General features: G+C 45.5%; 40 protein-coding genes and 3 tRNA genes (1 of these 43 running past the window's edge). 26 read left to right on the top strand and 17 right to left on the bottom strand.

Going from position 1 to position 57,671, the window contains the following annotated elements:
• From ABR189_RS00215 to ABR189_RS00190, 6 genes are all read right to left on the bottom strand, one after another.
• A protein-coding gene (locus ABR189_RS00215; RefSeq protein WP_354658413.1) for a RagB/SusD family nutrient uptake outer membrane protein crosses the window boundary here: on the bottom strand, positions 1–663 show its start. 786 nt of this gene lie to the left of the window's left edge; only the first 663 of its 1,449 coding nucleotides appear in the window; its start codon is at positions 661–663; its stop codon lies off the left edge, out of view.
• 20 nt (positions 664–683) lie between these two features.
• Positions 684–4,049, bottom strand: a complete 3,366-nt coding sequence (locus ABR189_RS00210; RefSeq protein ID WP_354658412.1) for a SusC/RagA family TonB-linked outer membrane protein — start codon at positions 4,047–4,049, stop codon at positions 684–686.
• A gap of 60 nt (positions 4,050–4,109) precedes the next feature.
• Positions 4,110–5,267, bottom strand: coding sequence for a FecR family protein (locus ABR189_RS00205; RefSeq protein ID WP_354658411.1), 1,158 nt, complete (start codon positions 5,265–5,267; stop codon positions 4,110–4,112).
• A gap of 83 nt (positions 5,268–5,350) precedes the next feature.
• Positions 5,351–5,953, bottom strand: coding sequence for an RNA polymerase sigma factor (locus ABR189_RS00200; RefSeq protein ID WP_354658410.1), 603 nt, complete (start codon positions 5,951–5,953; stop codon positions 5,351–5,353).
• A 197-nt stretch (positions 5,954–6,150) separates the two neighbouring features.
• A complete protein-coding gene (galK, locus tag ABR189_RS00195; RefSeq protein WP_354658409.1) occupies positions 6,151–7,299 on the bottom strand; it encodes a galactokinase in 1,149 nt (382 codons plus the stop codon).
• Between the two features lie 462 nt (positions 7,300–7,761).
• Positions 7,762–9,093, bottom strand: a complete 1,332-nt coding sequence (locus ABR189_RS00190; protein ID WP_354658408.1) for a sugar MFS transporter — start codon at positions 9,091–9,093, stop codon at positions 7,762–7,764.
• Positions 9,094–9,292: 199 nt separating this feature from the next.
• On the opposite strand from ABR189_RS00190, the gene ABR189_RS00185 reads away from it, so the two are divergent.
• From ABR189_RS00185 to ABR189_RS00150, 8 genes are all read left to right on the top strand, one after another.
• On the top strand, positions 9,293–10,921 hold the full coding sequence (locus tag ABR189_RS00185) for an MFS transporter (RefSeq protein ID WP_354658407.1): 1,629 nt from the start codon (positions 9,293–9,295) through the stop codon (positions 10,919–10,921).
• Positions 10,893–11,858 carry an ROK family protein gene (locus ABR189_RS00180; protein WP_354658406.1) on the top strand — a complete coding sequence of 322 codons (966 nt, stop codon included), beginning with the start codon at positions 10,893–10,895 and terminating at the stop codon, positions 11,856–11,858. Before ABR189_RS00185 ends, ABR189_RS00180 begins: the two co-directional genes overlap by 29 nt.
• Positions 11,859–11,884: 26 nt before the next feature.
• The gene (locus tag ABR189_RS00175) at positions 11,885–12,943 is read left to right on the top strand and encodes a glycosylasparaginase (RefSeq protein ID WP_354658405.1); all 1,059 of its coding nucleotides are present in this window, start codon (positions 11,885–11,887) and stop codon (positions 12,941–12,943) included.
• Between the two features lie 203 nt (positions 12,944–13,146).
• A complete protein-coding gene (locus ABR189_RS00170; protein ID WP_354658404.1) occupies positions 13,147–13,911 on the top strand; it encodes a copper homeostasis protein CutC in 765 nt (254 codons plus the stop codon).
• A gap of 92 nt (positions 13,912–14,003) precedes the next feature.
• Positions 14,004–14,888 (top strand): alkaline phosphatase family protein, encoded by an 885-nt coding sequence (locus tag ABR189_RS00165; RefSeq protein WP_354658403.1) that lies wholly within the window; start codon positions 14,004–14,006, stop codon positions 14,886–14,888.
• 69 nt (positions 14,889–14,957) lie between these two features.
• Entirely contained in the window at positions 14,958–15,737 is a 780-nt protein-coding gene (locus tag ABR189_RS00160) for an endonuclease/exonuclease/phosphatase family protein (RefSeq protein ID WP_354658402.1), read from the top strand.
• Between the two features lie 121 nt (positions 15,738–15,858).
• Entirely contained in the window at positions 15,859–18,153 is a 2,295-nt protein-coding gene (locus ABR189_RS00155; protein WP_354658401.1) for a glycoside hydrolase family 20 protein, read from the top strand.
• A gap of 179 nt (positions 18,154–18,332) precedes the next feature.
• On the top strand, positions 18,333–18,896 hold the full coding sequence (locus ABR189_RS00150; protein WP_354658400.1) for an RNA polymerase sigma factor: 564 nt from the start codon (positions 18,333–18,335) through the stop codon (positions 18,894–18,896).
• A 26-nt stretch (positions 18,897–18,922) separates the two neighbouring features.
• On the opposite strand, the gene ABR189_RS00145 is transcribed toward ABR189_RS00150, so the two are convergent.
• The 4 genes from ABR189_RS00145 to ABR189_RS00130 are packed head-to-tail and all read right to left on the bottom strand — an operon-like array spanning position 18,923 to position 26,639.
• Positions 18,923–20,554, bottom strand: coding sequence for an arylsulfatase (locus tag ABR189_RS00145; RefSeq protein WP_354658399.1), 1,632 nt, complete (start codon positions 20,552–20,554; stop codon positions 18,923–18,925).
• A gap of 11 nt (positions 20,555–20,565) precedes the next feature.
• On the bottom strand, positions 20,566–21,990 hold the full coding sequence (locus ABR189_RS00140; protein ID WP_354658398.1) for an arylsulfatase: 1,425 nt from the start codon (positions 21,988–21,990) through the stop codon (positions 20,566–20,568).
• 10 nt (positions 21,991–22,000) lie between these two features.
• A complete protein-coding gene (locus ABR189_RS00135; RefSeq protein WP_354658397.1) occupies positions 22,001–23,533 on the bottom strand; it encodes a RagB/SusD family nutrient uptake outer membrane protein in 1,533 nt (510 codons plus the stop codon).
• 13 nt (positions 23,534–23,546) lie between these two features.
• Positions 23,547–26,639, bottom strand: coding sequence for a SusC/RagA family TonB-linked outer membrane protein (locus ABR189_RS00130; protein ID WP_354658396.1), 3,093 nt, complete (start codon positions 26,637–26,639; stop codon positions 23,547–23,549).
• Between the two features lie 528 nt (positions 26,640–27,167).
• On the opposite strand from ABR189_RS00130, the gene ABR189_RS00125 reads away from it, so the two are divergent.
• The 13 genes from ABR189_RS00125 (at position 27,168) to ABR189_RS00065 (ending at position 44,766) form a co-directional block, all read left to right on the top strand.
• Entirely contained in the window at positions 27,168–28,325 is a 1,158-nt protein-coding gene (locus ABR189_RS00125) for a FecR family protein (RefSeq protein ID WP_354658395.1), read from the top strand.
• A gap of 235 nt (positions 28,326–28,560) precedes the next feature.
• The gene (locus ABR189_RS00120) at positions 28,561–32,001 is read left to right on the top strand and encodes a SusC/RagA family TonB-linked outer membrane protein (RefSeq protein WP_354658394.1); all 3,441 of its coding nucleotides are present in this window, start codon (positions 28,561–28,563) and stop codon (positions 31,999–32,001) included.
• A 27-nt stretch (positions 32,002–32,028) separates the two neighbouring features.
• On the top strand, positions 32,029–33,498 hold the full coding sequence (locus ABR189_RS00115; protein ID WP_354658393.1) for a RagB/SusD family nutrient uptake outer membrane protein: 1,470 nt from the start codon (positions 32,029–32,031) through the stop codon (positions 33,496–33,498).
• Between the two features lie 15 nt (positions 33,499–33,513).
• A complete protein-coding gene (locus ABR189_RS00110) occupies positions 33,514–34,722 on the top strand; it encodes a redoxin domain-containing protein (RefSeq protein ID WP_354658392.1) in 1,209 nt (402 codons plus the stop codon).
• Between the two features lie 28 nt (positions 34,723–34,750).
• Positions 34,751–35,842, top strand: a complete 1,092-nt coding sequence (locus ABR189_RS00105) for a redoxin domain-containing protein (protein WP_354658391.1) — start codon at positions 34,751–34,753, stop codon at positions 35,840–35,842.
• A 26-nt stretch (positions 35,843–35,868) separates the two neighbouring features.
• Positions 35,869–37,068 (top strand): DUF4369 domain-containing protein, encoded by a 1,200-nt coding sequence (locus ABR189_RS00100; RefSeq protein WP_354658390.1) that lies wholly within the window; start codon positions 35,869–35,871, stop codon positions 37,066–37,068.
• Positions 37,069–37,298: 230 nt separating this feature from the next.
• Positions 37,299–39,224, top strand: coding sequence for a glucosamine-6-phosphate deaminase (gene nagB, locus ABR189_RS00095; RefSeq protein ID WP_354658389.1), 1,926 nt, complete (start codon positions 37,299–37,301; stop codon positions 39,222–39,224).
• 183 nt (positions 39,225–39,407) lie between these two features.
• Positions 39,408–39,962 (top strand): hypothetical protein, encoded by a 555-nt coding sequence (locus ABR189_RS00090; protein WP_354658388.1) that lies wholly within the window; start codon positions 39,408–39,410, stop codon positions 39,960–39,962.
• Positions 39,963–40,073: 111 nt separating this feature from the next.
• Positions 40,074–40,895 (top strand): hypothetical protein, encoded by an 822-nt coding sequence (locus ABR189_RS00085; RefSeq protein ID WP_354658387.1) that lies wholly within the window; start codon positions 40,074–40,076, stop codon positions 40,893–40,895.
• 170 nt (positions 40,896–41,065) lie between these two features.
• Positions 41,066–42,040 carry a YeiH family protein gene (locus tag ABR189_RS00080; RefSeq protein WP_354658386.1) on the top strand — a complete coding sequence of 325 codons (975 nt, stop codon included), beginning with the start codon at positions 41,066–41,068 and terminating at the stop codon, positions 42,038–42,040.
• Positions 42,041–42,225: 185 nt separating this feature from the next.
• Positions 42,226–43,101, top strand: coding sequence for a class I SAM-dependent methyltransferase (locus ABR189_RS00075; protein WP_354658385.1), 876 nt, complete (start codon positions 42,226–42,228; stop codon positions 43,099–43,101).
• Positions 43,102–43,187: 86 nt separating this feature from the next.
• Entirely contained in the window at positions 43,188–43,712 is a 525-nt protein-coding gene (locus ABR189_RS00070; RefSeq protein WP_354658384.1) for a DinB family protein, read from the top strand.
• A 64-nt stretch (positions 43,713–43,776) separates the two neighbouring features.
• Positions 43,777–44,766 (top strand): YpdA family putative bacillithiol disulfide reductase, encoded by a 990-nt coding sequence (locus ABR189_RS00065; protein ID WP_354658383.1) that lies wholly within the window; start codon positions 43,777–43,779, stop codon positions 44,764–44,766.
• Positions 44,767–44,926: 160 nt separating this feature from the next.
• Here ABR189_RS00065 and murB read toward each other — a convergent pair whose 3' ends face one another.
• On the bottom strand, positions 44,927–45,943 hold the full coding sequence (gene murB, locus ABR189_RS00060) for a UDP-N-acetylmuramate dehydrogenase (RefSeq protein WP_354658382.1): 1,017 nt from the start codon (positions 45,941–45,943) through the stop codon (positions 44,927–44,929).
• Between the two features lie 184 nt (positions 45,944–46,127).
• On the opposite strand from murB, the gene ABR189_RS00055 reads away from it, so the two are divergent.
• Complete coding sequence (locus ABR189_RS00055) at positions 46,128–46,799, top strand: oxidoreductase (RefSeq protein WP_354658381.1); 672 nt, start codon at positions 46,128–46,130, stop codon at positions 46,797–46,799.
• 72 nt (positions 46,800–46,871) lie between these two features.
• Entirely contained in the window at positions 46,872–48,854 is a 1,983-nt protein-coding gene (locus ABR189_RS00050) for a hypothetical protein (RefSeq protein WP_354658380.1), read from the top strand.
• 20 nt (positions 48,855–48,874) lie between these two features.
• On the opposite strand, the gene priA is transcribed toward ABR189_RS00050, so the two are convergent.
• The 3 genes from priA to ABR189_RS00035 all read right to left on the bottom strand — a co-directional run bounded on the left by priA (position 48,875) and on the right by ABR189_RS00035 (position 52,721).
• The gene (gene priA / locus ABR189_RS00045) at positions 48,875–51,319 is read right to left on the bottom strand and encodes a replication restart helicase PriA (RefSeq protein WP_354658379.1); all 2,445 of its coding nucleotides are present in this window, start codon (positions 51,317–51,319) and stop codon (positions 48,875–48,877) included.
• A complete protein-coding gene (locus ABR189_RS00040; RefSeq protein ID WP_354658378.1) occupies positions 51,316–52,089 on the bottom strand; it encodes a lysophospholipid acyltransferase family protein in 774 nt (257 codons plus the stop codon). The genes priA and ABR189_RS00040 overlap by 4 nt, the downstream gene beginning before the upstream one ends.
• 191 nt (positions 52,090–52,280) lie before the next feature.
• Positions 52,281–52,721 (bottom strand): DUF4258 domain-containing protein, encoded by a 441-nt coding sequence (locus ABR189_RS00035; protein ID WP_354658377.1) that lies wholly within the window; start codon positions 52,719–52,721, stop codon positions 52,281–52,283.
• A gap of 119 nt (positions 52,722–52,840) precedes the next feature.
• Here ABR189_RS00035 and mtaB point away from each other — a divergent pair, with 119 nt between their 5' ends.
• Positions 52,841–54,118 (top strand): tRNA (N(6)-L-threonylcarbamoyladenosine(37)-C(2))-methylthiotransferase MtaB, encoded by a 1,278-nt coding sequence (gene mtaB / locus ABR189_RS00030; RefSeq protein ID WP_354658376.1) that lies wholly within the window; start codon positions 52,841–52,843, stop codon positions 54,116–54,118.
• 388 nt (positions 54,119–54,506) lie between these two features.
• On the opposite strand, the gene ABR189_RS00025 is transcribed toward mtaB, so the two are convergent.
• Both ABR189_RS00025 and ABR189_RS00020 read right to left on the bottom strand, forming a co-directional pair.
• A tRNA-Val gene (locus tag ABR189_RS00025) sits at positions 54,507–54,581 on the bottom strand.
• A gap of 46 nt (positions 54,582–54,627) precedes the next feature.
• Positions 54,628–54,702, bottom strand: a tRNA-Val gene (locus ABR189_RS00020).
• 215 nt (positions 54,703–54,917) lie between these two features.
• Here ABR189_RS00020 and ABR189_RS00015 point away from each other — a divergent pair.
• Positions 54,918–55,709, top strand: coding sequence for an AraC family transcriptional regulator (locus ABR189_RS00015; protein ID WP_354658375.1), 792 nt, complete (start codon positions 54,918–54,920; stop codon positions 55,707–55,709).
• Positions 55,710–55,783: 74 nt separating this feature from the next.
• Complete coding sequence (locus ABR189_RS00010) at positions 55,784–57,538, top strand: carboxypeptidase regulatory-like domain-containing protein (protein WP_354658374.1); 1,755 nt, start codon at positions 55,784–55,786, stop codon at positions 57,536–57,538.
• 57 nt (positions 57,539–57,595) lie between these two features.
• On the opposite strand, the gene ABR189_RS00005 is transcribed toward ABR189_RS00010, so the two are convergent.
• A tRNA-Val gene (locus ABR189_RS00005) sits at positions 57,596–57,670 on the bottom strand.
• Between the last annotated feature and the right edge of the window lies 1 nt (position 57,671).

The following is a 57,671-nucleotide window of genomic DNA, read 5'->3' as shown; positions in this document are numbered from 1 at the left end:
AGCTGCTGCATAACGGCTGGCAAAAGCGTTATCTCCGATCTCTGCTTTCATCAGTGGCATGGCCTTTAGCAGGTCGGCTATCATAAAGTCATACACTTCCTTCACTGTATTACGCTTTGCCGGCCTGTCCAGCGGTGCCGCTACTTTATCCACGATTACCACACCCGGATGATTGCCGTTATCCTGTACGTAGGGCCGGCCAAAAATATTGACCAGGGTATAATGCGCCAGCGCCCGCAGGAACAGGTTCTCTCCCTTCAATTGTAAGAGGCGTGTATTCGCATCGTCAGGGATATTATTAATCACATTATTTACCCCCCGCAACAGTTTATACGCTTCTGTATAAACATCTGACGGATTCCGCATAGCCAGGGAATGATTAAAAGAATAGGCCGCAAATTCACGGGTACCACCCGGATCAAATATGCCAGTAGCCTCTACATTATCAGTAGCAGATTCCGTAAGATGATAGTAGGTAGTAATGTAAAATGTACTGTTCATCATGGAGTAATTACCACTGGTAGCCAGGATCAGGTTGCTTTCATTCTCTACAGCCTTGTCAGCATCAATAGAGGTTTCCGGCCTTAGTTCCAGCTTATTATTACACGCCGTGATGGCCAGCATCATACAGAAAGCACTATATAGAAATTTTCTCTTGTTCATACTATTACAGTTAATACGGATCAGAAACTAATACTTAACCCAACGGATACCTTCCGGTTGATAACATACTTGGAAGCATATTCTGCACTTAGCCCGCCAGATTCAGGATCCAATCCGCTGAAGCGGGTAAAGGTGTACAGGTGATCTCCTGAAACAAATAAAGTGGCGCCCTGCATCTTCCAGCGCGATAACCATCTTTCCGGCATATCATAAGAGAGCCGTACATTACGGATCCTGAGATAACTGGCATCTTCCAGGAAACGGGTAGTAGTCCAGCCACTGGCATCTGCATAGCCTACCAGCGTGGCGGCAGGTGCAAAGGCATGATCTCCCGGCCGCTGCCAGCGTGTTTGCCCGTCCGGCAATGCCACATTGTTGGACGTCCTGGAAGCACCATCCATTTCGTAGGCGCCATAACGGGAGCCGCGTATATCATTGAATAATTTCAACCCCGATACATAATCCAGCAATACACTTAAAGTAAATCCCCGGTAGGCAACCGTATTGGAAATACCACCATAAAATTTAGGTTGGGGATTTCCCAGGTACTGCGGAGTGGCTTTGGAAATATCTGTCGTAACACTGCTTTTACCTTGTTCATCTATCATCTCATAAGAAGGTTTCCCCGTTTCAGGATCGGCCCCTTTATACACTAGTCCCCAATAAGACCCTACTGCATAGCCCGGTGCCAGCAGGTTGTTTGTTCCGGTAGTGGGAAATACTTCCGGTACCCCTGTCAGATACAATACTTTATTCCGGTTAAAAGATAAATTCAGATTAGTTGTCCAGTTTACTTTTCCTTTCAGGTTATCGGAATTGATTTCTACTTCCAATCCTTTATTGGAGATCTTACCAATATTCTTTACCACACTGGGTATCCCGCTGGTACCCGCTGCCGGCACTGCACGCAGCAAACTTCCATTGGCTTTATCATAGAGATCTATATTCACATGCAGGCGGTTCCACAAGGCAATATTTACTCCCAGGTTATTCATCCGCTGTACTTCCCAGTGCAGGTCCGGGTTATTAGCCTGACTACCTGGAATAATACCCGGCTGTCCGTTGTACTGATCACTCAGGTAAGTAATAAAATCATACACCCCATAAATATCATAGGCCCCTACCGGATCGGCATTACCGGAAGTACCGTGGCTGAACCGTAAGCGGAGATTGGTAATAGTTTTATTACCTGACAGGAATACTTCATCACTGATGTTCCAGGCAGCACCTATTGAATAGAATGTACCGAATTTATTATTGGCGCCAAACTTGGAAGAGCCATCACTTCTCAGGGATGCCGACAGAAAATAACGGTCTTTATAACTGTAGTTTAACTCTGAGAGGTACGACAGAAAAGCAATTTCCTGAATATCCTCACCGGTCCTGTCTACCTTTCCGGAGGCAATAGAAGTACTGCCGGGGGTAATATCTCTGACAGCTACTGAAGTAAGTTCATTGCGGATATCATTAAACTCCATCCCCGCCAGTCCTTTAATAGCATGCTGTCCTATCCTTTTATTGAAAGAAAGCATGTTGGAAGTAATGTAGTTGATCCGGGTAGAGGCTTGCTGCAAATAAAATCCGCCGGGCCTGTAGGAAGCGCTATCCCTGGGATCTGTATAAAATCCAAACTTACCGAATCCTAAGGTGATCCTGTTGGCACTGGACACACTGAGCCATGGGGTAATATTATACTGTAATTTAGTATCACCGCTGGCCAGGTAGGTTTTATCAAATCCATATTGCCAGGCGGCATCATACAATGGATTATAGGTACTGGAACCACTGTACCAGCCAGCTTCATTAGGCCCTCCTGTTTTATAGCTCCCATCCGGACGACGGGGATTGTCCCAGGGCATCATACCATATAGGTTTGATTGATAGTTGCTTAATCCTGCACTCCTCGATTTAGTAAAAGAGCCATTAAATCCTGTAGTGATGGTGAACTTTGAAGAGGGGGCATATTCCGTATTCACCCGGAGCTGGTATTTATCATACTGGTCTGTAAATGCTACGGGAAGCTCATGATGATAGGTACCCCCTGCATAATATTTGAATTTTTGCGCTCCGCCACTTACAGATAAATTATACCGCTGTATCTGTCCAGTCCGGTACCCTGCTTTTACCCAATCGGTATTATTGGCAAGCGCCTGCTGCTTATCCGGCATTACGGTACCCAGATAATTACGTACATCCGTATCAGTAGCACCGGGATTTTCATTCCGGTAATCATTACCATAGGCCTGTTCCATCAGATCATAACGTTCTGCACTATTCATCATCCTGAACTTGCCAAAGGAAGGTTTTTCCCAGCTGAATACGGATTCAAAATTCACCTTCGGTTTACCGTCTTCGGTGCCGCCTCTTTTAGTGTTGATCAGCAACACACCATTAGCCGCACGTGCACCATACAAAGCAGTGGCTGCCGCATCTTTGAGCAGCGTTACAGACGCCACATCATTGGGACTTACATTGGCTACCCCACCAGCATCCTGGATCAACCCATCGATTACTATCAATGGCTGGGTAGAGCCGGTACCTCCTAATGAACCTACTCCTCTCACGGTAAGATTTACCTCTTCGGCCGGATTACCTCCCACACTGCTTGCATTAAGTCCGGTTATTTTTCCCTGGATATTTTGCAGGATAGAAGCAGAAGTCACATTTTTCAATGCTTCCCCTTTTACGGTAGACAAAGATCCTGTCAGCTCACTGATCTTTTTACTGCTATACCCGGTTACCACTACTTCATTCACCTGTTGTTTACTTTCCTGTAGTGTAACATACAGCATATCATCATTGATAACACTTAGCCGTTGCGGAACAAAACCGGTATATCTCACCTCAATCACGGCAGGCAATGCGACTTCTTTCAACAGAAAATTACCCGCGGCATCTGTCTGTCCTCCCCGCTGGGTACCGCTGATAGCTATGGAAGCACCGGGCATGGGATGTCCCTGCTGATCCTTAACATTTCCCATCACGGTAAAAGTAGTGATCACGGTGTCCTGCAATTGCGAGGGCGCTGGTGTACCTTTTCTCCTTACCACGATCGTTTTTCCATGAATGCTCCAGGCAAGCGGCTGTGCCTTAAAAACGGCAGCCAGTGCCTGTTCCAGGGGCGCATTTTCTACATTTACATCTACCGGTTTGCTTTCATTCAGCAAAGCGATCTGGCAAACATAAAAATACCCTGTTTGCTGTTTGATGCTGTTCAGCACTTCCAATAGCGGCGCCTGTTTTTTGTGCAGTGTTACCTGTTGCGCAAATGCTTCTGCAGATGCCTGTAGTGCAATGAGCAATACCAATATCCATACAAACTTGGTTGATAGCCGGGACATACGGCTTCCCTTCAGGTCAATGCTGACCATGCGATTTTTCTCCATAAGTGCTCGCCTCGTTTTTGGTTGGTTCTTAAAAATTAATGGCTGATAAAAAATATAGTATTACGGTGTGACAATAATCTGTTTTCCTACTACCTTAAAATGTAAACTCCCTGTTAATTCCAATGTTTTCAATACATCCGCTATATCTTCACTGCGCGAAATAGTACCTATATATGACTGTCCGGCCACATTGCCTTCGTACAATACTTTTACGTCATACCATCTTTCTATCTGGCGCATAATTGCTCCTATGCTGCCATTAAACTCAAAGCGTCCTTCCTTCCAGGCCGTTATCCTGGCAATATCCGCCGGCTGAATTTCCATAGGCTGATTGTCTTTGATGATCACCTGCTGACCAATGGCGGGCATTTTACGTGCTGCTCCCCTTTGTACCGCTACGGCTCCCTGTACCAGGGTGGCACTGATAGCCGGTTCGTTATCATATGCCATGATATTGAATTGTGTACCAAGCACCTGTACTTCAACATCCTGTACACGTACCAGGAAAGGACGGGCTGCTCCCGGTGCAATATCAAAAAAAACTTCTCCGGTCATTGCTACTACCCGCTTATTATCTGTAAAGGCGGAAGGGAAACGTAATGACGATCCTGCGTTTAACCATGCACGTGACCCATCCGGCAGTACTACCGCATACTGCCCCCCTGCAGGTGTAATCACTGTATTATACCTTACCTCACCTGATGCTGCATTTTTATTAAAGACCAGCTGGCCGCTATCTGCCAGCAGCTGCGCGTTGGTATGACTGGCAATGCTGGTGCTGTCTGCATGTCCAAGGGCAAGGCTGGTACCATCGTCCAGTACCAACGTGGCCTGGTTACTTCCCGGAACAATCTTCCCGGCTTCCTGCAAAGTGATATCAGGACCGGATGCTTTACGCGACTGGCTAAAAAACCAACCAGCTATTATCACACCTACTACACAGGCTGCGGCAGCTACCCATTTCCAGCGCTGCAACTTCCGTAACTTTGCAGGCGGCGCCTGGGTAAGGATGGCTTTCAGCACATCTGCTGCGGCAGTTTCATCCATATGGTGTACTGGTGGGGTATCCTGTATCAGCTGCTGTAAGGCTGCTTCCACCTCCCCATCATTTACCTCCTGGCTGAGCAGCATCCACAACTCTTCCCGCTCTCCCGCTGTACAGGTATCATTGGCATACGCCCGCAATAAATATGTGATACGGCTTTCCTGCATACTCATGAATAACAATCGGCACCCGTTTAATATAGTGCCTGTATACTAAAGACAACCGGCTGAGCATTCCGGGTTACCTCCTTAAAAAATTATTTTCTTTCTTCCAGATAGAGTAGGATCAGTGCAACAAATATATCCAATCTTGACAGACAATAGGCCCTGATGGCACGCATGGCCCTGGCCAGATGAATTTTTACCGTTTCGGGGGATAGTCCCAGCCGGGCAGCTACTTCTTCCCGCTTCAATCCCTGTTCTTTACTAAGTCTATATACCTGTTGCTGCTGAGTAGGCAACTGGTTCACTGCCTGCTGCAATAAATCGCGGTAAGCTTTATTTTCCAGAAAATCGTCCGGAGCAGGAAACGGATGTTGCGGCTGGTGTGACAATTTATCCACCGCCATCTCATGTAAGGCCTGCCGCTTCAGCAGGTTAAAAATATGATTACGGGTAACTATAAAAAGATAATCTTTAAAGGACTGGGCTTCCCGGAGCGATGCACGTTTCAGCCATAACTTCATAAAAACATCCTGTACCGTCTCTTCCGCCAGGGCAACCGACTTGGTAAGGCTATAGGCAATGGAGTAAATTTTATCTTTATAAAATCCATACAACGTAGCGAAAGCTGCTTCATTCCCTTCCGACAGTTGTTTTAACAACTCCTGCTCATTATATAAATGGTTTTCTTCTTTCAATGATGCAACATTGTGGATTTATCCCACAATAATAATAAAAAGCTGTTAGCTATTAGCAGTTAGCTGTTAGCTTAAATGCAGCGAAGGATTGTCATTAGAGCTGTTAGCCTTTAGCTTAATGCAGCGGGTAAATAAAACAGGTGGTAGCCTTTTAGTTTACAGGTAGCCTTAAAAGGCTAAAAGCTAACAGCCAACAGCTAATAGCTATTTATGCTAGTTCCTGCTTCAATAGTCGTTACATATACTTCCGGTACTTTTCCAAATTGCTGCTGATAGGCGCTTTGCATATAGGTAATATATTCCGTTACATGGCTGGATTGTACCAGGTTGATGGTACAACCACCAAATCCGCCGCCCATCATTCTTGCCCCAGCCACTTCAGGTCTTGTTCTTGCCAGTGTTACCAGGTAATCCAGTTCGGGGCAGCTCACTTCATAGAGCTTGCTAAGTCCTTCATGGGTAGCATACATCAGTTGGCCAAAGCTGTTCAGGTCACCTTGCTGTAACAAAGTACAGGCCCGGGGTACCCGTTCAATTTCTGCTATCACGAATGCACAGCGTTTATAAATTACTTCACTGATATGGTCCTTTACTGCTTCCAGCATCGTCATATCAGCATCCCGGAGAGATTGTACCTGTGGATATAGTGCCTGCATCGCTTTTACACCAGCCTCACATTGCTGGCGGCGGGTATTATATTCGGAAGAAGCCAGGGAGTGATGCACCATGGAATTACAGAGTACCACTTTATAGTCCGGGAAATCAAAAGGATAATAAGTATAGTCCAGGCTGCGGCAGTCCAGCAGCATTACCTGGTCTTTTTTGCCATGGAGATTGGCAAACTGGTCCATAATCCCGCATTTTACACCAGGAAAGGTATGTTCTGCCAGCTGACCGATGCGGGCCATCTCCATCCGGTCCAGTCCAAAGCCCATCAGGTGATCCAATGCAGCTACCAGTCCCCCTTCTACTGCTGCCGAAGAAGACATCCCCGCACCAATGGGAATATCCCCATCTACCACACAATCAAAACCAGCCACCGGCAATCCCCGCTTTTGTAGCTGATCCACCACTCCCATCAGGTAATTGATCCATCCCCGGGTAGGTTTTACATCTTTCAGGTCAAAAGTTACCGCTTCCTTGTTAAAAGCGGCAAAAGCATGGCATTGGTCTGTACCATTCAGTGCAATGGCGTAAATAATCTTTTTATCGATAGCTGCCGGTAGTACAAACCCGTTATTATAATCAGTATGCTCTCCTATCAGATTGATTCGTCCTGGCGAAGTAACTATTAAAGGTTGCTGATGGTATAATGCTATGAATTGCTCCCTGGCCCGATTGATCATCTAAATAAATTATTAAATGTAAATTTTACACCTAAAAATATACAAAAAAATATTCCGGTTATAATTTTTATAAAAATAACCAGGTATCAGCCCCGTGGTGCAGCCTGTCATAATTGATCAATCATACAGGAATAACCCATAGATGAACCAGAGTTATTCCGGAGATATCCCATAGATATCCCGACTACGCATATTGTCGGGATATATACGGGATATATACGGGACATATACGGGATATATACGGGATATCCCTATGGAACCATAGATTCATGGCTGGTTTTACCCTGAAAAAAGGTATTGGCAGGTCTGATCCTGCTATAGGTTTACAGCTGTTGTTAATAAATCCTGATTGGAGTTTACAACCACATATAGGGAACTATTCCCTTCCGGTGGCGCACAAAAAAAGGCCGCCTCCCGGAGGAGACAGCCCTTTGGTATCTTTTATCTGATAGTAGCGTATTATTATTTTGCGGTCCGCTTACCTACTTTATAACCAGCAACAGCATAGTACAGAATGTAAACATAGCAAGGCACCATGCAATACAGGAATGCTTTTCTGAAGTCCATGGTATCGCTGTACAGGAATGACAGCAAACCTTCGTGGTCAAACATGCTGCTGTAGATCTGTGGCAGGATGGCACCACCCGCAATACACATTACCAGTAAAGCAGAAGCGATTTTGGTAAAACGACCCAGACCATCAATCGCCAGCGGGAAGATAGCAGGCCACATCAATGCGTTGGCCAATCCCAATAAAGCGATAAAGGTTACAGAAGCATAGCCATGGGTAACATAGGCACCTATCGTAAATACGATTCCTAAAGCCGCAGAAATCCGCAAACTCATTTGTTGGGAAATGATCTTTGGAATGGTAGCAATACCTGCTATATAACCTACCAGCATCGCCAGCAAAGTAAAGGTGGTAAAGTACTTCGTTTGGTCCAGGCTCATACCGAGCGATTTACCATATACACCGATTACATCCCCTGCCATTACTTCCACACCCACATACAGGAACAAGCAAAGCAGGCCCAGCAACAGGTGAGGGAATTGAAATACGCTGGTTTTGCCGGAAGTAGCTGCTGCGGTAGCTTCATCTTCTACATCAGCATCAATTTCAGGTAAAGAAGAACGGCTGATAAAGAAAGCCAGTAATATCAATACCACTGCAATCACAATGTAAGGCATGATCACCCTGGATGCCAGGCTGTCCAGCAATACTGCTTTTGCATCATGGTCTGTAGTAGCAGCGATCTGGGCTTCCAGTTCAGAAGCACCTTTTAATACGATTGCACTCAGGATCAGCGGACTGATAGCACCTGCGGTTTTATTACAGATCCCCATGATACTGATACGCTTGGCAGCGCTGTCAATAGGCCCGATAATACTGATGTACGGATTGGAAGCCGTTTGCAGCAGGGAAAGTCCCGCCCCCTGGATAAATAATCCGGTTAAGAACATCGGAAAGCTACGTGCATTAGCCGCAGGGATAAAAACAAGCGAACCCACTGCCATCACTAACAAACCTAACGCCATCCCATTCTTGAACCCTGTTTTGTTCAATATGAACGAAGAAGGGATAGAAAGGAAGAAGTACGCCATGTAAAAAGCGAAAGTAACCAGCAATGCCTGGGAAACACTCAGCTCACAGGCAATTTTAAAGAAGGGAATCAGGGCGCCGTTTAACCAGGTAACAAAACCGAAAACGAAGAACAGCATGCCAATAATAGACATCGCCTGTGTGTAATTGGTTGATTTTCCGGCAATGGCTTGTGTCGCGGTGGATGTGGACATAAGTTATTTAAATTTTACATAAAGGTTTTAATACAGGAAAACGCGAACATAAAAAAACTATTCTTATATTTTATAAATATCTTAGCTAAAACGTTTTTGCATATAAAAAAAAGAAGGCAAAGAATCGGATTTATTTGAAATTCCTTAAAAATAAATTATACATTTATCCGGCAAATTATCACAATAATTTAACACGTTTATGTCTCAACAAGCAAAGCAAAGCACACATCCCTCGTTTTTTGTGTTGATTCTGGTCTTCTTTTTCTGGGGATTTGTCGCGGCATCCAATAGTATTTTTATCCCATTTTGTAAAGCACATTTTGATCTTTCCCAAATTGAGTCACAATTAATTGATTTCGCCTTTTATGGTGCCTATTTTATTGGCTCCTTACTCCTGTATCTCTTTTCTGCGCTCCGTGGAGTGGATATCCTCAACAAAATTGGTTACAAAAAAGGGATCATCTATGGTTTGCTGATCTCTGTAGCCGGTGCGGTAGCATTGATCGGGGCAGTCAACCTGGGTAATGGCATGGCAGATAAAACGCTGGCCTTCTACCTGATCCTGGGGGCCTTCTTTATTGTAGCACTTGGTTTTTCCCTGCAACAAACTGCGGCCAATCCTTTTGCGATTATCCTGGGAGATCCTGCAAAGGGCAGCCACCGCCTGAACCTGGCGGGTGGGGTAAACTCCTTCGGTACTACCATCGGTCCTATCATTGTAAGTATGCTGCTGTTTGGCAGCACTACCGGTGGTGATGTTACACATACCGACATCAGCAAGATCAATACCTTATATATACTGTTGATCATATTGTTCCTCGTAGCGGCAGCCATCTTCTCTTTTTCCAAAATGCCTAAGTCGACCGAAGATGAAGCTTTTGAAAAATCAGATAAGGCCAGCAGAACCCTGGTAGCAATCAGTGCCCTGTTTGTACTGATCATTATCGGTATCGTTATCAAAAACGAGCTGCCTTTCTTCCTGGTAGGTATCATCGGTATCTTCCTCGTATTATTCAATGCCAAAATTGCTTCTCAAAAAGATGGCCATGGCTGGGGCGCTATGAAATATCCGCAGCTGATCCTCGGCATGATTGCCATTTTTGTATATGTAGGGGTGGAAGTAAGTGCATCCAGCAACATGGGCGCTTTATTAAAACATCCGGGCTTCTTAACAGCAACCGGTTTGAGCGAAGCCCAGCTGGATCCCTATATTTCCCTGTTCTGGGGCAGTCTGATGATTGGCCGCTGGACAGGTGCCATCAGCGTATTCAACGTTTCTCAGACTACCCGTAAGCTGTTGTTCATCATTGTTCCTTTTGTGGCCTACGCAGTTATCCTGGGCGCTAACCACCTGAAAGGAAATGATATCAGCCATTTATATCCTTATTCCATCTTCATCGTATTGCAGATCCTGGGCTTCTTTGCCGGTCAGGAAAAACCTGCCAAAACCCTGATGATATTTGGTTTGATGGGTATGACAGCTATGATCATCGGTTTATGCTCTACCGGTATGGTAGCAGCCTTTGCTTTTATCAGCGGTGGATTGTTCTGCTCTGTTATGTGGCCTTCTATCTTTTCATTATCTATTGCCGGACTGGGAAAATATACCAGCCAGGCAGCTTCTTTCCTGGTAATGATGATCCTGGGTGGTGCCTTGGTACCTCCGGTACAGGGCGGATTGGCCGACATTCCAATGGTAGGCATTCACATGTCTTATATAATACCGGTGTTATGCTTCGCATACCTGGCATATTTTGCAATCAGAGTTAAAAACATATTAAAATTCCAAGGAATCGATTATGAGTCAGCAACTAGTGGTGGGCATTGATATTGGTGGTACCAATACGAAGTTTGGCATTGTAGATCGCAGAGGTAATATTTTGTGCGATGGCCGTATGCTAACCAATCAACATGAAGAGGTAACAGGCTTCCTGGAGGAACTCCACGGGCACCTCGCACTGCTGATAGAGCAGGTAGGCGGTATGGAAAATATAAAGGGAATTGGTGTGGGCGCACCCAATGGTAACTTTTATACCGGCAATATTGAATATGCACCTAACCTTCGCTGGAAGGGGATCGTGCCTTTAGCCAAATTACTGGAAGAAAAATTTGGTTTACCTACCGTATTAACCAATGACGCCAATGCAGCTGCATTGGGAGAACTGATCTACGGTGCTGCCCGAGGTATGAAAGACTTTATCGTGATCACCCTGGGTACAGGTGTGGGCAGCGGTATCGTAGCCAATGGCCAGCTGATCTACGGGCATGATGGTTTTGCCGGTGAACTGGGACATATCATCGTGATCCCCGGTGGCAGATTACACCCCGGTACCGGTGCACATGGTTCACTGGAGGCTTATGCTTCTGCTACCGGTGTTACCAAAACAGCCATTGAATTCCTCAACAACCGTCCGGAATGCAAGAGCCTGTTACGCAATTACAAACCGGAAGAGATCAACTCCAAAGTGATCTATGAAGCAGCTATAAAAGGCGATGCCCTGGCATTGGAAATATATGAATTTACCGGACAGGTACTGGGTGCCGCCCTGGCTAACTTTGTGATGTTTTCCAGCCCGGAAGCTATTATCCTCTTTGGTGGCTTAACCAATGCGGGCGATCTGATCATGGATCCGGTAAGAAAACATATGGAAGAAAACCTGCTCCCTATATTCCAGAATAAAGTTAAATTGCTGTTCTCCGAACTGAAAGAAAGTGATGCGGCGATATTAGGAGCCAGTGCATTAGCCTGGGAGATGAAAGATTGAGGATAAATTTCATAAATTAAATATTTATGCAAGATCGTAGACGATTTTTAAAAGCAGCGGCCCTTGGTGCCGCTGTTTTCTCTTTAGATGGGGTAACGGGGATGCCTGCACGGGCTGCAAATGCTGCAGCTAAAACGGCTGGCAAACCGATTGTGGTGTCTACGTGGGACTTTGGCGTGGCGGCCAATAAAGCTGCGTGGGAAGTATTGAAAGATGGCGGCCGCGCGCTGGATGCGGTAGAGGCAGGCGTAAAAGTACCGGAAGCAGATCCAAATAATCACACCGTAGGTTATAGCGGATACCCCGACCGGGACGGACGCGTTACCCTCGATGCCTGTATCATGGATGAGCTGGGCAACTGCGGCGCTGTAGCTGCCCTGGAACATGTAACACATGCTATCTCTGTGGCCAGGCTGGTAATGGAAAAAACGCCGCATGTGATGCTGGTAGGTGACGGCGCTTTACAGTTTGCGTTGGCCAACGGATTCCAAAAAGAAAACCTGCTCACCCCTGAAGCGGAAAAAGCCTGGAAGGAATGGCTGAAAAAATCGGAATACAAACCTATTATGAACATTGAAAACCAGTCGTACGATGGAAAAGGCGCTACCGCCTTTAATCCGCTGATGCTGCCTGGCAATGTATATAATCACGATACCATCGGCATGGTAGCACTGGATGCCCAGGGCAACCTGTCGGGCGCCTGCACTACCAGTGGTATGGCGTTTAAACTGCACGGCCGTGTGGGCGACTCTCCTATCATCGGGGCAGGACTATATGTAGACAATGAAATAGGTGCGGCTACCTCCACCGGCGTAGGAGAAGAAGTGATCAAGATCGTAGGCAGCCACCTGGTAGTAGAACTCATGCGCCAGGGCTATCCGCCGGAAGCTGCCTGCAAGGAAGCGGTGAACCGTATCGTAAAACGCAGCCCGCAAAAAGCGAAAGAAATACAAGTAGGCTTCCTGGCCCTCAACAAAAAAGGACAACATGGCGCCTACTGCCTGCAGAAAGGATTCAGCTACGCCGTTTGTACCGGCAGCACCGCGGAGAAGCAGACGCTGATTAATGGGAAACATTATTTTTGAGCTATTAGCTGTTAGCTTTTAGCTATTAGCTTAATGCAGCGAAGGATTGTTTTTATTATTAAAGCTGTTAGCTCTTAGCAGTTAGCTTTTAGCTTAATGCAGCGAGGGATTACATTTTATTTCTAAACCGTTAGTTTTAGCTCTTTTTTGTTCCGCTTAGATCAGCTAAAAGCTAACTGCTAAAAGCTAAAAGCTAAAAACTCATGAGTATCGTCCTCGAAATCTGCGCCGCCTCTGTGACTTCCTGCATAGCAGCACAGGAGGGTGGAGCACAGCGAATTGAACTGTGCGATAATTTACTGGAAGGGGGTACTACGCCCAGCTATGCTACGATTGCGCTGGCAAGGGAAAAGGTGAATATTGCCCTCTACCCTATCATACGCCCCCGCGGCGGCGACTTTTTGTATGATGACCTGGAGTTTGACATCATGAAAAAAGATATTTCCCTCTGCAAACAGCTGGGATGTGATGGCGTGGTGATAGGACTGCTTACCGCAGATGGTAAAGTGGATAAAGTACGCAGCAAAGCGCTGGTAGAACTGGCCTGGCCGATGGGGGTAACCTTTCACCGTGCTTTTGACATGACAGAAGACCCCATGCAGGCATTGGAAGATATCATCGACATCGGATGTGAACGGATACTTACCTCAGGACAACGCAATACCGCCATGGAAGGAGTAAGCCTCCTCCGCGAGCTGGTACAGCAGGCAGCTGGCCGCATCAATATTATGGTAGGCTCCGGTGTGAGAAGTACCAATATTGAAGCCCTCATCCACGAAACCGGTGCTACAGAATTTCATACCACCGCCAAAGGATATGTGGAAAGCCAGATGCAGTACCGCAATCCCGATGTAAGCATGGGCGGGATTCCCGGTGTGCCCGAATATGGCCTGGCTGTAGCACAGGCCAGCGAAGTATTATTAATCCGTGAATTAGCAGAAAAAGCCTTGTCTGATAAAAACAAGTGACCTATTTTTAAGAAGGGTTACGATTTTCAATATAAGTAAACTACTTTTAGTATTGATAAACTTATGCTGAACAATCGTAAACAAATCCAACAATGAAAAAATTAGTAATTGCAGCAGGACTTTTATTAAGCGGTTTCTTTGTAAATGCGCAGGTAAAAGGGGTAAAACATGTGATATTGATAGGGATGGACGGCCTGGGCGCTTATTGCTTTCCTAAAGCAGATATCCCTAATATGAAACAAATGATGCAGGACGGCAGCTGGAGCCTGCAGGCACGTAGTGTACTTCCTTCTTCCAGCGCGGTCAACTGGGCTTCTATGGTAATGGGTGCAGGCCCGGAATTACATGGATTTACTGAATGGGGTAGTAAAACGCCTGAATTACCATCCCGCGAGCTGGATAAATACGGCATGTTTCCTTCTGTATATACTTTATTAAGGGATAAAAAGCCCAATGCAGAAATAGGGGTGATCTATTCCTGGGAAGGTATTGGCTACCTGTTTCCAAAGGCTGCGGTCAACAAAGACCAGCATTGCCCTACAGATGAAGCTACCACCGAGGCGGCTGTTGCCTATATCAAGGAAAAGAAACCTGACTTCCTGTTCATTCATTTTGACCAGCCGGATGGAGTGGGCCATGCTATCGGGCATGATATTCCGGAGTATTATACCCAGGTACAAAAAAATGATGTACTGCTTGGAAAAATATTGCAGTCCATTAAAGATGCTGGTATGTGGGATAATAGTATTATTATGCTGAGTGCCGACCATGGAGGTATCAATAAAGGACATGGTGGAAAAACCATGGTGGAAATGCAAATTCCATGGATTATCAGAGGAAAAGGGGTAAAAGCGAACAATGAGATAAAAGAAAGCATTGTTACCTATGATACAGCGGCCACCATTGCCAGGATATTTGGTTTAAAAACACCGGCTGTATGGATAGGACGCCCTGTGAATGCGGCTTTCACCAGGTAATTTTAACTGGCGGGGTTATTGCAGGCATGCGGGGGATAAAAGACAGGAATCGTTACTAAAATCAATATTATGAAGCGGATCTTACTGATGGTTGTTTTAACCTGTGCCAGCAGCACCATGCTACTGCATGCGCAAACACTCAAGGTACTCACCTACAACATTCACCACGGTGAAAACATGAAAGGTGAGCTGGATCTTCAGGGAATTGCCAATGTGATCCTGGCTACCAATCCCGACCTCGTGGCCCTGCAGGAAGTAGATAGCGTTACCAAACGTACCAATCAGCAAAACCAGTTGAAAGAACTGGCTTCCCTAACGGGCATGTATACTTATTTTGGTAAAGCAATGGATTATGATGGTGGTGGTTATGGGGTAGGTATACTTTCCCGCCTGCCTATCGCTTCACAAAAAACAATTGCCCTGCCGGTGAGTAAAGGTATTGAACCCCGTGCCATGGGCCTGGTAACGGTAAAACTGCCGGGCGACAGCCTCCTGCAGTTTGCATGTGCCCACCTGGATGCGGAAGATAATCCTGCCGACCGTATTACCCAAGCCGGCATGATAGCTACCTATTTTAAAAACACTAAAATGCCTACTATACTGGCGGGCGATTTTAATGCAATACCTGCTACAAAAGAAATTACAACGCTGACAGAATTATTTACAGATGCCACCCATCCACTGGGGCCTACCTGGCCTGCTGATAAGCCTACCTTAAAACTGGATTATATCATGCTGGCGCCCAAGCACCAGTGGGTCATTACCAGCACCCGTATCATACAGGAAACAGTGGCTTCCGACCACCGGCCGGTATTATCGGAACTGGAACTTAAACTGATACAAAACTGATCTTTTATAAGAGATATCTGATGGTCTGTACAGCATGATCATTTTAAGATCCCGGCCCCCTTTCAGGTAGCCGGGATTTTTCGCTAATTGCTACCTTTACATGTGTTATAAAAAATCAATCATGACCCGGACAACTATTCTTCGTTGTTGTTTGCTGCTTACAGGCCTCGGCTTGTGGGGCTGCAGCACCAACCAGCATGCCAACGCGCCCAAGGGCAAAGTGAGTATTATTCCCATGCCTGTGAGTGTGAAAGAAAACGCAGACTCTTTTCTGCTGGATAAGCAAACGGTTTTAGTAGCCACCACACCTGCTGATAAACAAACGGCAGCGCTCTTCAACGCCTGGCTCAAAGAACTTACCGGCTATGAACTGGAAATAAAAGACAGCGGCGATAAAAACGCCATCGTATTACAAACCACAGCAGACCAGACACATAAAGAGGGTTATACCCTCCAGGTAGATAATAACCATATCGCTATCAAGGGCAATGACAGCAGCGGTACCTTCTATGGGATCCAGACACTGATCCAGTTACTGCCGGTACAAAAGGCCACTGCCTTATATATCCCTGCGGTAAGCATAGAAGACTATCCGCGCTTTTCCTACCGGGGATTACACCTGGATGTGGGCCGTCATTTTTTCCCGGTAGACTTTATCAAAAAGTACATCGACCTGCTAGCCATGCACAAGATGAATACGTTCCACTGGCACCTGACGGAGGACCAGGGCTGGCGTATTGAAATAAAAAAATATCCGCGCCTGCAGGAAATTGCTTCCCGCCGTAAAGAATCAATGGTAGGCCCTTACAGTGATAAAAAATATGATGGCAACCCTTATGGCGGCTATTACACTCAGGAAGAAATAAAAGACGTGGTAAAGTATGCGGCTGCTCGTTTTGTAACGGTAGTACCTGAAATAGAAATGCCGGGGCATTCCCTGGCAGCACTGGCCGCCTACCCCTACCTGGGCTGCACCGGCGGACCTTATGAAGTAGGTACTCAATGGGGCGTACTGGATGATGTGTATTGCGCTGGTAATGACAGCGTGTTCCTCTTTCTGCAGGACGTGCTGGATGAAGTGATAGAATTATTCCCCAGCAAGTATATTCACATAGGTGGCGATGAATCGCCTAAAGTACGTTGGGAAAAATGTCCTAAATGCCAGCAGCGGATCAAAACCCTGGGGCTGAAAGATGAACATGCACTGCAAAGCTATTTTGTACAGCGTATGGAAAAATACCTGAACGGAAAAGGCAGGCAGATCATTGGATGGGATGAAATACTGGAAGGCGGACTGGCACCCAACGCTACGGTAATGAGCTGGCGTGGTATAGAAGGTGGCATTGCAGCAGCCAAACAAAAACATGATGTGATCATGACACCAAGTAGCTATTGTTATCTGGATTATTATCAGTCGCAGGGTAAAAATGAACCACTGGCTATCGGAGGTTTTGTACCTGTAAGTAAAATATATAGTTATGAACCTGTACCGGAAGAATTAACGAAAGAAGAAGCACAATATATCAAAGGAGCGCAAGGTAATCTGTGGACAGAATATATAGATAATGCCGACTATGCAGAATACATGGTATACCCAAGGGCAGTAGCACTGGCAGAAGTAGTGTGGAGTCCGAAAGATAAAAGGGACTACGACAATTTCCTCGAAAGGCTGAAAGTACATGTACACCGCCTGGATATGAAAAACGTGAATTACGCCAAACATGTATTTGAAGTAAGAGGAGAAATAATCACAGACAGCAGCAGTGGTGTACTGCTGAAGCTGGATACCAAACTGGATGGCGGGAAAATAGTATATACAACAGATGGCAGTGCCCCTACCCCCAAATCCACGCCCTACATGACACCGATCCCTGTACAGCAAACAGGTGATATCCGTGCAGCAGTATATCAGGAGGATAAACGGTTTGGCAACGAGTACGTACAAACGTTTTTATTTCACCATGCACTGGGCAAAAAAGTAACCCTGGCCACCCCTCCCAGCCAAAACTACAACCCTGGCAGCGAAGCCCTGGTAAATGGTATTGAAGGAGCGGAGAAATTCAGTGACAACCAATGGTTGGGATATAATGGTGGTAATATGACGGCTACCATTGCGCTGGACAGCATACAGGATATTCACCTGCTGGGCCTGAATACCCTGAGCGCTAAAGGAGACTGGATCTACCCTCCCAGGCAGGTTACCTTCTTCGTATCCGATGATGGCAAAACATTTAAGGAAGTATATAAACAAAATACTTTTGATAAAAATGGGATTAACCAGGTGCGTGGAAAACTGGACAACGTGAGAGGCCGTTATGTAAAAGTAGTGGCTGAAAACAATGGTAAAATTCCGGCCGGCGCTCCCGGTGCAGGCAGTCCTGCATGGTTGTTTGTAGACGAAATCATTGTAGACTAATCTATTATTGAAGCACATAAAAAAAGCTGCCCGCAGAAATCCGGGCAGCTTTTTTTATGTACCTCCGCCGATGCGATAACTATGTACAGGTATCTGCGTAAGTATTACAGTGCATATAGTAATGAATCAGGCACTTTTGTGTAATTTTATACCGTTGCAGTATCAACACTGTCTGAATTATGGAAGAATCCAGTGATATATCACTACTAGCATTGTTGAAAGATGGAGATGAAACTGCTTTTGCCGACATCTACAACAAGTATTGGGAGCGACTCTATTTTATGGCCCACAAGCGTCTGCAGTCAGCGCAGGACGCGGAAGAAATTGTACAGCAGGTATTCCTGAACCTGTGGCATAAAAGAGCGGATCTTACCATCATATCATTGCCCTTTTATCTGGCAGCTATGGTAAGATATGCCGTATACCGGCATATGGCCAATCTGCAACGCAAAAAGGAACAAACTACTACCCTGCACTCCACCACTCCTCAACAAGCGCCTGCATTTGATATAGATAATAAATTCCTGCTGGAAATGCTGAGCAAGCTGGCTGGTGAACTTCCGGAAAAACACCGCATTGTTTTCCTGCAGCATAAACTGCTGGACCGTCCGCTGGAAGAAGTAGCCGTAGAACTCGGCGTATCTGTCCGTACCGCCGAAGGCTATGTAGCCCGGGTAATGCAGGTGATGCGGCAAAAAAGAGAATACCTCACACTCGCCGTGGTGTTTATGTTGATTAAATAATACCCTTTCGCCAGCCCGTTATCCTATCAATGCCTGTTAATATCCGGCCATTTTTCTACTCCTGACTTTACTGCCCAATTATCAAATAATGCAATCAACTCCTGCAGTTTACCGGGCTGTTTTTCTGCCAGATCATGCAACTCTGTCCGGTCCGTATTCATATTGAACAACCGCCATTTATTTTCCGGATAACTGGAAACGATTTTCCACGCTCCTTTTCGCACGGCCTTATTGCCCTGATGTTCCCAATAAAGTACATCATGCCCTTTCCAGGGTTTGCCCTTAAAAACATCTACCAGCGATACCCCATCCGGTGGTGTTAAATTGTTTCCCTGATATTGGGATGGATATTTTACACCTGCCAACTCAAAAACCGTTGCCTGTATATCAACAATATGCGCTGGCTGGTGATTAAGTGATCCGGCTTTTATCAACTTCGGATACCTTACAATAAAAGGTGTACTGATTCCTCCTTCATGCTCCCAATGCTTGAATGCACGGAAAGGTGTGTTACTGAGATTGGCCCAGTTGTATTCATAACTGGCAAAAGACTGCGGATCGCTGGCAGGCAATGCTTTTATTTTTAAACTAAGTAATGAATCTGCCTGTTTACGATTGGGAAACGGGTACTCATGACTGGCTCCATTATCAGAAAGAAAGATCACTACGGTGTTTTCTTCCGCCCCCATTTCCTTCAGCTTATTCAATACCCTGCCTACATTATAATCCAGCCGGTCAATCATTGCTGCATATACGGCCATCTTTAATTCCCAGGCTTCCTTTTCAGTAGGCCGCATCTGGTACCATGCAGGGATCAGTGTATCGCGGGGAGATAACTGCCATTCCTTTTTGATGATCCCCATTGCCAGCAACCGGTTATAACGGTCATACCGCAGGCTGTCCCAGCCTTTATTATATTTTCCGAGATACCTGGCAATATCTTCGGTCCTGGCCTGAATAGGAAAATGCGGGGCATTAAAGGTCAGGTGCAGATAAAATGGTTTTTGCTGCGTTTTAGCTTCTTCCAGAAACTTCAGCGCATAATCCCCAAACTCATCGGTAAGGTAGTAATCTTTGGGTTTTACTGCTGTCAGATAATCATCCAGCTTTTTGTCATTCAGCACAAAATAATCTTCCGGGCCTAACTTAAACGGATGTGGGTAAAAGTAATTACTGGTTCCCCCGATTAATCCAAAGAAGCGGTCAAATCCCCTGGATAGCGGCCACTGATCCGGTTCATTACCTACATGCCACTTTCCGGACAACATCGTAAAATAACCTGCAGATTTTAATCCTTCGGCAATCGTGATGCTCTGCTTGTTAATATACCCCTGATAAGCTGGCTTACCCAGGTTTTTATTCATGCTCCCTACACCGGCATTATGCGGATAATGTCCCGAGAGCAATGATGCACGTGTGGGACAACAACGGGAAGCATTGTAGAATTGCGACATCCGCAATCCCTGGGCAGCCAGCTGGTCCAGATGAGGTGTCTGTATCTCCGAACCAAAAGCGCCTATATCAGAATACCCCATATCATCTGCCAGGATGATCACAAAATTGGGTTTGTCTTTGGTAGTCTGGGCATACACCTGCAATTGAAAAATGAGCAGGGTAAATAATGAGCACAGGTAAACCGTGCATTTATGAACATACATAGCAGTAAGTTTTATTGTTCTGCATCCGACCAGTCAAACGTTTTATTTTCTGCCGGTGATTTTGCATGTAACAGGATAGTTTTAAGTCTTTTTACTTCCGCCGGATACTGCAGCGCGAGGTTGTTTTTTTCAGCAATGTCTGTCTTCAGGTTATATAACTCCAACACTTCTTTTACGCCCACATCCTTGAACCGGATCAGTTTCCAGTCTCCCCGGATCACCGCTTCTTTCAGGATACCTTCCCTGAATTGCCAGTAGAAATATTCATGCTGCTGCAATTGCGGTTTTCCTGCAAGCACTGCTGTATGCGCGATGCCATCAATACCGGCAGGAACAGGCGTGGTGGTCAGCTCACTTACTGTTGGAAGAATATCCCAGAAAGCCCATGCCTGATGATTGACCTTTCCGGCAGGCACTTTTCCCGGTGCCCGGACCAGCAAGGGCACTCTGATACCGCCTTCATACAAGTCCCGCTTTACTCCTCTTAAAGGGCCGCTGCTCTGGAAAAATACCGGATCTGCGCCGCCCTCTTTATGAGGTCCGTTATCGCTGGTAAAAAATATGTAAGTATCATTATCCAGTCCCAGTGACTGCACCAGGTCAATCACACGTCCTACATCCTGGTCCAGTTTTGATACCATCGCAGCAAATGCTGCGTGTGGCTGGTCCTGGCTGTCGTAATTACCTTTTTTCTCAAAAGGTGTTTCAGGCGGCAGCTTGCTCCGGCCAGCCGCATCCTGGAACTGCTGTAATAATGCCTGAGGTACTTTCAGCTCGGCATGTGGAAGGGTCAATGGCAGATAGAGGAAAAAAGGGGCTGCCTGATGTTTTCGCAGAAATGCTAATGCCTTGTCGATGATCAGGTCTTCTGTATAAGCTGCAGTATCTACTTTTACCTCCACGGTTTGGTGATCCCTGATTTCAAACAAATGATCTGTGTAATAGTCATGTGCATGCGACTGATCGAGATAACCAAAGAATTCATTAAAGCCTTTCAAATGCGGAGCGCCCTGGGTTTCTGCATCACCAAGTCCCCATTTTCCAAACATACCGGTTACATAACCCTGTTGTTGCAGGCGCTGGGCCAGTGTGGTATCCTGTGCCCGCAAAGCACCTTTGCCATCTTTAGCTTTGCTGTTGCCCCGTATATATGCATGTCCCATATGGAACCCTGTCATCAGGGCGCCACGGGAGGGTGCACATACGGTATTGCCGGAATAGAAACGGGTAAAGCGGGTACCTTCAGCCGCCAGCCGGTCTATATGAGGTGTGGGTATAGGGGAGCTCTTATTATAGCTCCTCAGGTTGCCATAGCCGAGATCATCCGCGAGGATAAAAATGATATTAGGCCGCTTTACCTTTTGCTGGGCAACAAGTGTTCCGCCTAACATTCCGGTAAAACCGATTAAAGCAATTAGTTTTTTATACTGCATCATGCTGAATTATTTATTTTCCGTAATTAAGATTCTGTGCTAAGGCAGGATTTTCCTGTATTGCTACCGACGGAACAGGCCAGAGATAATCGCGGCCGGCATTAAATGCCCTGCTGTCTATCCGCTCTCCCTTTATATTATACACATCTGTATTCAGTACCTGCTCTGCTGTTTTCCATCTCCTGATATCGAAGTAATACAAGCCTTCGCCAGCCAGTTCTACCCTGCGCTCGTGGCGGATCTCTTTACGCAATTGCTCCTGGGATAACCCTTCCGGAACATCTGCTATCTTAGCCCTTGCCCTCACCAGGTTGATCGCCTCTACCGGCGTTAATCCCTTATCACCACCGGAAGCAGGACCAAAAGCTTCGTTCTGGGCCTCTGCATACATCAGCAATACATCTGCATAACGCAGCACTATATAATTCAATTCCGAAGTATTACTCGTAGGTACAATGGTGGGTTTTTCATTGTCCTTGAAAATAGTATATTTTTTATGACCATAGCCGGTGCTGGGATACTGGATATCTGTAACAATGGCTCCTTTAAAAACAGTACCCGGAATAATTACCGTGGCAGACAGCCGGGGGTCGCGGTTTTCATAAGGTTTCAGCGGGTCATATTTTGTTGATTCGCTGATAGGCTTACCATCTGTTGCATAATAATCATTTACCAGTCCAGGCAACGGGGCAGATCCCAATTGCTGGTCCAGGCTTACATCCAGGGAATGGGTAAACTCAGGGAACTTGTACTGCACATCAAAGATCACTTCCTGATTCCCTTCATTCTCCAGATAAAACAGTGCCCTGTAATCCGGAAACAATGCGTAGGATTTCAGGTCAATCACTTTTTTAGCAGCAGTAGCAGCTTCTTCCCAACGGCCTGCATATAACAACACCCTTGCTTTTAGTGCCAGCACGGCCCCTCTGGTAACCCGGCCTTTATCTGCACCGGTATATGCCAGTGGTAATACATCATTCGCTGCTGCCTCATCCAGATCTTTTAAAATCTGTGTCAGCAATTCATTGGCTGTATTCCTCGGCAGCGTAGCCTGTGTTTTGAAATTGGTAGCCTCGGTAATAAGGGGTGCGCCGCCATATAAATTCCAGAGCGGGAAATAATAGAGTGCCCGTAAAAATTTTGCCTCCGCTTTATACCTTTCCTTCAGCGATGCGGTCATATTCACTTTATCAATATTGGCCAGAAAATTATTGGCGCGGCCAATTCCCTGATAACTTGTATTCCAGGTGGTATTGAACTTGTCTGTTAACGCATTGTGCAGTCCGCGGGAGATAATGTTCTCATCAGCATTGTACTGATAAGTATTAGGCGTTAATGCATCGAGGTATACGCTATTTCTGGCAGAATATAAGGAGCCTCCGTTTACCAGTACTGCATAGGTAGCATTCAATGCTGCCAGCCCCTGATCGGCAGTAGTCCAATAGGTGTCCTGTGTAAAACGGTCGGTGGGTTCCAGTTCCAGGAATTTATTGCAGCTCAGCAATGCTGTGGCTGCTATCGCAACAATTATATTTTTGTAAATCATGTTGGTCGTATTATTAAAGTGAAATATTAACGCCTGCTGTGATACTCTTTGCTACAGGATATTCAATAAGATTAGCCCTTGTCACATCTCTCTCGGGATCGCTGAACTTGAATTTTGAAAAAGTCAGGTAATTCTGTGCATTCACAAATACTTTACACTTAGTGAACCCTGCCTTCGCCACTAACCTGGGAGGAAGTGTATAACTCAACTGTATATTTTTTAACCTGAGATAAGAAGCATCCTGTACCCAAAAGCTGGAAGTAATAAAGTTCTGCGGATATCCGTTGGAGGTAGTCAGCCTGGGTAACCGGGCATTGGGGTTTTCAGGTGTCCAGGAATCGGTAAGCCATTCCCGGGTAACACCAGCGCCATTCTTAAAAGGTTGTGCAAGATTACCGGTAAGATAAGTATCCACATCTCCTATTCCCTGGAAAATGGCAGATAGCTCAACTCCTTTAAATTCCCCGCTCAGGGAAAAACCATAGGTATATTTAGGAATGCTGTTGCCAATCACAACCCTGTCGTTATTATCAATAACACCATTTCCATCTACATCACGATATTTAAGATCTCCTGGTTGGGTGCCTGCGTTTTGAAACGCATGTTTCGATACCTCTGATGCATTCTGGAAAATCCCTATCGCTTCCAGTCCGTAGAAAGATCCGATAGCAGCGCCTTCTGTGGTAATGGTATTGGTACCATAGTATTTTTGCCCTCTCAGATCTGTCACTTTGTTTTCCAGGTAAGTCACATTAGCACCTATGGAATAGCGAAACTGGCTGATACTGCCACGGTAGTCTAAGGTGATTTCCACACCTTTATTAGACACTGCTCCTATATTCCGGAAAGGACCGCCCAGGTTGCCCACCTGTCCTGGTACACTTACCTGCCGCAGGATGTTAGTTGTTTTTTTATTAAAATAATCCAGTTCAAACGTCAGCCTATTTTTGAAAAAACCTCCTTCCAGTCCAATATCCGTCATGCTGGTAGTTTCCCAGGTAATTTCCGGATCACTCAATTGTGTAATAGCGGCACCGCTCACGATGTTGCCGTTGAAATTGTAGTTCTGTCCCAATGTAATAGCATCCACATAGCTGAACAGGTCGATAGACTGGTTCCCCAGTTTTCCATAGGATGCCCGCAGTTTCAGGTTGCTCAGGTTTTTAAAGTCCTTCAGAAAATCTTCTTCACTCAGTCGCCATCCTGCTGAGAAAGAGGGGAAGAATCCCCAGCGTTTTCCTGCCGCAAATCTGGAAGAGCCATCGTAGCGGAAGTTGACTTCAAATAAATACTTTTCATCAAAATCATAATTGACGCGGCCGAAATAAGAAAGCAGTCTGGATTGTCCGGAGGTACCGCCCACTTTCGGAGAAGTGCTGCCTGCATTCAGTTCTGACAGGTTGTTACCCAGATAGCCCTGGTTGTAAGCGGAGAAATTACCATCATTAAAACTTTCCACACTAAATCCGCCCAATGCACCAACACCATGTTTACCAATTCTCTGATCCCAGGTTAAAGTATGGAAGTTGGTGAGGTTGATCACATGATTACTCACCTGGTTAATCCCTCTTAAGGGGGTATTACCTATAGGACTTATCACGCCGGTTTTAGGGTTGGTCAGGTAGATCTGCGGATAATTGAATTTTTCGATCCCGTACCGGATATTGGCTGCCACAGTTGTTTTGTAGCGTATATTAAATGGCAGCTGGTATTCTGCAAACAGGTTCGTCAGTGTGTGGTATTGATTATTTTTCCGGAATCCTTCTTTGGACAAAGCGAGTGGATTTCGGAAAAAGTTATGACCGGGTACGCGTATCCACTGGTCTGCATAGGAACCATCTGCCGCGTAGGGCGCCTGAAAAGGCAGCCCTCTGTAAATCAGTCCCATCAGGCCGCCTTCCCCATTCCCTTCATCTGCCGTGTAGGCGCTTTCACGGTTAGTCCAGAAATTACCAATATGACTTCCTCCTACTTTTAGTTTGTTTGTAAGCTGGGAGCTTACATTCAGGTTGATGGAATATCTTTTGGCATAGGTTTCAATCATGATGCCTTCCTGGTTCAGGTAACCCAATGACAATGAAAAACTGGTTTTATCACTACCACCGGATAAGCGGAGATTATGTTCCTGGATAGCCGCTTTGCGGAACATGATATCGAACCAGTTGTTATCAGGATAAATAAACGGATCCGTTCCTTTGCTGTATTCATCTATTAATGCCGGTGAACTTTCAGCGGGTTTACCCTCATTGGCCAGCGCGCGGTTTTTCCCCTTCATGTATTCCACCATGTTACTCACCACATCGGGAAAGCGGGTAGCTTGCTGAGTGCCGAAATAATTGCTATAGTCCAGCTGGAATTTGCCTTTTTTCCCTGTTTTTGTTTTAACCAGGATAACACCATTCGCCGCCCTGTTGCCGTAGATAGCAGCGGAAGCTGCATCCTTTAATACGGTTACACTTTCTATATCATTTGGATTTACATCTCCCAGGGAAAACTCCACCCCATCTACCAATACCAGGGGATTACTATTATTCAGTGTTCCCACACCCCTGATCCGGATAGTGGCCCCATCATCGCCCGGACGGCCTTTGGTTTGATTGGTAAATACGCCCGGCAGGTTTTGCAAGGCCTGCGTGGAGTTAGTAATGGGCCGGTTGGCAAGTATTTTTTGATCCAGGCTGCTTACCGCTCCGGTAAGGCTGGCCTTTTTCTGCGTACCATATCCGATGATGACCAGCTCGTTCAGTTGGCTGGGCGTTTCAGCAAGAATAATATCTACCGGGTTACTATCATGCAATTGAAATTCACGAACCAGGTAACCAGGCTGGCTTACCACCAGGGTAACCGGGAAATGCTGTCCGGTAAGGAAGCTGAATCTTCCCTTATCATCTGTCAGCACTTCATGTGTGGTACCCGTAATATGAACGTTAGCCCCACTTAGTGGCAATCTGGTTTTTCCATCAATAATTCTTCCGCTAAAGGAGATATTCTGTGCGGGTTGGGTAGTGACTGGCGCATTGCCTGTTGCATTGCCTGTTTGAGCAACACCCACCTGTGAAAGCACCATGGCAGAAAGTAGCATGCCATAGCTAAATGACTTTTTCATTATATTTGCGTTAAGTAAAAAAATAGGTACTCTGCAGGCTATGAGAATAGCCCAATCAACGGGATGACTTATTTTTCCGGGCCGGAACTGCTGGAACAGTTTCCGGCCTTTTACATTGCTATCAATGCAATGTAAGCCATGAATGACATGTATTCATTTATAGTAATTTAAAATAAAGAAATCAGGATTGGATACCTATGACAGACAATCAGGCCAAAGGAATGATCAGCAGCAATCAGCATTGCCGCAACATCGAACTGCAGAAAAAGACTTGGCACTACTCATTATCGCAATAAATTGAAGTACAAGATTATAAAATATCCATTACTCTACCAAATTAGTAGGCTAATATTTTTTATGCATTGTTTCCTTACATTGATTTTTGTACCTTTCCTAAATCCTTATTATCCTTAGACGCACTTGTTACTTCCCGCTGAAAAAAAATTTGCTGCTTTTCACGTGTAAATCCGCTTGCCATGTCTCTACTTTATATAAAGGGGGCATTGTTCATCTTTCTAATTGTGTTTAATGGATATAGCGAAGATCAGTTTATTAGCAAAAAAATACCTGGATGGCGAAGCCACTGTAGCGGAACAGCAAATACTCCATGAGTGGTATGATCATGTGAATGAGGGAGAAACTGAAATAGTAAGTACTGCTCAGCCGGAGACGCTGGACAATGTAAAAGCCCGGATGTTTAACCATCTCCGGCAGGAGATTGTACAAAGTAAATCAACCACCAGGATACAGGATAAGACCGTACCGGTGCGTATGCTGCCCACACCAAAAAGATGGATTCCCTGGGCGGCCGCCGCAATAATATTACTTTCTGCCGGTGGCCTGTGGCTATTTCAGTCACGTCAGCAGGCGGAGCCCATTAAGGCTGCCGTAATAGCACCCGGCACTAATAAAGCCAGGCTTACACTGGCTAATGGTGATGTAGTAGAATTAAATGAGTCTGCCGAAGGCACCATTGCGGAAGAAGCCGGTACCCAGGTAAGCAAACAACGGGCGGCCCTGATATACCATGCAGGTACTGCAGCAGGAAAAGCTGCTATGAATATGCTCACCGTGCCAAGGGGAGGAAATTATCAGGTGGTATTGCCTGATGGGACCAAAGTATGGCTGAATGCTGCGAGTGAACTGAAATACCCTACCGCTTTTACTGGTAAGGAACGCATCGTGAGCATTACCGGCGAAGGGTATTTTGAAGTAGCTAAAGATGCTGCCAAACCTTTTATCGTTAAAACCAACCACCTGCAGGTAGAAGTATTGGGGACGCAATTCAATATGAAGGCTTATGCAGATGAACAAACCATTAAAACCACCTTACTGGAAGGGAGTGTAAAATTAGTAACCTCCAGTGGCAGCAGTATGCTATCTCCCGGGCAGCAGGCACAACTGGAAACAGATGGCGGGATTAAAATAGTACCTGTCACGGATGCTAGCCAGGTAATTGCCTGGAAAAACGGTTTCTTCTCCTTCAGAAAAGCGGATATCTCCACTATCATGCGGGAAATAAGCCGCTGGTATGATGTAGACATCAAATATGAAGGTGCTATCACGACGCGCAGATTTACCGGAAAAGTATTACGCAGCTATAACTTATCGGAAACGTTAACCATTCTGGAAGCCAGCGACCTGCATTTCAGGTTGGAAGGAAAACAAATTACCGTATTGCCATAATTGCATTTGACAGCCAACAGGAAGCATTATAAACCATTCATTAAATCAAAAAACGCTTATGTACAATTTTAAAGCAGCTATCAGTTAATGAAGTAGCCGGAATTTCCCACCACAAATTTCCAGCTTCAGCGATAACATTTATTAAATCATCAACCAATCAGTATTTATGATCTCAACTACCTTTTGCCAAAAGGGATCGGGCGGATTACGTCCATCAACCAAAATTTTGATTACAGTGAAGTTGTTAATTATCACCCTCCTGTTCGGAGCATTACATGTAAGTGCAAAAGTATCTGCACAAAGGATTTCTATTACTGAAACCAAAGCGCCCCTGGAAAAGGTGCTGAATGAAATAGAGCGGCAAAGTGGGTACCAGTTCTGGTATGATGAAGGTACCTTACCTGCAGGTGCTATGGTAAACATTACCATCAGGGATGCTTCCCTGGAACAGGCATTACAGCTCTGTCTTAAAGGTCATCACCTGAAATGGAAGATCCTGAAGAAGACGATTGTACTGACCAAAGAAAGTAACCAGTACTTTCCATCCGATGCCGCTATCGCTCCTGCACAAAAGATCACCGGTATTGTAAGAGATGCCAGCACCGGAGAACCAATGTTCGGGGCTACTGTAGTGATTAAAGGAACGAATAAAGCTACGGTTACTGACCGTCAGGGTGTATTTGAACTGGACACAGACGACAGCAATGTAGTGCTGGATGTTTCTTTCGTAGGATACGAGCACAAGCTGGTAAGCGTAAGCGGCAAACGGGGCAACCTGATTATCCTGCTTGCTCCGGCACTTTCCAAACTGGGCGAAACTGTGATCACCGGGTACTCCATCAAGAAAACGGGGGAACTGACAGGAGCAGTACAAAAAATTGGTGGCGACCAGCTCAGAAAAGGTATTACTACTTCCGATGTGGTATCCCTCCTGAAAGGCAGGGCTACCGGTTTATATATTTCTGAACAAGGTGCAGGCGATCCTACCAGCAAGGGCGGACAAATATTTGTAAGAGGCCAGAGCAGCATCGTAGGTGTTGGTGTGGACCAGGTGAATGAATTTGTAATGCCTACACAAAACTATGGTCCACTGCTGGTGCTGGATGGTGTGATCATGCCTAATCAGAACCTGAAAGAGCTGGTAAATCCCCAGGATATTGAAGATATCACTATCCTGAAAGATGCGGCAGCTACCGCTATCTATGGTTCCCGGGCGGCTGCAGGTGTAATTGTGGTGAATACAAAAAAAGGAGTGGCCGGCCAGCCGCAGATAATGGCCGAAATGAAATACGGATTGAACCAACCTAACCGTGGTGCCGTTCGTTTTTTAAATGGGCCTGAATTGTATGATCTGCAAAAAAGATACTTTACAGAAGATTACCAGGTCAATAATGGCAGTCTGTCTCCGCAATACCCTACTTTACAAGCCTACCTGGACAACCGTCTGCCTGCTCTGGCAGATGTACAGAACGGTTTTGACTGGCAGAAATATGGCTTTATTAACAGTAATACTAAAGAAGTAAACCTTTCCGCACGTGGTGGTACGGAAAATACCCGCTATTATATAGGAGGTACTTATTATGATGAACAATCCACCGGTGTAAACAATGGCTTGCAGCGTACGACCTTCCGGGTCAACCTGGAAAATAAACTAACCAAAAGGCTGACCACCAACATTTCACTCAATGGCATCTTTGATAGCGGAAAAAGAGAAAATTCCAATACCGGTACTTTTCTCTACAGCATGATCCCCTGGGTAAATCCATATAATGCAGATGGTTCTCCCAAATCTGTTCTGGAATATAAAATGAATGGCAGAACCCAGAAAAGTGCAAATCCCATTTTTGAGAACCAGTATAACTACATTCATACCAAAGCGCAACGTTTTACCGGTTCCATTAAGCTGGATTACAAACTGACCGACTGGCTCAGTTTTTCCAGTACCAACTCTGCCAATCTGAACTATACCAAAGATGAACGGTACATTGATGTGAGAAGTTATGCCGGTTCCGGTACCGCTACTTCCTCTAAAGGATTTTTGGGTACTTCTACCAATTACCTGAATAACTTCCTGACATCCAACCAGCTTAATTTCCGTAAATCACTGGGAGTCCACTCCATCCGTGCGCTGGTAGCAACAGAATACGGCCGTACCCGCATTGAAAATATGCTGGTAAATGTGAATAATGTAAGAGCAGGTTATCCCGTAATATCACTGGGCCGGATGGTAGGTAACCGGTACGACTATACTATCTATGGCATTCCTACTACCAAACAAGGCAATATAGAAGGCGGTAAAGAAGACCGGGCCTCCTTTTCTGCATTTGGAGAAGCCGGGTATACTTATGATGACAGATACAGTGTAAGTGCTTCCCTGAGAACGGATGCATCCAGCAGCTTTGGTTCCGACAAACGGTATGGTACCTTCTACTCTGTAGGTGGCGCCTGGATCATCAGTAACGAACATTTTGCCAAAGACCTGAAGTTCCTGAGCAACCTGAAGCTACGCACTAACTATGGCACCAGTGGTTCCCAACTGGGCGACAACTTCCTGACCCGTACCCTGTATGACCCAAGCTATACTTATAGCGGACAAGGTGCTGCTATTATTTCCGTACTGGCAAATCCGGACCTGAAATGGGAGGTTACCAAAACATTCAGTGCCGGTATAGACTTTGGTTTGTTTAACCGGGTGACCGCCAGTGTAGATTATTACAGCCGCCGCTCTGAAGACCTGCTGCAGAAAGTAACACTGCCATCCATCACCGGCTTTGCTACACAGTGGCAAAATGTAGCGAATGTACAGAACAGAGGGATTGAAGTCCTGATCAACTCCGATAATATCACCGGAAAGAACTTTCAATGGAATACCTCTTTTAATATCAGCTTTAATAAAAACAAGATCCTGAGCGTAGCCAATGATTCCTTAAGACAGGGCTTCTACAATGCCAACAGCTTTTATCTGTTTCCGGGAGATGATATCAATTCATTAAAGGCAGTAAAATATGCAGGTGTAGATCCTGAAAACGGAAAGCCCCGGTTTGAAAAGCTGATCTTCGACGATAAAGGACAAAAAACAGGTGTTACTTATGTGAATACCGTAGATGAAGTAGGAGCATCAGCAGATCCACGGCAGTTCCAGTATATCGGCACTTTCCAACCTAAATTCTATGGTGGTATCAACAATACTTTTACTTACAAAAGTTTCTCCCTGAGTATACTGATCACCTATGCCTATGGATATGTGATCAACGATGATCTGGCAGCGCAGATGCAAGGAAATAACATCACCGGCTATAACCAGATCGCTTACCGCAAGCACCAGAAAATGTGGACTACACCCGGACAAACGGATGCTACAGAACCAGAACTTTATACACATGCTACCACAGATTATTTTGGATCCAGCAAGTATATGCATGATGGCAGTCATGCCCGTCTGCGTAATGTACGCCTGGGCTACGACCTGCCTAAAGCATTGCTGAAAAAGCTGAACATCTCACGAGCTAATTTTTATATCAGCGGGGATAATTTATACACCCTTTATTCCAAAAACATTATTGCAACTGATCCTGAAGGACCATCAGTGGGAGATGCGCAAAATTTTGGCACGTCTGTGGGTTCCGGTATTGGCATTCCGCGCCGATATGTATTTGGCCTGCAACTGGGTTTCTAACATTTTCTGTCCTCTAATTTTAAAAAGATGAAATACGCAATTCAGATAATACTACTTACCGGCATACTGGCTACTGCCTGCAATAAACAAATTGACAGTGTACGTCCGCTAACCAAAATTGATAAGGAAGGAGAACTGTCCTCACTGGCGGGGATAGAAGAAACTACCATCGGCAACTATGTCCTGATGCAGGGTAGTGGATTTAACGACTATGATGTACCTATGCATGATTTTGGAGAAAGCAGGGGCAATAACGTAACACTTCAGAACTGGGGGCCGGTAAGTAAAACTACAGATGCTTTCTTTTTCCGGAACAGCCCGGGCGTTACGCAGGGTAATAGTGCAGATTTTTACCGGCAATCTTACCAGATCATCGTAAGCGTGAACACTACCCTGGAAGGCATTGCCAAAATGGAAACAGATGGTTTTGCTGCATTGTCAGACGCTGATAAAAACAAATTCCTGTATGCCAAAGGGGAAAACCATTTTATTAGAGCGCTGATGTATTTCAATATGGTAAGGGTATATGGTAAGCCCTATTATCAAACGCCGGATCAAAGCCTGGCCGTGGCGATCAAAGCCACCAGTGATATAAAGGATATTCCGGAAAGAGCTACTGTAAAACAGGTGTATGACTTTATCATCAGCGATCTGAAAATGGCTGCACAACTGATGAAAGCGCCGGTTACCAAAACCAATTCCTTTGGCAGTACGGCAGCAGCCTGGTCATTATTGTCACGTGTTTACCTCTATATGGGGGGCACTGTTGCCAGCCCTGATGCAGCTAATAATAAACTGGCCGTTACTTACGCCGACAGTGTGATTGATCAGTCCAATGGAAAATATATCCTACTGCAGGGCAATAGTTACAACGATATGTTTGCCGATGATCAGTTCGGCGACATTGGCCGGTCTGCAAACGCCACTTCCAACAAGGAATTCATTTTTGCCTATGATAACTCTAGCAGGGGCAGCTCTATCGGGCAGTTCTATCATTTCGATGCAGACTATGGAGTAGGGGCTACTTTCCTTCCTTCTTCCGATTTGAAAAGTTTGCTTGTTCCGGGGGATATCAGAAGTACTTTTTTCAAGCTGAATACCGGCTCCAATTTTGTAGAAACCACTAAATACCTGGTATTAAATGAAGCCTGGCTGACCCGGGCACCTTACATTTATTTCCGGCTGGCAGAACTGTACCTGAACCGGGCAGAAGCTAATGCCAAGCTGGGCAATACCGCGCTGGCCAAAGCCGACCTGAAAGCCATCCATACCCGTGCCGGATTACCTGCTGCAGATATCGACAACCTGGCTGCCGGCGCTGTTTTAACAGCAGTGCTGAAAGAAAGAAGGATAGAACTGGCCTTTGAAGGGCACAACAGTTTTGATTATTTCCGCAACGGGCTGCCATTGGTAAGAACTGCGGCAGATAATAACGGTACCGCTTTAACCATCAACCCTACAGATCCTAAAGTAGTATTCGATATACCCAATAACTGATAAACCGCTTTTAATATGATAAAAACATCCTTTGCGATTATTCTGGGAGCTACTGCACTACTATCTTTTCATGCACCGGATTCCTTTCATATCAAAGGGAAAATAACCGGTAATGTAGAAGGAAAGAAAGTATATCTGCAGTATGCGGATATACCTGGCAAAAAACCTCTTGATAGTACCATTATTCATAATGGCACATTTGAGTTCAAAGGGCATACCGCATCTCCACGCTTTTATTCACTGGTATTTAAAAATGAAGAAGAAACAGAAAGAATCTGGATGGACCGCCTCATCAACCTGTTTATTGAAAATTCAACGATCAAAGTCACTGCCGTATACGACAGTCTTAAAAAGGGTATAGACCTGTACCAGGGTGGTGGTACCTCCCTGGCGGCAAAGGTAGATGGCTCCCGGAGCAATGATTTATTCCTCCGTTACTATCAGCAGAAAAGTGTATTTGATGATGAAAAAAACAGCCTCTTCAAAGATTACGTCGCCTACCTGAATCCTGGAAAAGATAAAGCAAAAGGTCCCAAGGAGATAGGCATGGAAGTTTGCAAAAAGATGGACATCTCAGATGATAAACGCAAGGAATATATGATGCAGTTTGTGCTCAACAATCCTGTTTCCGAAGTACTGGCATATATTGCTTTACAGACGGCAGGGCAAAGCAATATCACGACTGCAGAGATTGACCAGCTTACCCAACACTTTGCCGGAGTAGCTCAAAAGGGATTGCTGACGAATCATTTTCTGGAAAAAGCAGCCCTCAATAAACAAACAGCTGTAGGTTCCGATGTAATCAATTTTACGCTGACTGATCCGGATGGCAAACAACACCAGTTAAAAGACTATATCGGTAAAGGAAAATATGTGTTGTTTGAATTCTGGGCTTCCTGGTGTGGTCCCTGCCGTGCAGACATTCCACATCTTAAAGAAGTATACCAGCTCTATCATGAAAAAGGATTTGATATTGTAGGTATTTCTATGGATGATGAGAAGGCTAACTGGGAAAAAGCTATCGGAGAAGAAAAACTGGAATGGCCACAACTATCAGATCTGAAAGCATTTGACAGCGAGCTCGCTAAAACCTACCGGATAAGAGGGATCCCCTCCTGCCTGTTATTTGATCCGCAGGGAAAGCTGGTAACCCGTAATATGCGTGGGTCCTGGATGGACATCCGTCTGATCAACCTTTATGGCGATCTTTTTCCGAAACAATAATTGATTACTATTCAATAAACCAACAATTATGATGAACCACACCAACAAAATAGTCGCCTGCCTGATGGCTACCGCGGTATATGCCTGCGGACCTGTTAAAAACGATAACGCCACTATTACGGCCGACATTACCGGATTGAAAGACACCGTGGTATACCTGTCTACCCCCGTGGCAGACTCTGCCAAAACAGATACCATCCATATCAAGGATGGCAAATTTACCTGGACCGGGAAGGTAACAGAACCCATAAAAGCCTACCTGATGTTTTCCAACAGGTATGTAGACTTTTTCCTGGAAAATGCGGATATCCATATGAGTGGGCATGCCGACTCGCTGAGTAACCTGAAAGTGACCGGCTCTGCCAGTCACGATGAAATGGTTGCTTATCAGGCTTCCATCAAAAACATTACCGACCAGGAAGAGCAGCTGTATGAAAATTACGATAAGATAAAAGATAATGATACTGCCATGGCAGCATTAGAAGCCAAAGCGGCTGAACTTCGTAAGCAACGCAGAGGTAAAACCATGAACTATATCACTACCCATCCTAAAAGCCCGGTAAGTTTGTCTATGCTCTCCGATATGGCAGTAATGGGCGATTATAAGGAACTGGACAGCCTGTATCAAAAACTGGATCCTGCTGCCCAGCAAACAGCTACCGGTCAGCGGCTAGCAGCCAGACTGGCCATACTGAAGAAAAGCGCTATCGGGCAGCCTATGATCGATTTCACCCAGGCAGATGTAAATGGCAAGCCGGTTAAATTATCTGACTTTAAAGGAAAATATGTACTGCTCGACTTCTGGGCCAGCTGGTGTGGTCCCTGCAGAGGAGAAAATCCTAATGTGCTGAAGGCGTACAATGCTTACAAGGATAAGAACTTTACTGTTGTAGGTGTATCCCTGGATGATAATGCAGAAAAATGGAACCAGGCTATTAAAGAAGATGGTATGCCCTGGATACAGCTGTCAGATCTGAAAGGCTTCCGGAATGAAGTAGCCTCCCAATACGGCATTCAGGCCATTCCTTCTTCTTTCCTCGTAAATCCGGAAGGTATCATCATTGCCAAGGACCTGAGAGGAGAAGCCCTGCATAAAAAACTGGCAGAAGTACTTAACTAATCTTTCATCCATATATAGATAGTATCATGAAAACACTTGCTCTGATAGCCGCCGCCGGCCTGCTGCAAGCCTCCGTACAGGCACAGCCTTTCACGCTTACCGGTAAGGTGGATGGCAAACAAACCGGATATGTTTACCTGTCTTATTCTCCCGGAGGAGATAATTATAAAATGGATAGCGCCCGCCTGCTCCAAGGCAGGTTTACCTTCAAAGGTAATATTGATGGCCCTTCTATGGCTAATATGTTCCTGAGCAGGCCTGGCCCCATGTCTATCGATGACGATGCAGCCAGCTTTTTTCTGGAACCTGGCACCCTGACAGCCTCCCTCAAAAAGGGAAACCTGAAGGCGGCCACCATGAAGGGCTCCAAAGCACAGGATGATTTTGAAATACTGAATGCTGCCAGAAAACCTGTTACTGATCAGCTGGCTCCCCTGTCGGACCATTACAACAAACTCAACCTGGCGTACATTGCCGCCCGCAAAGCCAAAAAGGACAGCGCTACGCTGGCAGGTATGCTGGACCAACTGGACAAGGTAAAGGAGGACATGGAACCATTCTATGAAAAAATGGAAGTGCTGGATAAGGATTTCATCACCCAACATCCAGGATCTTATGTGACAGCCTACCTGTTACGCTTCCGTATCAGCGGTATGCCTTTACAGGAAGGAGAAGCCTACTATAGCAAGATGCCGGCGACCCTGCAGCAAAGTGGCTACGGCAAGGAAATCCGGAAAGAACTGGATGGCTTACGCAGTGGCTCTCCCGGTAGCCCCGCTTTTGTTTTCAGTAGTACTGACATTAACGGACAGCCGCTGAGCTTAAATGACTTCAAAGGGAAATATGTACTGGTTGATTTCTGGGCCAGCTGGTGCGGCCCCTGCCGTAAAGGCAACCCACACCTGAAATCATTGTATGCACAATACAAGGATAAAGGACTTGAAATTATAGGTATCTCGGATGATGACAGCCGCCCGGCCGACTGGAAAAAGGCAGTTGCACAGGATGGCATCGGTATCTGGAAACACATCTTACGTGGCCTGAATATGGAAAAAAGACAACGTAATGAGCCCAATCCGGAAGATATCAGTGACAAATTTGGTATTCATTCCCTGCCCACCAAGATACTCATTGACCCTCAGGGCATGATAATAGGCCGTTATGGCGGAGGTGGGGAAGATGATGCCGCTATGGATAAAAAACTGCAGGCAGTATTAGGTACATAAGCACAATAGCATACCGGATGATCTCATCCGGGGCTAAAATGCCTGAAAAGGATGGGACTGGTCTGAAAAGGCTGGTCCCATGCTGTTTTTTAATTTCATCTGTTTATGCGGCCTGGCTTCATAAAAAGCGTTAAAAATTTCAAAACCATATAAAATTATATACAGGATAGCTGTATTTTCTTTAATTTTCCGGCTCGTTTTTAAATCGCATCTAATAAAAAACGCTTACAATGACGCTTAATCACCAGGAAATCGAACTGATTGACAGTTTTGAGCAGATCGCTGTGGAAATACATCCCTCTGCCAAAGAGGGTTCCAAGGCAGTTGCACAGGAAATTGCTACACTCATCAGAGAAAAACAAGCCGCTAAACAAAATTGTGTTTTAGGCATGGCTACCGGCTCCACTCCCAAATACCTTTATGCCGAGCTGGTTCGCTTACATAAGGAAGAAGGATTGAGCTTTAAGAATGTGGTTACTTTTAACCTGGATGAATACTATCCCATTGAACCGGATGCATTACAGAGTTACAACAGGTTCATGAAAGAACAGCTGTTTAACCATATTGACATCCCGGAAGGCAATTACCATATTCCAGATGGTACTGTACCTAAAGAAAAGATTAAACAGTATTGCGAAGACTACGAAAAGCGCATAGAAGCAGCTGGTGGTATGGATTTGCAGATACTTGGCATTGGCAATAACGGCCATATTGGCTTTAATGAGCCAGGTGCCAACATTAATTCCCACACCCGCCTCGTAACCCTGGACAACTCTACCCGTTTGGCCAATGCCTACGAGTTCCCCAACATGAGCCAGGTACCCCGTTTGGCTATCACCATGGGTATCAGCAGCATTTTCAAAGCCAAAAGCGTAATACTGATGGCCTGGGGATCGCATAAAGCGAAGATTGTACGCCGTTCCGTAGAAGGACACAGCACTGATCAGGTACCTGCATCTTTGCTCCAGCAGCATCCTAACTGCAAGTTTGTAATAGATGAGCAGGCTTCCCAGGAGCTGACCCGCTTCAATGAGCCCTGGCTCACCGGTGATTGCGAATGGACACCTAAACTGATCCGCAAAGCGGTAACAGGACTGGCTCTGAAACTGAATAAGCCTATCCTGACGCTTACTGATAGAGATTACAACGAAAACGGACTCAACGACCTGATCGTTCAATATGGTTCTGCTTATGAACTGAATATTGAAGAATTTAACGGTATCCGCGATACGATCACCGGCTGGCCTGGTGGTAAGCCTGGTGCACCGCTGCCTAACCACCCGGAACGTTCAGAGCCTGCCAGCAAGCGCGCCCTGATCTTCTCCCCACACCCGGATGATGATATCATTTCCATGGGGGGTACTTTTATCCGCCTGCACGAACAAGGCCATGATGTACATGTAGCTTACCAGACCTCCGGCAACATTGCTGTTACCGATGAGTTCCTGCTGCGTTTCATTGACTTTGCTGTAGGTTTTGAAGGGATGTTTGATATTGACCGCAGCAAAAGCTCCCAGATATTGGAAGATGCCCGCGCTTTCATCAATATTAAAAAACCAAGCCAGAAAGATACACCTGAAATACGTGCTATCAAGGGCCTCATCCGCCGTTGTGAGGCAAAGGCTACCTGCCGTTACGTAGGTATCAAAGATGAAAATGCACACTTCCAGAACCTGCCTTTCTATGAAACCGGCCTGGTGGAAAAGAAACCAATGGGAGAAGAAGATATTCAACTGACGGTAGACCTGCTCCAAAAGCTGAAACCTCAGCAGATCTTCTGCGCCGGCGACCTCGCCGATCCACATGGTACCCACAAAGTATGCCTGGATGTGATCTTCGCTGCAATAGACCGGCTGAAACACGAAGCGTGGATGAAGGATTGCTGGGTTTGGCTGTATAAAGGTGCATGGCAGGAGTGGGAAATCCACGAAATTGAAATGGCAGTGCCCATGAGCCCTGACCAGGTATTGCAAAAACGCCTGGGGATCTTCATTCACCAGAGCCAGAAAGATGTGGTACCCTTCCAGGGAACCGATCTGCGCGAGTTCTGGCAACGTGCAGAAGACCGGAATGCCAATACCGCTTCCCTGTACGACAAACTGGGATTACAGCAGTATGCGGCTATGGAAGCCTTTGTACGCTACCACTTCATGTAAGAAAGCAAACTACTGCCCGGAACAGCAACGCTTCAGTTGCTTCCCGATGCAGTACCGGATTATAAAATTGATAAAAACGCTGCGGTTCATACCCGTGGCGTTTTTATTTGAATTATGATAAAGTCGCTTTCTTTTCCGATTTAGTGCTTAAATTAGAGCAGTTAAAGTAGAAACTACCATCACATGGAAAATGACATTTTAATTGATTTCAGATTCACTAAGGAGAAACCCAGGTTTGGCGACCTTTTTTTAATTGTAGGGGAAGAACACCCCAAATTCCCTCCAAAAAACAGGGCGTTTGAACAACTGGCTCCGCTGGGATTTGAACAACTGGACGACTTCTTTGGCATACTGAATGACGAAGAAGGTGGTGATGATGTCATCGTATGGCTGTTTCCTATGATACGCGATGAAGAAGTATTCCACCATAGCGGCCCCTTTGATGCTGCCCGGCTTTCTTACAGTGCTTTAAGGAATGCCCCCGATAAACTGGCCCTGCTGGAAACCTGTTTCAATAAAATGAAAGCAGAACTGGACGTTACTGTTTTCTTTGAAGGCCAAACCATCGAGTCATTTGCTCCTGTAGCAGCAAAAGCAGCAGAAATCGTTGCGTTCTGGCGGGAAAAAAATATAGAACCCGGCTCTGATGAAAGTTTGTTGCAAGAAGAAGAAGAAGATTGGGAAGAAGAAGAGGGTGACTGGGAAGAAGAAGAAGGAACAGAAGAGGCCAAACTATAACTATTACTGTTACCCACTTTTATTTACAATATATTATCTGCTGCGCACAGTACCACACTGTTTGTAATTTAATCAATACCTTGTGCCCGGACATTAACCATTGGAAGAACCATGAAACAATTACTGTACCTGCTTTGCAGCATGTTATTATTAATTGCCTGCGAGCAAAACAATAAACCAGGCAAAAAAAATAAACCAACAGACAATACTACCACTCAAAAGAAAAAAACAACGCCTCCCCCGGCACCAGCATCCCCGGTAGTGGGCGAAAGGATCAGTGGTCCAGCCAACATCAGGAATACCATTGACGGAGATGTGATCTTTTCACTCAATGATTATGTACGGGTAAACTGTGCTCCTGCCAGCAATGGCTGGTACCCTGTATCCATAGATATAGATATCACCCAACAGGAATACCAACGCCCTATTCTGAAAAAAGGACGCAAAATAAAAATGGAAGGCATACTGGTGGGCGAAATACTCCAGGATATAAAGATATTCCCCGCTACTAATGGTAAACGCATGTGGGCTACCATCAATGGCTTTACCCGGATAAACAATATCAGAACCGGTACTATCATCGAAAATGCACTTCCCCTGTACCTGAAACAGCATAACGGGAATAGTATAAACGATATTAAGCCTTTTATTAAGAATTTTAAATTGGAAGAGGATAAACAATTCACACCCTTTGTGCAGTATTTTAACTATGAAAGCGGCATAGAAGATATTTCCCCCTTATACAGACTGGTACTGGTATTTCATCAGAACAAACTGATAGGGGTAGTACATGCACGTCCGCTGGAGCTGGCAGGCACCGGCAAACGCAAGCTCAAAAGAGATTTTGCGGTCAACTTCTTCAATGGAACGGATAAAAAAATACAGGAAGATTACATCAGGAAATTTAATGCCTTTATTACAGCAGTAGATTAAAACACTGCTTTTAAATAAATATTCAAACCAAAAACCGGGATAAAGCATCCCGGTTTTTTATAGCATTTAGCTATAAACATCATAACTTTAAGTTATCAAACATCACTTTATACCATTTGACTTGCCACAGGTATGTATGGACCTTTGCCCTACGAAACAATAGTGATGATATGCAACAGGCAAAACCAACCATTCATACTCCATTTAAAACACTACGTGCAGGGAGGAAAAGCAATCGTATGCTTTTTATTGCTGCCGCCGGGATCAGTCTCCTTCCGGTAATACCACCTCCGGCAGCATTGCTCATGGGATTAGCCCTGGCACAAACAATAGGCAACCCTTTTGCTGCTTTTACCCATAAGGCCACCCACTGGTTATTACAACTATCTGTAGTCGGGCTGGGATTTGGTATGAACCTGCACAGCGCCCTTCAAACCGGTAAACAGGGATTTTTGTTTACAGTGGCTTCTATCATAGGTACCCTCTTTTTTGGCATCCTCCTGGGAAAATTTCTGCGCATAGAAAGGAAGACAGCTTACCTCGTAGCATCCGGCACTGCCATTTGCGGGGGAAGCGCCATTGCGGCCATCGCTCCCGTTATCAAGGCAAATGACCAACAAATTTCAGTTGCACTGGGTACCATATTTATCCTGAATGCGGCGGCATTGTTTATCTTCCCTTTTGTAGGGCAATGGCTGCAGCTTTCCCAAACACAGTTTGGACTATGGAGTGCCATTGCTATTCACGACACCAGCTCTGTAATAGGGGCAGCCAACAAATACGGGGCAACGGCACTGGAAGTAGCTACTGCCGTAAAGCTGTCCCGCGCACTATGGATCATTCCTGTAGCAATTATTACAGCCCTCCTTTTCAGGAATAGCAGTAAGCAAATCAAGCTCCCCTGGTTCATCGGTATTTTCCTGCTGGCCATGCTCTTAAACACTTATATGCCTGCTGTACAGCATATAAGTTCTTACCTGGTACAAGCTGCCAAAACAGGCCTCTCCCTCACCCTGTTTTTTATTGGTGCCACTATGACCAGACAGGCATTGCAGGGTATTGGCTGGCAACCCATGCTCCAGGGTATACTACTTTGGATATTGATCAGTGTAGCCGCTTTAACTGCTATTATAATTTATACATGATTCTTTGTCAATCGATCTGAAAATCATTAATATTCATTATATTCGGTTATTATCATTATAGCCCTATATCAGGCTGTATCTGTTAAAAAAGATTACTGTCAGCCCCGCATTAAAAAGATATGGTCCTTTGGCCCCGGATGGTAACAAACTAACCTGATTTGTATTAACCTCCTTAATCATCGTATATGAGCCTGGTGGATGCCAGCAAAACTGCAAAATACATCGCCATGTTCCGGGCAATAGAAAGTACACGCCACCCCGGAAAACGGCTGTTCTATGATCCATATGCCCGTTTATTTATTTCTCCTTACCATCACTGGGGTGTTAAGCGTTGTGCAATACCAGGCTTCCGTTACCTGCTTTGCAGGTATATCGACCTGAGATGGCCGGGTGCACGTACTTCTGTGGTAGCCAGAACCCGGCAGATTGATGAAATGATTATCCGTGAAGTAAAAGAAAATGGTATTAATCAGATCATTATCCTCGGAGCAGGATTTGATTGCCGGGCCCACCGCATGGGCCTGGAGGCACATTTTGTGGAAGTAGATCACCCCAATACACAGGAGGTGAAACTGGCGCAACTGAATGCACAAAAAGCATTGCCGCTGTTGCCGGTTGATTACATGCCCATCGATTTTGAACTGCAAAACATGGCAGATATTATGACCCCATTACTACAAAATCCACACTATAAAACATTATTCCTGATAGAAGCGGTCACCAGTTATCTTAAAGGTCGTGCGGTAGCAGCCATGTTTAAATATATCAGCCAGTTCCCTGCCGGTACACAGCTCATCTTCACCTATGTAGAACAATGCGCCATAGACACGCCTCACCTGTTTAAAGGCTTAACCAGGGTATTTAAATTGTTAAAAAAGGCAAATGAGGACTGGACCTTTGGCATCAATACCACAGATCTTATTGGCTTTCTGGCACAGGAAAACATGCAGCTGCTGTATCAAGAAGGGTCTGCTGATTATCGCCGCAGGTGGATGGGCCCTGCAGCTGCACATATGAAAGGGTATGAATTTTTCAGGATAGTCCACGCAAGGAAAATATAGCAGGCCATATTTCCCCAACTTTCCCGGGCATGAAAATTGCGCTGCATACATAGTCAAGGTATGATCATTTACCTAAAACTACTATCATGCTACCCAATATTGCCAATCTGAGCACACAACTGGATAACAATACCGCCTTATTCCTGGACATCCTGGATACGATCCCTGCCGATAAGCTCATGGTCCGCAATCAGCATACACAATGGACCATTATGGAGAGCGCCGAACATGTACTGATGATAGAACAATCTGTGTGTGAAACACTACAAGGTAACACCGCTCCCGTGCAAGACCGTTCTCCCGATAGTAAAGTAAAACAGATTGCGGAACTGTTTATGGATTTCAGCAAGCGGCTGTTTGTAACCAAACCTATTGCTTCTAAAACCGTCTATAAAGATATCGCCAGCTATAGCACCGACTTCAGGGCCACCCGGGAATTGATAAAAGGAGCACTGGAGCATCATCCTGATCAGGAATGCAAAGCTTTTGAACATAACCTGTTCGGTTTTTTGACCAAAATTGAATGGATCTATTATCTGATTTATCATACTGAACGGCATTTACATCAGATTACCCGCATAGAAGATAACCTGGAAAATATGCCCGCTTAGTTCCTCCTTCCTTTCATCCTTTTTGCTTACGCCTTTAAGCAACATTATTCGTAATTTTAACGCTATGGCTAATACATATGATGTACTCATTATAGGAGGAGGACCGATAGGACTGGCATGTGGGCTGGCTGCCCAGCGGGCAGGATTAAATTATGTGATCATTGAAAAAGGCTGCCTTGTCAACTCACTCTACAACTATCCGCTGAACATGACGTTCTTTTCTACTTCTGAAAAACTGGAAATTGGCGGGGTGCCTTTTGTATCTATCAGTGCCAAACCTACCCGGCCCGAAGCACTGGAATATTACAGACGGGTAGCTACCTCCCATCAGCTGAATATCCAGCTGTTTGAAGAAGTAGAGTATGTATTGCCCAACGAAGAAGAAACCGCATACGATATAAAATCCACCAAGGGCGTTTATGCTGCCGAAAATATCATTATTGCCACCGGCTTCTATGACATTCCCAATCTAATACGTGTACCGGGAGAAAATCTCCCCAAAGTAACACACTACTATAAGGATCCCCACTTCTATGCTACCCAGCATGTACTGGTGGTGGGTGCACACAATTCTGCTGTGGATGCGGCCCTGGAAACATATCGCAAAGGTGCTAAGGTTACCATGGTAGTAAGAGAGGCCGAAATCGGTTCAAGGGTGAAATACTGGGTAAAACCGGATATTGAAAACCGTATCAAGGAAGGCTCCATTCATGCTTACTTTAACAGCACCGTACAGGCTATACGGCCCACAGAAGTAGATATTATAACACCAGAAGGACCACTGACCATTCCCAATGATTTTGTTATTGCCATGACAGGTTACCAACCCAATTTCAGGTTCCTGGAAAATATCGGTATCCGGTTATCGAAAGACAGTAAAAAATATCCCAGCTATAACTCCAATACCATGGAAACGAACCTGACGGGCATTTACCTGGCAGGGGTGATATGCGGCGGAATGGATACGCATGTCTGGTTTATTGAAAACTCCCGGGAACATGCAGACAAAATTATCCGGCACATCAAACGGAGAGAAGAATTGAGGAACAGCTAAATGAGCAGTTAGCTATTAGCCTTTAGCTGTTGGCTGAATATGTTTTGTTAGAATAAAACCAATGCAAATCGCTAATAACAAAATACAAGGGCTAAGAGCTACTGCTAAAAACTAAATAACAAAACACAATGGCTAAAAGCTAAAGACTAATAGCTAACAGCTAAATTATATTGACTTCCCGCTCCAGCAATACGCCAAATTTAGCTACTACAGCATCCAACACCTGTTGCGACAAGGCATAAATCTCTGCGCCTTTAGCATGGCCATAGTTTACCAGTACCAATGCCTGCCGGGCATGTACCCCAGCATCTCCATTGCGGTAGCCTTTCAGCCCACATTGTTCTATCAGCCATCCTGCGGCTAGTTTATAATGCCCGTTGTCCAGCGGAAAAGCCACGATACCGGGGAAAGCGGCTTTCAACGCCAGGTATTTAGCTTCATCTACAGTAGGGTTCTTGAAAAAACTGCCCGCATTGCCTATTTCTGCCGGGTTAGGCAGTTTAGATGACCGGATATTGATCACAGCCTGGCTAATAGCCTGTATAGACAGCTCCGTTACCCCCATACGTTTCAGTTCTTCTTCAATAGCGCCGTAACTGGTATTAAAATGTGGTTGTTTGCTAAGCCGGTACGTAACAGATAAGATCACGAACTGATGCCGGTATGCCTTTTTGAAAATACTTTCCCGGTAACCAAAATCACATTCCGCGTTACTGAAGGTCTGCAATGCCTGGTCTTTGATATGCCATGCTTCCAGCTCAAAGAAACTATCTTTTATCTCCACGCCATAAGCACCGATATTCTGCATAGGGCTCGCCCCTACATTACCAGGTATCAGCGACAGATTTTCAAGGCCGGCCCAGTTATGTGCAATACAGTATTGTACAAATCCATGCCATTGCTCTCCCGCTCCTGCCCGTACGTAAATATAATCATTATCCTCCCGGAGCAGCGTAATGCCTTTGATATCATTCTTCAGCACCATCCCCGGAAAATCCTGTGTGAATAACAGATTACTGCCGCCACCCAGTATCATATGAGGGGCATACTTTACGCGGTTATCCTCCATAGCCGCTGACAACTCTTCCCGGGATGTAAAAGCGGTAAAGTAACGGGCGTTCGCAGCAATGCCAAATGTATTATAGGGGCGTAATGAAACATTTTCTGAAATCTCCATAACCGGTGTTCAATTAACATGATGATTCAGACAAAGATAAATGAATGGGGATTATGAAATAAATTATCCCGCCAGGTGAGGTTATCCCGCTTCAAAAATGCCCCCATCCCGTCATATTTTGTTAGGTTTGCATACGGGTCAGCTGTAACGGACCAACGACCCGTAACGCTTAATTGAACATATTATGTCAAAAACAGCAATTGTTATAGGTGCTACCGGGCTTACAGGTACCTACCTGGTTTCTGCATTACTCCAGGACCCTGCTTTCAGCAAAGTAAAGGTGCTTGTCCGCAGGCCCTGGGCCCATGAACATCCCGGCCTGGAAAGCATCATCGTCAACTTTGATGATACTACCAGTCTTCGTACGGCCTTGCAGGGGGATATACTGTTCTGCTGTATTGGTACCACTATAAAAAAGGCGGGTAGTCAGCAAAACTTCCGGGAAGTAGATCATGATATTCCTGTGCGCTGCGCCAGGGTGGCCCTGGAGCAAGGCGTTTCCCAATTTCTCATGATCTCTTCTATCGGTGCCAAACCTACGTCCCGGAATTTTTATTTACGCACCAAAGGAGAAACTGAACAGGCGATATTACAATTGGGTTATCAGAGCATCCATATTTTCCGGCCTTCCATTATCCTTGGGCAGCGCCAGGAAGCCCGCCTGGCCGAAACCATCGGCAAGTGGCTGATACAGGTGTTCTATTTCCTGCTACAAGGTACCTGGAAAAAATACCGGGGTATCAAAGCAGTCACCATTGCCAATGCCATGCTCCTGGCCGCTAAAAAAGGAGACCCAGGTGCCCATATTTATGAATCTGATGCGATACAACTCCTGGGAAGAATGCCTATCGGATAAAACAGCTGACCAGGCTTGCAATGCATCACTGGTATCACCCTGCTTATAAACATGACTAACTTTATTGGATACATGAAATCATCCTGCTACCTCCTCCTGCTGCTACTGGTTTTACCCGGTATCGCCTTTGCACAGATTAACCGGTACTTTCCGGACACCTGGCAGGAAACGCCTGTGGCCCATCCACTGCAGGATGCAGCGCTGCTTGCGGAACCCTATGTAGTGCTCTCGCTTAAAATAGCACGGGACTTTAATATCAACATTGCAGATGCTGCCAGAGGATATACACACACCAGAACTGTATATAAAAATACACGGGTCAATACACAGGCTGGCGCCGACAGCTTAAAGCAAATCATATTGGTTTTAGAAACCAACGAGGCTGCCAACACTTTCCGGGGAAGAGTTCTTTTCCCTGATGGACAGGTAGCTGATTTAACAACAGAGCGGGCCCGGTTAAAGGATGGCAGAAATGCGCTCGTCATTGATCTGCCTGCCTTACAGCCCGGCTGCGAAGTAGGTTATGAACTAACCAGTATTGTTTTCGGTGCTATCAATGGGGTAGAATACTTTCAGGCTGCTGCTCCTACCCTGGAAACAGGCTTCCGGCTGGTCACCTCACCGGATAAATTGTTTCTTACTAAAACCAGTGACCAGATACCTCCGCTCACAGATAGCGTAACAGGAAATATCCGCACCTATGCTACCAATACCGCTTTGTTACCGGCGTTACTCCCCTCCCGCCTCTATCATTATTTACCTCATCTGCAAAGGGTAGAATTTGCATTTCATGCCGACCTCCAGCGCAAAGGCAGGGATACCGTAAAAACAACCTGGCAGCAATTTGGTACAGATGAATTTGTAAGTATGATGAATATGGGCAAACATGAATTCAAACTGCTCGAAAAAGAAATGAAAAAGTGGCCCTTCCTGCAAAAAAAGATGTCACTGGCTGATATCATTTACCAGGTAGAACATCATCTCAAAACCAACTTCAATATACTCGATGATGCGCCTGATAATGAAGGGGTGATTAACCTGGAATATGTATTAAAATCAAAGAATACGAATATCAATGGCATGACACGGCTGATGGCATCCGTATATTATCTGCTCAACATCCGCACACAACTGCTGATTACTTCCAGCCGGGAAGAAATACCACTGGATAGTAACTTTGTCAATACCAGCATTGCCAAAAACAAACTACTCTATTTCCCGGACCTGGGTCAGGCACTAGCACCTGCCGATCCGGATACCCGTTTTCCTTATTATCCTCCTCTGTGGAGTGATACCTGGGCTTTGCGCTGCAGTGATGTACTGGAAGGAGATAAACATTCTGTAAAAACAGATTTTGTACGTACGCCTTTCCCTAACTATACTCATCAAAGTATCAGTATACAGGCCTCTCTTCAGCCAGACCTGGTACAAAATACCGTGCAGGTAAAGTTGCTGCAATCATTTGGTGGATATCCGGGAATCAATATCCGGGACGCTTTTAATGCCATACCGGAGGAACAAAGACCAGCTATAATGAACGCTGTCTTTCCCTTCCAGTATATACCGCACCAGGATTTTAAAAGTACCGTAAAGGATGAAAGCTGGACGGCTCAAACACTGGATAAACCGGTTACCTTTAATACTACTGCTAAGGTAGCCTTACTGGAAAAACAGGATAACCTGATAAAGATAAAACTAGGTGCCCTGCTCACCAATCAATCACGTACCGGGCTCACCGTTCCTCCGGATACCATACCGATAGAAATGCTGTTCCCCTACTATCAGGAAAAGAAAATACAGCTCACTATCCCGGATGGTTACCGGGTAGCCAACAAGGAAGACTTCCAGGTAGATGTTCACTATCCACAGCAGGGAGAAGGGGATATGGGCTTTAAGGTACATTGCCAGGAGGCTGGCAAACAGTTAACTATATACGTATTGGAATGGTATCGGAAAAACGTTTATCCTCATGCCGCCAAACCATATTTCCAGCAACTCTTCAATAAAGTAGCCGCCCTTATGAGGCAGGAAGTAATACTGGAAAAAATGAATTAAGTGATGGGGATACCAGAGTATTAAATGCAATCTACATCTGGTACAATGCTCACGGAACGGAATTTCTTTTCTGCAAGCAGCTTAATAAAATATTCTTTCAGCAATTGTTTGGTATGTGCAATGGTTTTGCTGTCGCGCGGTAATTTAATCAGCATTTCCTGCAGGTAATTATTACGCACTTTACCCACTAATGGGGCAGCAGGCCCTACCAGTTGTTGTCCTATATGGGGCTGCAGCCAGCTGGAAAGGATTTGTGCAGCCTGCTCTGCTACCAACTGATTTTTATGCCGTAATGTAATTTTCACCAACCGGAAAAATGGCGGATACCCAAACTCCTGTCTTTCCGCTATCTCTGCCTGATACATGGCTACATAATCATGCGCGGTAACATACTGTAATACGGGATGCCTGGTGTTGCTGGCCTGTATCAGCACTTTCCCTTTATCATGCTTGCGTCCGGCACGGCCGCTTACCTGTTCCATCATCTGGAATGCCCGCTCATTGACCCGGAAATCGGGATAGCTCAATAAACTGTCGGCGCTCAGGATACCTACCAGGTTTACATTGTCAAAGTCCAGCCCTTTCACCACCATTTGTGTACCTACCAGGATATCTATGCTCCGCTCTTCCAGTAGCTGTATCATTTTATTATGGCTATCCTTATTACGAACGGCATCTACGTCCATACGGGCAATACGGGCCTCCGGAAAAACACGCTGAAGATCTTCTTCTATTTTCTCCGTACCAAAACTCTTGGGGATCAATGTCTGGCTGCCACAAGCTGCACACGTATATACGTAAGGGTAGCGTGTACCACAATAATGGCAATGCAGCTTATCCAGATGACGGTGATAGGTAAGTGATACATCGCACTGCTTGCAATGTGGGATCCATCCGCAGGTAGTACACAACAGGAAAGGTGCATATCCGCGCCTGTTCTGGAAGAGGATCACCTGTTTTTGTGCTGCAATGCTTTCTGTGATAGCTGTTTTTAATGCGGTAGTGAAATTGCCGTCCATGGTTTTTTCCGCCATTTCCTTTTTCACATCTATGATTTCAATCGCAGGCATTTCAATACCACCGAAGCGCTCGGTCAGGTTTACCAGGCCATATTTACCCTGCTGCGCATTGTAATAGGATTCCAGTGCAGGAGTAGCAGAACCTAACAAAACCTTGGCCTTGAATAAGGCAGCATAATAAATCGCAGCATCCCTTGCATGATAACGCGGAGCAGGATCCTGCTGTTTATAGGATGCATCATGTTCCTCATCCAGTATTACCAGCGCCAGGTCTTTAAAAGGCAGCAGCAGGCTGGAGCGGGCACCCAATACAATCTGTATTTCCCCGCTTTTTACCTTGTTCCATATTTCTACCCGCTCATTATTATTGAACCGGGAATGATAGATACCGATCTTTCCACTGAAATGTTTTTGCAGGCGGCGGATGATCTGTGCAGTGAGCGCGATCTCCGGCAACAGGTACAACACCTGCTTACCCGTTTGCAGGTACTCTTCTATCAGCTTTACGTATAATTGTGTTTTTCCGCTGGAGGTAACGCCATGCAGCAAAGTGACCTGTTTTTCCAAGAAGTGTGTGCGCACCTCTTCCAATGCAGCAGCCTGCGCCGGACTCATCTCAAAATCCAGGGATGCTATTGTTTTGCCCATCGGCACACGGTCTACTACCTTCTTCTCTATCCACAACACATTTTTATCTACCAGTCCTTTCAACTGGGCAGTAGTAGCACCCGACTTTTTAAGTAATTCATTCTGTAATACCTCTCCCTGCGTTTTCAGTAAATGCAGATAAGCCAGCAACAATTCCATTTGCTTGGGGGCACGTCCCATATCATTGAACAAGGCAGCTAACTGTTCCTCTTCCTGGTAAGCTTCCTGCAATCTTACATAGTTCTCTTTCTTCTCTTTATAAACTTCTTTTAACTCTTCATATACCAGACAAACCTTTTTCTCTATCAGCTTTTTTATAACAGAATATACTTCCGCCTTATCCAGGATCATCTGCACTTCTTCCACCCGCAATTCTTTCCGTACATGCAATGCTTCTGCTACCAGGTATTCATCATCATCCAGCAATGTAAAATCATCCCCATAAGCATCATTGATCAGCAATAAAGTTTCGCTGGCCAGTTTCAGGTGTGCAGGCAATGCTGCATTCAGCACTTCTCCCTCACTGCACATATAATAAGCAGCAATCCAGCTCCAGAAAGCCAGCTGTGTAGGATATACCACCGGATCCTTGTCCAGCATATCCAGCAGTGGTTTAGTCTTATATTCCAGCGGGGCCTGTTCATGTATTGCCTTTACGATACCCGCATATTTCTTTTGCCGGCCCAGCTGCACAGCTACCCTGCACCCTACCTGTAATGCGCCTTCCATATGAGCGGGAACAGCGTAGGTATAGTTTTTAGGTAGTGCCAATGGCAATATTACTTCTGCAAACTTCATCCTGCTAATTGTAATGACGGGTTGGGATATTGATGGTATTTACGCAGCACCGTATCCATGGCATTGAATACCCGTTGCTTCAGCTCCTGTACATCCGCCAGGGAAAGTCCGTTTACAGACACGGTGGGTAAAAACACCACCCTGCAACGCCCGGGGTTTAAATACAGCAGTCCTTTACGGGGTAAACGGGCATGCGCATCTAAAAACAGTACCGGCTTTATAGGTGTTTGCGTTTCTATAGCCATACGGAAAGCCCCATCATGAAACTCCCGCAACGGCTGGCCACTTTCATTTAAGGTACCCTCCGGGAAAATAAGAATGGAGATATTGGCTTTTAAGGTATTCATCATTTCCCGGACACTCCTGGCCCGGGCCATTGCACTGGAACGATCTACCGTTACCACCGTTTTTTTATAAATAAATCCGAAGAAAGGTATCTTTCCCATTTCCACTTTCCCCAATGAACGGAAAGGCAGGCCCATTACTTTTGCCGCCAGGGCAGCGTCCAGGTAAGAACGGTGGTTGACTACATATATACAGGTTTCCCGTTTACGTGCTGCCTGATAAATACGTTTACACCAGATGCCCGAAAAAGCAAACCAGATATGCGCCCAGCAACGCATAAAATACGCCATGATATTCCCTCCCTTCAGCCTGCCCTGAAAAGAGATGATGAAAATAAACGGCAATATCACAAACATAATAGCCAGGAAGACCGTAGCTGCATACGTCACATAAATTCCCCTCAGTATGGTTAGTATAATATTCATAATCACACGCGCTGATTAAGCACAGCAAGCCGGAAAATTAATGCAAGTGGCGGTAAATACCTAATAATCGAGCTGTTAGCCTTTGGCTGTTAGCTTTTAGCAATTATGTTATATTGCTTTATCGTGGGATCGATATTTTGTTGCAAAGATGGCGATACAAAGCTAATAGCTAAAGGCTAACAGCTAATAGCTTAATTACAACTGCATGCCCATTCTTTTTCCAGGTCTATACAGGTAACTACTTTGGTTTCTTCTCCGCAGGGTGCAAATACGATCCGGAGGTGTTGTCCGTCGCGGGAATATCCTTCCAATGCATAGGTGGGGCAAGGCTTGCTGTCGGGATTGGATTTTTCCATATTAATATGGCCTTCTGCCAGAATCTGGACTACTTCATCCCTGGTAACTTGCCGGCACTCCATACGACAAATAGCATGTTTAGTATATATGAGTTTGGCGTGTCTGTCTATAACAGCATTATCTGTTGCTGCTGTGGCTGTACCGCTGTTATGTTCCGGGGCACGTTCCGTACGAACAGCGGCCATATCACCATCCCGCCACCATTCGCGTTTCCAGCCCACCAGTAATAAGAGGGCCAATAATAGTATAGGCAGGTATTTTTGGACAGTTTTCATGTTTTTTCTCAGCATTAACGCTGCTCTTTGCAAGATAACAGCTCATGGAACGGGGGTGTAAATTAGTGATTCCTTACCAAACTATGACATAAAAAGTTGCTACCTTTGCACTCCTTATTATGATACAGGCTAAAAAAGTTGCATTTCATACACTCGGCTGTAAGCTGAATTTTTCAGAAACCTCTACTTTGAGCAGGTTACTGGAACAAGATGGTTTTGTAAAGACCGATTTTGAAGAAACGGCTGATGTATATGTGATCAACACCTGCTCTGTAACAGATAATGCGGATAAGGAATGCCGGCATCTGGTAAGACGTATCCAACGCCGCGCTCCGGAAAGCATGGTGGTCATCACAGGCTGCTATGCCCAGTTAAAACCCCAGGAAATAGCCAACATCGAAGGGGTAGACCTGGTGCTGGGTGCTGCTGAAAAATTCAATATCGTTGAACATCTCAAAACACTGACCAAAGGTGACAGTGCCAGGATATGCTCCTGCGATATTGAAGAGGTAAGCTCCTTCCACGCTTCCCACTCCCTCAACGACCGTACCCGTACCTTTCTGAAAGTGCAGGACGGCTGCGATTATGGCTGCACTTTTTGTACCATTCCTATGGCACGGGGTAAAAGCCGCAGCAACAGCGTAGCCAATGTGGTGCAACAAGCCCACCAGCTGGCGGCAGATGGGGTAAAGGAAATTGTACTAACCGGGATTAACCTCGGGGATTTTGGCAAAGGCCTGGAAGGCGGAAAAAAAAGAGAAGAAACCTTTTATGAACTGATCCAGGCACTGGACCAGGTGGATGGAATAGCCCGTTACCGCATTTCGTCTATTGAACCTAATTTACTGAGCAACGAAATCATTGAATTTGTAGCTAACAGCAACAAGTTCATGCCGCATTTTCATATTCCCCTCCAAAGTGGCAGTAATCATATCCTCGGACTGATGCGCCGCCGTTACCGCCGGGAACTGTACACGGAAAAAGTTGCCCTCATCAAACAATTTATGCCGCATTGCAGCATCGGCGTTGATGTGATCGTTGGCTTCCCCGCTGAAAGTGACGCCCACTTTCAGGAAACCTATGATTTCCTCCATGAACTGGATGTTTCCTACTTCCATGTTTTTACCTACTCAGAACGTGCCAATACCCCTGCCCTGGACATTAAACCAGTGGTACCGGTACACCTGCGCCATGAACGTAATAAAGCCCTCCGTAACCTCAGCCATAAAAAGGCACAATACTTTGCCGCACAACACATAGGACAAACCCGTAAAGTACTGTTCGAGAAATTTGGCAAAGAAGACATGATGGAAGGTTATACCGACAACTACATCAAAATCACCACACCTTACCGCACAGAATGGGTCAATCAACTCGTAGACTGGGAACTGAGGTAATAGCTAACAGCTATTAGCTGTTAGCCGTTAGCTGTTAGCTTAATGCAGCGAAGAAGACAATGTACCTTACGCCTACCTTAAAATACATGTAAAGCTTTTTCAGGAGAAGACACCCCTACCTTAAAGCATGCTTGAAGCATAGTTAAAGCATGGTTAAAGCATAGATAGAGTATGAATAGAGCATAAAACGCTATAAAAAGGGTACAACAAAAACATCCTGTGGGGCAAAATTACCACACAGGGGTAAGTTACTTAAACAATCAATATACACTCCTCCGCTGCATTAAGCTAACAGCTAATAGCTATTAGATAATAGCTTATTTTCACCGATTGCGTTTTGCCCGAAGCTAATAAAAAAAGCCCCGGTCTATGACCGGGGCTTTGGGTGTGGGAGTTACTGGATTCGAACCAGTGACCCTCTGCTTGTAAGGCAGATGCTCTGAACCAGCTGAGCTAAACTCCCAGAAGAAAGTATGTAAGCAATATTTCCGGTGCTATCCGGATATTTGTGGGAGTTACTGGATTCGAACCAGTGACCCTCTGCTTGTAAGGCAGATGCTCTGAACCAGCTGAGCTAAACTCCCATTAAATACATTTCTTCTCTTGCTTCCTATCGAAGCGGGGTGCAAAAATAGGAATTAATTTTAACTAACAAAATTTTAAATAAGGATTTAGTGTTGCTATTACATGTATCTTTTTCCTTATCTTAGTCGCGATACCTCAAATAACAATACTACCACCCCAAAAAACAGCTACAGTAAGCTTAAAGCAATTTTTAAGCTACCGCATTGATTGGTATATGATATTCCATTCGTCTCAATACTTACCGCATCCCTTACTACAGCATCATGTAAGGCATTACCTCCATTATACATTTACCAAAACGGTACAGCAACCCTTTTTGCCGGTAGGCCGCCAAACGCTTGCTTTCAGCCTGGGCAAGGCATTCCGTATGATTAATAAAGCGGAAAAACCACAATGGTCTCCCCGCATCGCTGTTATTGGTCAGATTACCCACCTCCGTTATTCCTTTTTTGAAGCAGGAAGTGAATACCTGTTAATCAAACTGATGCCTTGTGCATTTCATGACCTCTTTGGGTATCCTATGCATGAGCTGGCAGATGAAGGCATTGACTTTTGCGAGATAGCCGGAGCACCGGCACGGGAACTGACAGACAAACTCAGCCTGGCATCCGGTATTCAGGAAGCTATTACCCTGATCGAAGACTTCCTGATGCAACGCCTCTCCCACTCCCGCCATCAGGTGATGGCTACCCAACGCATTGCCATGTATCTACAGGAAAAGAAAGGAGATATCAGAATGGACGTACTGGCCCGGGAAATGAACTGCACGCCCAAATCTTTGGAAAGACATTTCCTGGAAATGGTAGGCGTGATGCCCAAGCTGTATGCCCGTATGTTACGTATGCACCATGTCTGTAAACTGGCGCAACGGCAACCTGATATTCGTGTACAGGAAATTATTTATACCTGCGGCTATTATGATTATGCACACTTCAGACGGGAATTAATGGAACTGACGGGCATGCCTCCCCGTGCACTGCGCCAATACCTTCCTCAGCCGGTGTAAATTATTTTGTCTGTTTTTTACATATTTTTTCTGATAAGTGTCCGGAGCTTTGCAGCTTTCATAAACGGAAACTCATGAACTTATCAGTAACCCCAGAAATGCGCTCCGGCAGGAGCGCTTTTATTGCATTAATGTTCGCATTCATATGCACTTTCACTAATTGTAGTAAAACCAAAAATCCCGCACCTGGTGGTGCAACAGAAAGCGGCCTGACAGGTGTGGTAGTAGATATTAATGGTATTCCGGTATCCGGTGCTACCATCAGGATAGATAACCAGGAAGTAACCTCCACTGCTACCGGCACCTTCAAAATTGCTGACATCCAACTCTCCGACAAACGCTATGTGGTTACCTGCTCAAAAACAGGCTATTTCACACAACAACGTGCCCTCCTCAGGCCGGATGCGGGCACTGCACGGATGCAATTTACTCTGCATACAAAAGAGATCACCCATACCATCAGTGCGCAGAATGGCGGTGCCGCAGCATTAAGCGATGGTTCTAAAGTTGATATTCCTGCAAGTGGAGTGGTAACACCAGATGGCAGCAACTACGCAGGGCCTGTGCGCATGTCTGTAGTACATCTGGATCCTTCAGATGAAGACTTTCCCCTGCGGGTTCCCGGTGGCGATCTCAGAGCCATACGTGAGGATGCTTCTGAAGTAATGTTGTACTCCTACGGTATGATGCAGGTTGAAATGGAAAGTGAGGATGGCGAAAGACTACAACTGAAAGCAGGAAAACCAGCTACCCTTACCATTACCATTCCACAGGAACAACAGGCCACTGCACCGGCTACTATACCACTATGGTACTATGATGAAGCGGCAGGTATCTGGAAAGAAGAAGGCATCGCTGCCAGACAAGGCAATAAATACGTAGGCACAGTAAAACACTTTTCTTCCTGGAATGTAGATGCCCCCAAACCTTTTGCCAAAGTAAAGGGCTGCATCTTTGGCCCCTGCGGAGGCCTGGGAATGCCCAACATGCTGGTGTCAATAGGCCAGACCACCACTATAACTGATGCCAATGGCAACTTCACCGCTACTGTTCCTTCAGACATTCCCTACAACATCAGCGTGGAGAGAAGACACAATGGTGGTATCGGAGGAGTTGCACAGGCCATGCCGGCATTGCCCAAAGAAGGTAATGCAACACAAAACCTTTCCCTGCCCTGTTCCCCTTATGTAACAGGCCGCCTGAGCACCTGTACCGGTGAACCGATGGTGGGTTTCATTACCATGTTTATAGATGGTGTAAATACAGGCAGCACCTTCACGGATGAAGCAGCTAATTTTAAACTATTTGCCCCTAAAGGAAAAACGGTCGTACTCAAAGCATATGACATGCTTTCACATTTTGCCGAAATAACGGTGGAAATGCCGGATAATGATAATGGGAAAGAGCTGCCGGATGTAAAATTATGCGATAACAAAGTGTTAGGAGAAACCAGCTTTATAATAAACGGTGCAGGGTTTAATAACAAGTTATGGGTAATGGCGGGGGAAGGAAAACCTACTGTTGCAAATGGCTTTTTCGACCTCTCAGATGGCAGTACCTTTTGTGCAATTGCACACAACAGTAATACCCTTAGTCTCAAATTTGAAGGCAGTACAAAAGGCACTTATGAAGAAGATACCGATATCACTTTAAAGTTAAACAATGTTATTTATGCCAGCGATGGCGCCACTAAAATCATCGTCACCAAATATGAGGAAGTAGGAGGAACTATCGAAGGAACTTTTACCGGTACATTGAAAGAGGTGCTGGGCAATAAAACAGTGACCATCACTAATGGCAAATTTGCGGCAATCAGAGTACAATTATAAATCTGTAGCTATCCTACATCAATAAAAAAAGCCCCGGTTATACCGGGGCTTTTATAGTGGGAGTTACTGGATTCGAACCAGTGACCCTCTGCTTGTAAGGCAGATGCTCTGAACCAGCTGAGCTAAACTCCCA

This window comes from Chitinophaga sp. H8 (assembly GCF_040567655.1).
Lineage (GTDB): Bacteria > Bacteroidota > Bacteroidia > Chitinophagales > Chitinophagaceae > Chitinophaga > Chitinophaga defluvii.
Note: the sequence above shows the minus strand (reverse complement) of the source record. Positions and strands in the feature narration are given on the sequence as shown.

What these genes read in the sequence shown, in the direction of transcription:
- galK (WP_354658409.1), bottom strand. Translation starts at nt 7,299, where the DNA reads ATGATCAATCGGGCCAGGGAGCAATTCATAGCATTATACCATCAGCAA.
- ABR189_RS00065 (WP_354658383.1), top strand. Translation starts at nt 43,777, where the DNA reads ATGGCTAATACATATGATGTACTCATTATAGGAGGAGGACCGATAGGA.
- ABR189_RS00190 (WP_354658408.1), bottom strand. Translation starts at nt 9,093, where the DNA reads ATGTCCACATCCACCGCGACACAAGCCATTGCCGGAAAATCAACCAAT.
- ABR189_RS00185 (WP_354658407.1), top strand. Translation starts at nt 9,293, where the DNA reads ATGTCTCAACAAGCAAAGCAAAGCACACATCCCTCGTTTTTTGTGTTG.
- ABR189_RS00085 (WP_354658387.1), top strand. Translation starts at nt 40,074, where the DNA reads ATGAAACAATTACTGTACCTGCTTTGCAGCATGTTATTATTAATTGCC.
- murB (WP_354658382.1), bottom strand. Translation starts at nt 45,943, where the DNA reads ATGGAGATTTCAGAAAATGTTTCATTACGCCCCTATAATACATTTGGC.
- ABR189_RS00210 (WP_354658412.1), bottom strand. Translation starts at nt 4,049, where the DNA reads ATGGAGAAAAATCGCATGGTCAGCATTGACCTGAAGGGAAGCCGTATG.
- ABR189_RS00050 (WP_354658380.1), top strand. Translation starts at nt 46,872, where the DNA reads ATGAAATCATCCTGCTACCTCCTCCTGCTGCTACTGGTTTTACCCGGT.
- ABR189_RS00170 (WP_354658404.1), top strand. Translation starts at nt 13,147, where the DNA reads ATGAGTATCGTCCTCGAAATCTGCGCCGCCTCTGTGACTTCCTGCATA.
- ABR189_RS00040 (WP_354658378.1), bottom strand. Translation starts at nt 52,089, where the DNA reads ATGAATATTATACTAACCATACTGAGGGGAATTTATGTGACGTATGCA.
- ABR189_RS00140 (WP_354658398.1), bottom strand. Translation starts at nt 21,990, where the DNA reads ATGATGCAGTATAAAAAACTAATTGCTTTAATCGGTTTTACCGGAATG.
- ABR189_RS00110 (WP_354658392.1), top strand. Translation starts at nt 33,514, where the DNA reads ATGATAAAAACATCCTTTGCGATTATTCTGGGAGCTACTGCACTACTA.
- ABR189_RS00160 (WP_354658402.1), top strand. Translation starts at nt 14,958, where the DNA reads ATGAAGCGGATCTTACTGATGGTTGTTTTAACCTGTGCCAGCAGCACC.
- ABR189_RS00115 (WP_354658393.1), top strand. Translation starts at nt 32,029, where the DNA reads ATGAAATACGCAATTCAGATAATACTACTTACCGGCATACTGGCTACT.
- nagB (WP_354658389.1), top strand. Translation starts at nt 37,299, where the DNA reads ATGACGCTTAATCACCAGGAAATCGAACTGATTGACAGTTTTGAGCAG.
- ABR189_RS00135 (WP_354658397.1), bottom strand. Translation starts at nt 23,533, where the DNA reads ATGATTTACAAAAATATAATTGTTGCGATAGCAGCCACAGCATTGCTG.
- ABR189_RS00175 (WP_354658405.1), top strand. Translation starts at nt 11,885, where the DNA reads ATGCAAGATCGTAGACGATTTTTAAAAGCAGCGGCCCTTGGTGCCGCT.
- ABR189_RS00180 (WP_354658406.1), top strand. Translation starts at nt 10,893, where the DNA reads ATGAGTCAGCAACTAGTGGTGGGCATTGATATTGGTGGTACCAATACG.
- ABR189_RS00070 (WP_354658384.1), top strand. Translation starts at nt 43,188, where the DNA reads ATGCTACCCAATATTGCCAATCTGAGCACACAACTGGATAACAATACC.
- ABR189_RS00205 (WP_354658411.1), bottom strand. Translation starts at nt 5,267, where the DNA reads ATGAGTATGCAGGAAAGCCGTATCACATATTTATTGCGGGCGTATGCC.
- ABR189_RS00015 (WP_354658375.1), top strand. Translation starts at nt 54,918, where the DNA reads ATGATATTCCATTCGTCTCAATACTTACCGCATCCCTTACTACAGCAT.
- priA (WP_354658379.1), bottom strand. Translation starts at nt 51,319, where the DNA reads ATGAAGTTTGCAGAAGTAATATTGCCATTGGCACTACCTAAAAACTAT.
- ABR189_RS00125 (WP_354658395.1), top strand. Translation starts at nt 27,168, where the DNA reads ATGGATATAGCGAAGATCAGTTTATTAGCAAAAAAATACCTGGATGGC.
- ABR189_RS00055 (WP_354658381.1), top strand. Translation starts at nt 46,128, where the DNA reads ATGTCAAAAACAGCAATTGTTATAGGTGCTACCGGGCTTACAGGTACC.
- mtaB (WP_354658376.1), top strand. Translation starts at nt 52,841, where the DNA reads ATGATACAGGCTAAAAAAGTTGCATTTCATACACTCGGCTGTAAGCTG.
- ABR189_RS00075 (WP_354658385.1), top strand. Translation starts at nt 42,226, where the DNA reads ATGAGCCTGGTGGATGCCAGCAAAACTGCAAAATACATCGCCATGTTC.
- ABR189_RS00010 (WP_354658374.1), top strand. Translation starts at nt 55,784, where the DNA reads ATGAACTTATCAGTAACCCCAGAAATGCGCTCCGGCAGGAGCGCTTTT.
- ABR189_RS00150 (WP_354658400.1), top strand. Translation starts at nt 18,333, where the DNA reads ATGGAAGAATCCAGTGATATATCACTACTAGCATTGTTGAAAGATGGA.
- ABR189_RS00080 (WP_354658386.1), top strand. Translation starts at nt 41,066, where the DNA reads ATGCAACAGGCAAAACCAACCATTCATACTCCATTTAAAACACTACGT.
- ABR189_RS00145 (WP_354658399.1), bottom strand. Translation starts at nt 20,554, where the DNA reads ATGTATGTTCATAAATGCACGGTTTACCTGTGCTCATTATTTACCCTG.
- ABR189_RS00100 (WP_354658390.1), top strand. Translation starts at nt 35,869, where the DNA reads ATGAAAACACTTGCTCTGATAGCCGCCGCCGGCCTGCTGCAAGCCTCC.
- ABR189_RS00130 (WP_354658396.1), bottom strand. Translation starts at nt 26,639, where the DNA reads ATGAAAAAGTCATTTAGCTATGGCATGCTACTTTCTGCCATGGTGCTT.
- ABR189_RS00165 (WP_354658403.1), top strand. Translation starts at nt 14,004, where the DNA reads ATGAAAAAATTAGTAATTGCAGCAGGACTTTTATTAAGCGGTTTCTTT.
- ABR189_RS00105 (WP_354658391.1), top strand. Translation starts at nt 34,751, where the DNA reads ATGATGAACCACACCAACAAAATAGTCGCCTGCCTGATGGCTACCGCG.
- ABR189_RS00035 (WP_354658377.1), bottom strand. Translation starts at nt 52,721, where the DNA reads ATGAAAACTGTCCAAAAATACCTGCCTATACTATTATTGGCCCTCTTA.
- ABR189_RS00155 (WP_354658401.1), top strand. Translation starts at nt 15,859, where the DNA reads ATGACCCGGACAACTATTCTTCGTTGTTGTTTGCTGCTTACAGGCCTC.
- ABR189_RS00090 (WP_354658388.1), top strand. Translation starts at nt 39,408, where the DNA reads ATGGAAAATGACATTTTAATTGATTTCAGATTCACTAAGGAGAAACCC.